Origin of the sequence: Hydrogenophaga sp. (assembly GCF_051860785.1) — a bacterium.
Lineage (GTDB): Bacteria > Pseudomonadota > Gammaproteobacteria > Burkholderiales > Burkholderiaceae_C > Hydrogenophaga.
Map to the genome: position 1 here is coordinate 55,321 of NZ_JBIMLB010000017.1, position 54,869 is coordinate 110,189.

The window sequence follows — 54,869 nt, forward strand, 5'->3', positions numbered from 1 at the left end:
GCGCGTGATCGTCAACTCCGGCACCTCTGTCTACGCGGAAGGCCCGGAAAGATCACGCCAGCGTTCAACAGCCGCCCACAGCACAGTGGTCATCGACGGACAGGACTCGAGTGAAGTGTGGGGCAGCTTCCGGGTGGCCAGACGTGCCTACCCGCAAGGCGTGCGCCTGAAGCTGGAGCGCGAAGAGCAGTACGCTTCGGCTCGCCACGATGGCTACAGCAGACTGTCGGGGCAATGCGTCCATGCGCGCAGCCTCACCTTGCAGCGCAATGGACTGTTGATCGAGGACGCCATCGAGGGCAACTTTGAGCGCGCCCAGTCGCGTTTTCATTTCCACCCGGGAGTCGCCGTCGAGATCGATGCAGACGGCCAGCGTGGCACCTGCCGTTTGCCAGACGGCAGCGTGGTCACCTGGCATGCCGAAGGAAACCGGAAGGCCCAAGTGGAAGCATCGACCTGGCATCCCGCGTTCGGGATCACCATCCCCAACAGCTGCCTCGCTCTGGACTGGGGAACGCGCCGATGCGCTTTCCAATTGCACTGGAACGATGCCACCGCTGAGTAACCACCATGCACGTGCTGCTGCTGAGCTTCTACTTTCCACCCGACCTGTCGGCAGGATCCTTCCGCATGGAGGCACTGGTGACCGCCTTGCAGGAGCGTCTTGGAGCAGATTCACGGATCACGGTGATCACCACCCGCCCGAATCGCTATGGCAGTTTCGAAGCACAGGCACCCGCCACTGAAGTCCGTGGCGGCTTGACGGTCCATCGCATCGACCTGCCGGCTCACCAGAGCGGCATGCGCGACCAGGTACGTGCCTTCGCCACCTTTGCCTGGAAGGCCAGGTCGCTGGTGGCGCGCGAACGTCCCGATGTCGTGGTGGCGACCACCTCCCGCTTGATGACCGGTGTGCTGGGTGCCTGGGCCGCGCGCAACCGCGGGGCACCGCTCTATCTCGACACCCGGGACATCTTTGTCGACACCATCGGCGACGTATTGCCTCGCCGCGCGACGTGGTTGATCAAGCCGCTGTTCTCAGCATTGGAGAAATGGGCGGTTCGCTCGGCAACCCGGGTCAACCTGGTATCGCCTGGCTTTCTGCCCTACTTCCAGCCGCGCTACCCGGATCGGACCTTTTCCGTGCTGAGCAACGGCGTCGACGACGCCTTTCTTCAGCATCGCCCCGAACAGCTGGCACAAAGCCAGAAAGCACCGGGCCCGATCCATGTGCTGTACGCCGGCAACCTCGGCGAAGGGCAGGGTCTTCATCACATCCTTCCAGCGCTGGCACAAACACTGGGGGACGAGGTGCGGTTCACCGTGGTGGGCGATGGCGGACGGCGTGCTCAGCTGGAATCGGCTCTGGCCACCCTGCCACGACATGGAGTGACTTTGCTCGCGCCAGTGAAACGCTCGGAACTGATCGCGCTTTACAACGAAGCCGACGTGCTGTTCGTTCACCTCAACGATCTGCCTGCTTTCGAGAAGGTACTTCCCTCGAAGCTGTTTGAGTACGCAGCCACGGGCAAACCGATCTGGGCCGGGCTGGCGGGATTTCCGGCGCAGTTCACCCAGAAAGAGATCGAGAATGCGGCCGTGTTCAACCCCTGTGACGCTGCAGGCGCGGTGGCCGCATTCCGCACGCTGCGGTTGCACACCAGCGACCGCGGCGCGTTCGTGGACAAATACCGACGCACCCACATCATGAATCGCATGGCCGATGACATCGCCCGAATCGGAGCTGGAAGTCTCGCATGAGCACCCGCAGAATCCTGTTGACCGGTGGCACCGGATGGGTGGGTGGCGCGCTCCTCAAGGCTTTGCGCGAACGCCGCCACGACACCCTGGCGGGAGTGCGCGCGGCATCGGCCCATGCAGATGCCCAAAGCGTGCTCATGGGCTCGATCGATGAAACGTTCCTCTGGCCCAAGGAACTGGACGACCGCGAGGTGGTGGTGCACCTAGCGGCACGCGTGCATGTGATGAAGGAAACCACCTCAGACCCCTTGCAGGCATTCCGCGCCGTCAACACCAGCGGCACCCTGCGCCTGGCACGCCTGGCAGCGCAGGCAGGCGTGCAACGCTTCGTTTTCGTCAGCTCGATCAAGGTCAATGGCGAATCCACGCCGCCCGGTGTGCCTTTTGGCCCCGTGGAAGCGGCAGCCCCCTCGGATCCTTACGGTCGCTCCAAGTGGGAAGCGGAGCAGGGATTGCGGGAGCTGGCGATGGAGACTGGCATGGAAATCGTCATCGTCCGCCCACCTTTGGTGTACGGCCCTGGCGTCAAAGCCAACTTCCACAGTCTGATGCGGGCCGTGTGCCGCGGCATCCCTCTGCCACTGGCGAGTGTCACCGGAAATCGCCGAAGTCTCGTGGCACTGGACAACCTGGTGGACCTGCTCATCACTTGCGTGGAGCACCCTGCTGCTGCCAACGAAACCTTTCTCGCCGGCGATGGTGAAGACCTGTCCACGGCTGGACTGCTGCGGCGTCTGGGCATCGCTGCGGGTCGCCCTGCCCGGCTATACCCTGTGCCGACCAAGCTGATCGAGACAGGCGCTGCCCTGCTCGGCAAACGCGATATCGCTCAACGCCTGCTCGGCAGCCTGCAGGTCGACATCACCCACACCCGGGAAACGCTGGGCTGGACACCCCCGATCTCGGTGGACGAAGGCCTGCGGCGCGCGGTCGCGGGGATGGTGTCATGAAGCGTGTCTTCGATCTTCTGCTCGCGATGGGCGCAGGCATCGTACTGCTCGTCCCCATCCTGCTGGTAGCTCTCGCCGTGCGATTCACCTCCAGGGGCCCGGCCCTGTACTGGAGCGACCGCGTCGGCCGCCACAACCGCATATTCCGCATGCCCAAGTTCCGCAGCATGCGGATGGACACGCCGGCCGTGGCCACGCACCTGCTCCAGGAGCCGGGCAAATACCTCACACCCATCGGGCCCTTCCTGCGCAAGAGCAGCCTGGACGAACTGCCGCAACTCTGGAGCATCCTTCGCGGCGACATGAGCTTCGTGGGTCCGCGCCCGGCGCTCTTCAATCAGGACGACCTGATCGCACTGCGCACCCAGCTGGGCGTGCACGAGCTGGTGCCAGGGCTCACCGGCTGGGCGCAGGTCAATGGGCGCGATGAACTGCCGATACCGCAGAAAGTGGCACTGGACGCCGAATACATTCAGAAACAAAGTCTGGCGTTTGATCTGCGCATACTCCTCATGACATTGGCAAAAGTGCTGCGCCGTGACGGCGTGGCCCATTAAAAAAATGGACCAAAGGGAATCCCGGGGGATTGCGGCCATCACGCTGCTCGACATGCCGCGCGAGGCCAAGCGCCTGATGGCCTTGGTGGTCGACATCGCGTTGTGCGTGTTGACGGTCTGGCTGGCACTCTGTCTTCGACTCGAACATTGGGTACAGCTGCGGCCGGAACATTGGTGGGCGGTGTTCGGCTCCATCGCCATTGCATTGCCGCTTTTCGTCCGCTTCGGCCTGTACCGCGCGATCTTCCGTTTCTCAGGCTGGAACGCCATGGTCAGCCTGGCACAGGCCATGGCGCTCTACAGCATCTTCTACGCGACGATCTTCACCGTGGTGAGCGTGCCCGGCGTCCCTCGCACGGTGGGCGTGATTCAGCCGCTGTTGCTGCTGGTGAGCGTGGGCCTGACGCGGGTGGTGGTGCGCTATTGGCTGGGCGGCCTCTACCGCACCATCCTGCAACGCTCGCGCATGCCCGGCGTGCTGATCTATGGCGGCGGCCAGGCGGGCCGGCAACTGGCTGCCGGCCTGGCGCGCAGCACCGAATACCGGCTGCTGGGCTTCCTGGACGATGACGTCAAACTTCAGGGCAACAGCCTGGATGGGCGCACCGTATACGCGCCAGGGGAACTGGAATACCTGTTCAAGGAACTGGGCGTGACCGACGTGTTGCTGGCGCTGCCCTCGATCACCCACGAGCGGCGCAAGGAAATCCTGGCAGGGCTGAGTCACGTCCCAGTGCACGTGCGCACGCTGCCCGACATGTCCGATCTGGCTGCTGGCCGCGTGACCATGAGCGACGTGCGCGAACTCGACATCGAAGATCTGCTGGGCCGCGATCCGGTCTCGCCCGACGAGGCGCTTCTGCACCGACTGGTTCGCGACAAGGTGGTGGTGGTGACGGGCGCGGGCGGCAGCATCGGCAGCGAGCTGTGCCGCCAGATCGCTGCATGCGGTCCGCGCACAATGTTGCTGGTGGAGAACTCCGAGTTCGCGCTGTATCAGATTCATCGGGAACTCGAGAACAGGCACCCGTCCATTGACTTGACCCCTTTGCTGGCTTCCGTGCAGGACGAAGCGCGCATGACGCAGATCATGCAGGCCTGGCGACCCGACACGGTCTACCATGCCGCCGCATACAAGCACGTGCCCCTGGTCGAACACAACCCGGTGCAGGGCCTGCGCAACAACGTCTGGGGCACCTGGGTGTGCGCCCGCGCAGCGCAGGCCGCGGGCACCAGCCACTTCGTCCTGATCAGCACCGACAAGGCCGTGCGCCCCACCAACGTGATGGGCGCCAGCAAGCGCCTCGCCGAGATGGTGCTTCAGGCCCTGGCTGCCGAGCCAGGCCAGACCACCACATTCGCCATGGTGCGGTTCGGCAACGTGCTAGGTTCCAGTGGCTCGGTGGTGCCGCTGTTCCGGGAGCAGATCAGCAACGGCGGGCCCATCACGCTCACGCACCCGGACATCAATCGCTACTTCATGACCATTCCCGAGGCGGCGCAGCTGGTGATCCAGGCTGGTGCCATGGCCCAGGGCGGTGACGTGTTCGTGCTCGACATGGGCGAACCGGTGCGCATCATCGACCTGGCAAGGCGCATGGTCGAACTCTCCGGCCTTCGTGTGAAGGACGAGCAGAACCCGGGTGGTGACATCGAGATCCAGATCACCGGACTGCGCCCGGGTGAGAAACTCTACGAAGAACTGCTCATTGACGACAACGCGCAATCCACCGAGCACAAGCGCATCATGCGGGCGCTGGAAGACAGCCTGCCCTGGGTTGAATTGCTGGACGTGCTGAACACCCTCGATCAGGCCATGATGACCAATGACATCACCACATTGCGGGCCTTGCTGCAGGTCTGCGTGCATGGCTACGAGCCTGCAGGCGAAGCCGCGGACTGGGCACCGTCCTCTTCGCCCATGCCCTTGCGCGAACACGCCACCAACTGAACCAAAAAAAAGCCACCTTGCGGTGGCTTTTGAAAGTCCTTGAAGGGACGTCGTTGGGAGACCTGATTCCAACGCTGGGCATCTGCCCAGTCGCTGATTGAAAGTTGTGACAGCAACAGCGCAATTGTGCGCTGCCACATGGTTTTCGACCATCCCCCATTTGTGGGAATGCACCGATTTTTCCTGGGCAATAAAACCCAAAAACCCCTTTGAATTCAGATGTCTTGACCCATCTGCAATCACGCACCCATCTGGCAGGCGGCATTTTTCCAGGGATCGACGGCGTGTCGTTCAGCGGGGAAGCTGCACCACGAAGCGGGCGCCACCCCCGGGCCGGTCTTCGCAGCGCACCTGGCCACCATGGCGCTCCACGATGGTCCTGACCAGCGACAGGCCCAGACCCACACCGCCTTCGCGCTCGCTCGCGCCGGGCAACCGGTAGAACGGTTCAAAGATGCGTTCGCGCTGAGCGACGGGCACACCCGGGCCGCGATCCTCCACCCAGAACACCACGCGCCCCGGCACGCTGGGGTCGGGCGCTGCAATGCAAAGGCGCACATCGGGCTCGCTGGTGCTGCCCGCCGTGGCGACGGGTTTTCCGTAGCGCCTGGCGTTCTCGAGCAGGTTGCGCAGCACCCGGCGCAGCAGCCGGGGATGCCCCTGCACCAGCGCAGGTGAAGCACCCGGCGAAATATCCAGGTCGGCGCCGGTGCGTGCGCACTCCTCGGCCGCCAGCCCCATCAAGTCCACTTCCTCTGTGGGGCCCAGGGCAGACGCGTCACTGGCGTCGCGCAAGTCGAGCCGGCTCGCCAGCAGGATCTCGTCGATCAACTGGTCCAGCTCATCGATGCTGCGTGCGATCTCCGCGCGCTGGGTGGGGTTGTCGCTGCCCCGGCCCAACAGTTCCAGGCCCATGCGGATGCGGGCCAGCGGCGAGCGCAACTCGTGCGAAGCATTGGCCAGCAGGGACTTGTGCGACTGCAGCAGCGTCTGCACGCGCTCGGCCGCGGCATTGAATCGGGTGGCCAGAAAGGCCACTTCGTCCTGGCCCTGCACCGGCAGACGGGTGGAGAGGTCGCCCGCGCCCCAGCGCTCCACGCCCTTCTGCAACACCTCCAGGCGCTTGGTCAGGCGGCGCACGATCGGATAGGCGCCCAACGCCACCGCCAGCGCCACCAACCCCAGCAGCCAGGCAAAGCCGGTGGGTGTCTGCAGCCATTCGGGTGCGCGGCGGCCCGGGTTGTTCTGGTCCTGGTTGGGGCGCGGAATCAGCACATACAGCGTGCGCCCGTCTTTCATGAGCACCTCGAACTCCCAGCCTTCGCCAGGAATGCGCACCGCACGCGCCGGCGCCTCGCCCACCACATCGCGCGCCCCGTCCCTTACCACCACAGTGCGCATCACGCGCGCATCGCGCTCGGCCCGGTCTTGCTCCAGCGCCTGCTGCCACAGCCAGCCCACCACCAGAGTGACCACCGTGACCGCGGACACCACCGCCAGCCAGATGCGGACGTACAGCCTGGAGCCGAAGAGGCTGCCCATGGTTCAGGTCCTGTTCACAGGCTTCAGTCCTGCTGCTTGGCGAACACGTAGCCCACGCCGCGCACCGTCAATATGCGTTTGGGGTCTTTGCTGTCGGCTTCGATGGCGTTGCGGATGCGGCCAATGTGCACGTCGATCGAGCGATCGAAGGCTTCGAGTTCACGGCCGCGCACCGCCTCCATGATCTGGTCTCGCGTGAGCACGCGCCCGGCGCGCTCGGCCATGGCCACCAGCAGATCGAACTGGTAGGACGTGAGCTCGCAAGGCTTGCCAGCCACCTGCACGGTGCGGGCATCGCGGTCAATGTCGAGCGAGCCAAAGCGCATCACGGGCGTGGTGCGCGAAGCACTGGCCTGGCCGGGATCGCTGCGACGGCGCAGAACGGCACGCACGCGTGCCAGCAGCTCACGCGGCTCGAAGGGCTTGGGCAGGTAGTCGTCGGCCCCGATCTCCAGACCGATCACCCGATCCATGGGATCGCCCTTGGCGGTCAGCATCAGCACCGGCACCCGCGACGCCTGGCCTGGCAGCGCACGGATGCGCCGGCAGACCTCCAGCCCATCCATGCCAGGCATCATGAGATCGAGGATGACCAGCTCGGGCTGAATCAGCTGCAGCTGTTCCAGGCCTTGCTCGCCGTCGTTGGCATGCGTGATTTCGAAACCGGACTGGCCCAGGTACTCGATCACCATCTGCGCGAGGCGCGCATCGTCTTCAATCATCAGCAAGGAAGAGGTCATGGTTTCAGTGTAGCGGGGTCCATGGGAACCGAACATGCTGGCAGCCCCTTGTGAACGCCGCTACGGACTCACGTAAAGTAATGTGAATGACGCCATCGCCTGCCGCCTCTTTCGATGCCTTGCTCGACCTGCTGGCAGCGCTTCCACCTGAGCGGCCGGTGTTGCGGTGGTTCGATCCCGGTGGCCCGGCGGCCGATCCGCAGTGGCGCAGCCTGAGCGGCCCCGACCTGGCTCGGCGTGTCGAGGCTGTTGCGGCCAACCTGGCCCAAGCCGGGTTGCAAGCCGGCGATCGCATCGCCTGGCTGGGCTTGAACCACCCGGCCCAGATTGCGCTGCTGATGGCGCTGGCGCGACTCGGTGGCGTGCTGGTGCCGATGAACCACCGCCTGTCTCCAGCCGAGTGGGGCGCATTGATCGACGACTGCCGCCCCGCCTTGCTGGTGCACGACGATCACTTCGCCGATGCAGCACAGGCGCTTGCGCTGCGCAGGCTGTCGGTGCACGCGCTGGGCGTGCGCGAGGGTGCTTCCCCCATCCCTCGTCCCGCAAGGTCCGCCGACAGCCCTGTGTTGCTGGTCTACACCTCCGGCACCACGGGCAAACCCAAGGGGGCCGTGCACACCCAGGGCAACCTGCTGGCCAACATGGCGATTGCCGCCCAGGTGCAGGGCATGACGCCAGCCGACACCGTGCTGACCGCGTTGCCGTTGTTCCATGTGGGCGGCCTGTGCATCCAGACCCTGCCGGCCCTGTCGGTCGGTGCTCAGGTGCTGCTGTTCACCCGCTTCGACGCCCAGGCCACGCTGGATTGCGTTCGCCAGGAGCGGCCCACGCTCACCCTGCAGGTGCCGGCCACACTGCAGGCGCTGGTGAACCACCCGGAATGGCCACAGGCAGACCTCTCCTGCCTGCGCGCAGTCTGGGCCGGCTCCAGCCTGCTGCCGGTGCCGCTGATCGAGGCCTGCCACGCGCGTGGCGTACCGGTGTGCAATGTGTACGGCAGCACCGAGACCGGCCCTTTTTCCATCGCCCTGCCCGACGCTCAGGCGTTCGACCACATCGGTTCCTGCGGCTGGCCTGTGCCCGGCGTGGACGTCCGCCTGCTGGATGGAGAAGGCCGCGATGTGGCGCAAGGCGATGTGGGCGAAATCCTGGTGCGCGGGCCCAATGTGGTGTCTCGCTACTGGCCCGATCTGCCCGCCTGCGATGCCGACGGCTTCTTCCATTCCGGCGACCTGGCCCTGCAAACGCAGGATGGCAGCTACACCGTGGTGGGCCGCGCCAAGGACATGGTGATCTCCGGCGGCGAGAACATCTACCCGGCCGAGATCGAGAACCTGCTGGTACAGCACCCGCTCGTGGCCGAGTGTGCGGTGGTGGGCCAGGACGATGCTCGCTGGGGCGAAGTGGTGGTGGCCGTGGTGGTGCTGCGAGAGCCCGTGCAGGAAGAGTGGACACCCGCGTTGCAGTCTTTCCTGGACGGACGACTGGCGCGCTACAAGTGGCCGCGCCGCTGGCAACGGGTCGATGCCCTGCCCAAGACCGCGTTGGGCAAGGTGCAGAAAACCGAGCTGAAGGCCCTGCTGAAAACCTCGACCGGTTGATCAGCGCTCAGGTCTCTTTTCGACCGGAGCCAGGCGCGTGGCCAGCCAGATCAGCAGCAGCACCGGCACGCCCAGGCAGGCCGTGGCGATGAAGAAGGTGGGGTAATCGTAGGCATCGACGAATGCACCCGAGTAACCGGCCAGCCACTTGGGCGCGAGCAGCATCATGGAACTGAACAGCGCGTACTGCGTCGCCGAATATTGCACATTGGTAAGGCCCGAGAGGTAGGCGATGAACGCCGCCGAGGCCACGCCGGCGCTCAGGTTGTCGGCCGAGATCACGAAGATCAGTGCCACCACGTCGTGGCCATGTCCCGCCAGCCAGGCGAACAGCAGGTTGCTCGCGGCCGAGAGAATGGCCCCCAGCATCAGCACACGCATCACGCCCAGGCGCATCGAGAGTGCGCCGCCGATGAAGGCGCCCACCAGCGTCATGATCACGCCGTAGATCTTGGTCACGGCGGCCACCTCGTCCTTGGTGTAGCCCATGTCCACATAGAACGGGTTGGCCATGATGCCCATCACCACGTCGCTGATGCGGTAGACACCGATCAACGCCAGGATCAGCACCGCCTGTTTGCCATAGCGCTTGAGGAAGTCGGCAAAGGGTTCAACCAGCGCGCCCCGCAGCCATTCAACAGCGTTGCGCGCGGGTGGCAGCGCCACCCGCGCGGGCTCGCGGGAGAACAGCACCGTGAGCACGCCCACCAGCATGCTCGCGGCCATCACCAGGTAGGCCGTGCTCCAGGCCGCCTGCTGGTAGAGCACGCCAGGCGCGGCGCCTGCAGCGACCACCGGCGCCACTTCGGCACGCGCAGCGATCCACAACACGCCGGCACCAGCCCAGATCATGGCCAGCCGGTAGCCGGTCTGGTAAGTGGCGGCCAGTGCACCCTGGTGGCGTGCATCCGCCGATTCGATGCGGTAGGCGTCCAGCGCGATGTCCTGCGTGGCCGAGGCAAACGCCACCGCCAGCGCGCACCACACCACCAGCGTGAGCTCGGTGCGTGGGTCGGCCATTGCCATGCCCATCAGCGCACCCATGATCGCCACCTGCGACACCAACAGCCAGCTGCGGCGCCGCCCCATCCAGCGCGTCAGCAGCGGCAGCGGCAGCCGATCCACCAGCGGTGCCCAACACCATTTGAAGCCGTAGGCGAGGCCCACCCAGCTCAGGTAACCGATGGTGGTGCGGTCCAGCCCCGCCTCGCGCAGGCGAAAACTCAGCGTGCCCAGCACCAGCAACAGCGGCAGCCCGGCGGAAAACCCCAATGCGAACATGCGCAGGCTGGCCGGCTCCAGGTACACGCGCAGGGTCTCGCCCCAGGTGGGCCGTGCCGGCGGCAGTTCGGTGTCGGCTGGGGCTGGGCCGGGGGAAGGTAAGGGCATGGACGGGCGGTCGGCAGGACAGGGTTTGCTCGGGCGGGCGCAAACGCCCGGCTTTGACTATTATTCACGCATGGTGCGACTCGAAGTCGCCACATAGTCGTCTTCATGACGACATTAACGATAGCCTGTTTCTCCTATGAGAGACGCGGGAAACGCCCTCTCAAAAGGGCGAATTTGTGCAGCCGAAAGGCGCTCTTTTGGCTGCACCGGACAGACCCCGCAACGGGGTATGAACGGTAGGTTGTGCCCCGCGAGGGGCACAACCAGTAGCTGAAAAGAGACAAATTTCTCTGCTCAGAGGTGTTATTGCGCGTGTTTTACAAACCGTTGCAGTTGGCCAATGTGCAGGCTATTCGTGAGCGGCACCGCTCAAGATGTCTTGTTCTCAACTGAACCACGCTTGGAACAGCGTGTCCTCTTCCGCACATGCGTCTGGAGTAATCCGGGGGTGTGAAGCTGCGGGTAAACGTCCCATGTCGCAAGACATACAGGCCGCACGTGAGTGCGTCCGACTTCCAGAACAAGCCTGGGAGGAGACGCGGAGGAAAAGGGTATGGGAAATGTAATGTGAACTCACGTCGGAACCGCCGTAAGAATAGACCAGCTTACGCTTGCATCCTTCATCTGAAGGGAGCTGGAGCCAAAAGGCAAGGTGCCAGGGAGTCGAGGGTCGTGCACCTCTGACTCGTTCCCCAGCGCGCACCCGGTGGAAAGTGAGTCCCTAACCCCGTCTGTCGGTCCGCCGACCGACAGGACATCTTGGGAAACGAGGTAAACCCGATGTATCGCCTCAGTCCTTCCGGACAGGGGCAGCCCGAACGCAAGTGAGGGCCATGGTGCAGCGGGCAGAGGACGTTACAAAAAGCGAATGGCCACCTGTAATGGGTGGCATAGGGGTTCAAGATTTGCCCTGGGGTGAAAGCCCGCTGACTTGTAATAGGCATCGACCGCGCGAGCCGCGCGTGTCTTTCAACAACCGACCCGGGGGGGCATCGTCCCTCCGGGGAAGGTGTCCTTACCCGGGTCCTAACCGAACCGGAGAAGGTATGGATTACATCGAGGAAGATTTCGATGCTGCGTCCCCGGGCGAATCTAATGGGTGGACTGCCATGGACTGGCGAGCCGTTCATTACTTCGTAGGGAAAGCACAAACGAGAATCGCGCAGGCAGAACTGGCGAAGGACTTCCGAAGAGTCAAACGACTTCAAAGAAGCCTGATCCGATCCTGGCAAGCCAAGGCATTGGCCGTCAGGAAAGTTACCGAGAACCAAGGGAAGCGGACCTGTGGCGTGGACCGCGAACTATGGAAAAAGCCAATTGAAAAACTGAACGCAGTCAGTCAATTGAACCTCGCTGGATACCGGGCCAAGCCGCTGCGGCGGACCTGGATTCCTAAAGCGGATGGAAGGAAACGGCCACTGGGCATACCGACCATGAAAGACCGCGCCATGCAGGCACTGTTCCTGCTGGCACTGGAGCCTGCTGCAGAGTGCCACGCCGACCCGAATTCGTATGGATTCAGAAAGGGAAGGTCGACGCACGACGCACGGCAACAGTTGTTTGTGTGCCTGGCCAAGAAGGCTTCGGCCCAATGGGTTCTGGACGCAGACATCACGGGGTTCTTCGACAACATCAACCATGACTGGTTGCTCGCCAACGTTCACATGAACAAGCGGGTACTGGGGCAATGGTTGCGCTGCGGAGTGGTGGATAAACAGCAGCTGCAGAAAACGGAGGCGGGTACTCCCCAGGGGGGGATCATCTCGCCGCTGCTTGCAAACCTGACGCTGGACGGGCTCGAAGCGGGACTCACACGGTTCTTACAAGACCAACTGGGAACCACAAGAGCCAAAAAGGCCAAGGTTCATCTGGTGCGATACGCCGATGATTTTGTGGTGACGGGTGACTCGAAAGAGGTGCTCGAAACCATGGTCCGGCCTTGGGTGGAAGCGTTCCTGCGCGAGCGGGGACTGCAACTGCACGAGGGTAAGACGCGCGTGGCACATATCGATGACGGGTTTGACTTCCTGGGCTGGAATTTCCGGAAATACACGGGAACACTGCTCATCAAGCCCAGCCAGAAAAACGTGAAAGCGTTCTATGGCAAGGTCAGTGATGTGATCGCAAAACACCTCTCAAAGTCAAAGGCAACTTTGATCAGGGAGCTAAACCCAATCCTCAAGGGCTGGGCGCGATACCACCACGGCGTTGTCGCCAAGGAGGTGTTCACCAAGCTCGACCATCAGATCTTCTGGCGGTTGCGGCGATGGGGAATGCGCCGACACCCACGATGGGTTCGAGGAAAGGTGTTCCTGTACTACTGGACACATGACGCGGGCCGCTGGGAATTTTTGGCGACCATACGCAACAGGCGGAAAGAGGCAATCCAACTGCAGCTGTACCACCTAGCCGACACGAAAATTGTTCGGCATAAGAAGGTCAAGGGGGAATACCACCCATTTGATCCCGCATGGGAAGTCTATCGAGAGAAACTGAGACGGGAACGGATGGAGCAATCCATCTGGAACGGTCAACGACTCGATCTGTGGATGAACCAAAACGGCAACTGCGTTCACTGTGGCACCGAGATGAACCACGAGGACGACAGGCTTCATGACCACCACATCGTTCCAATACGGTTGGGTGGTTCGCACAGTCTGTCCAATCGTGTGTTGCTGCACCCATGGTGTCACCGGCGTATTCACGCCCTAGGTTTGGAGGTAACCAAGCCGGTCCCAGTACGGGGACTTTAATTTGATGAAGCGGCACAGGGTTTGCAACCCGTTTACTCCGCGTAGTCAAAGGACGTGCAAGAGCCGTATGCGCTGAAAGGCGCACGTACGGTTCCCTGGGGGGGCTATAGTAGAAATACTATGGCCCTACCCTCCTGCTTCATCTGCGACTTCAAGAATTCCCATGCCACCCCTGAGCGTCCGGCCCACGTGTGGTCGGCGCGACGGGCCTTCCTGCTCGCAGGAGGTGCGGCCGCCGCCGGAGCCGCATTGCCCGCCGCCGCCCAGGTGGACGTCGGCCAGGCCTCGGCGCTTCGCAATCTGGTGCCCGCCGAGGAACTGGAAAACGCCGCCGGCAAGCAGTACGGCCAGATGATGGCCGAGGCCAACGCCAAAAAGGTGCTGGCGGCCGACAACAACCCGCAGGTCATCCGGCTTCGCAACATCGCACGCCGCCTGATCCCGCACACGCCACAGTGGAACAAGCGCGCGCCGCAGTGGCGCTGGGAAGTCAACCTGATCCAGAGTGCTCAGGTCAACGCCTTCTGCATGCCCGGCGGCAAGATCGCTTTCTACACCGGCATCCTGGAAAAGCTCAACCTCACGGACGACGAAACCGCCATGATCATGGGCCATGAAATGGCCCATGCGCTGCGCGAACACGCGCGCTCCCGTGTGGCCAAAAGCAACGCCACCGGCATCGGCCTGTCCATTGCCGCGCAGTTGTTCGGTCTGGGCCAGCTGGGCGATGTGGCGGCCAACCTGGGCACCCAATTGCTCACCCTGAAGTTCAGCCGAGAAGACGAAACCGAGGCCGACCTGGTGGGCCTGGAACTCGCCGCCCGCTCGGGCTACCAGCCTCGCGCCAGCGTGTCGCTGTGGCAGAAGATGGCCGCCAACAGCGGCGGCTCGGGCTCGTCGAGCTTTCTCTCCACCCACCCCAGCGGCCCGGACCGTATCCGCGAGCTCGAAGCCAACGTGCCGCGCGTGCAGGGCTTGTACGAGCAGGCGCGCAAAGGCTGAGGTTCAGTCCCTCACATAGGGATTCGTCCTGCGCTCCTGGCCGAAGGTGCTTTCCGGCCCATGGCCCGGAATGAACACCGTGTCGTTCCCCATGGGCCAGAGCCGCTGCGTGATGCTGTCGAGCAACTGCTGGTGGTTGCCCTGCGGAAAATCGGTGCGGCCGATGCTGCCGGCGAACAGCACGTCGCCCACGAAGGCGCGCTTCGCCTCCCGCGAATGGAACACCACATGGCCCGGCGTGTGGCCCGGGCAGTGGCGCACGTCGAGCGTGCAGCGCCCGATCTGCACCGTGTCGCCATCGGCCAGCCAGCGCGTGGGCGTGAAGGCTTCAGCGGGCGGAAAACCGAACATCGCGCCCTGTTGCGGCAGGCCGGTGATCCAGAACTGGTCGCCCGGGTGCGGGCCGATGATCGGCAGATCGAGCTGGCGCGAGAGTCCGGCCGTGCCACCGGCGTGGTCGATGTGCGCGTGCGTCTGCCAGATGGCTTTCAGGTTCAGGCCCAGACGCTTCACCTCGGCCAGCAGTCGGTCCAGGTCGCCACCTGGGTCGATCACCGCAGCGTCCATGGTTTCGTCGCACCACACCAGCGAGCAGTTCTGGGCGAAGGCGGTGACGGGAACGGTGAGGTAGCGAAGCATGTCAGCCCTGGTGAAACGGGCCATTCTAGAAGCCTGGTGTTCACTGGTCGCACCCGTCTGGTGTAAAACCCGCACATGAAAAAGGCCCTGCTGTTGTTCGTCTCCCACGCCGTGGTGGCCATCATTGGTTTTGGCGCAGGCGTGTACGTCCTGCCCATCCTCGTCGCGCCGCCGGCACCCGATGCGGGTGAAGTCCGTGCCCTCGCTTCCAAGGCCCGATTCACGGCTCAGTTTCGTCGCGACCTCGCCGGCAGCGATGCACTGCACTGGGGCGAGGGCACGGTGTCGGTGGGGCCAGATGCCATCTCGCTGATGGGGCGCCTGGCGCCGGGGCCGGACTACAAGCTCTACCTGTCGCCCGCCTTCGTACAGACGGAGGCCGAGTTTCTGCCACTCAAGAACCGGATGCTGCGCGTGGGCGACGTGAAAACCTTCGAGAACTTCGTCGTCCCGCTGCCCGCCGGGGCGGACCTCACGGCCTACAACACCGTGGTGGTGTGGTGCGAGACCTTCAAGGAATTCATCTCGGCAGCGCAGTACCGCTAACCCGAATACCCGGCCAGCCGCGGGATGAAGAGCACCATGTCGGGCCACAGCGTCACGAGCGCGAGCGTACCGATCATGACCACGAGGAAAGGCACCATCTCCACCACCAGCACGGTGAGCGAGACGTTGGCGATCTTGGTCATCATGAACAGCAGCAGGCCATAGGGCGGCGTGACGAGGCCGATCATGATGTTGAGCACCGCCACCAGGCCGAAGTGCACTGGATCGACGCCGAGCGCAGTGGCGGTGGGCAACAGCACCGGCAGGATCACGAGAATGATGGTGGAGCCTTCCAGGAAGCAACCCAGCCCCAGCAACAACAGGTTGACCAGCAGCAGGAAGCCCAGCGGCGACAGGTTGAACGTAGCGAGCAGGCTGCTCAGGCTGGCTGGAATGTTCTCGACCGTGATCACGTAGTTGAAGACCAGCGCACCTGCGATCAGGATGCCGATGGAGATGCTGATGCGCGCGCTGCTCATGAGCGCATCGTGGATGTCGCGCCAGCCGATGCTTCGATACAGCGCCACCGAGATGAGCAGGGCATAAGCCGCCGCCAGGCCAGCGGCCTCGGTGGGCGTGGTGACGCCGGTGTAGAGGCAGCCCAGCAGCACCACCGGCAGCATGAGCGCGGGAAAGGCTTCGCGCGTGATGCGCGGCATCTCCCGCAGAGGCACCGGAGGCTCGACCGGGAATTTCCGGCGCTTGGCGAGGTAGTGGATCAACACCATCATCACGCCGCCCAGCAGCAGACCCGGCAACACACCGGCCAGGAACAGGTAGCCGATGGAAGTGCCCGACACCAGGGCATAGAGCACCAGCGGAATCGACGGCGGCAGGATGGGGCCGATCACCGAGGACGCCGCCGTCAGCGCAGCCGCGAAGCCCGGCGTGTACTTGCCGTCCTTGGTCATCATGACCTGCATGAGCTTGCCCGAGCCCGCCGCATCGGCCAGGGCCGAGCCCGACATGCTGGCGAACACGATGCTCTGCAGCACATTGACCTGCGCCAGGCCACCGGGAAACCGGCCGACGATGGCGTTGCAGAAGCGCATGAGCCGGTCCATGACGCTGCCAGAGCTCATGATGGTCGCGGCCAGGATGAACAGTGGAATCGCCAGCAACAGGAAGCTCTGGTAGGTGCCGTTGAGCAGTTGCTCCGCCGCGGTGCCCATGTCCATGCCCTTGAGGTACAGGTACAGGATGGAGCCGCCGATCATGGCCTGGCCCACTGGCACACCCAGCAGGCTGAGCACGATGATGGCGCCCAGCGCCAGGGAGAAAGGACTGGTGAAGTTCACAGCGCGGAGCTCTTTTGTTCGGGTGATGCCTCGGCGGGCAGCCGGCCTCGCAGCAACTGGCCGATGTTCCAGAGATGTCGGACGATCATCGCTACCGAGAAGAGGATGAAGACCGAGAAGATGACGTCGAAGCCGGTGTTCAGGTAGGAGCTGCGCTCCACCTTCATGAAGGTGACGTAGTCGTAGGCAGCTGGCAACTGCATGCCGAACAGCACCACCATGCAGGCCGAGCCCAAGAGCCCCATGCCGATGCGCCAGCGCGTGCCCACGTTGGCCGAGATGAAGTCGATGCGGATCTCTTCCTGGTCTTTCAGCACGAAGGCGGCACCCCAGAGCACCAGCCAGAGCCAGGCCACCAGGGACACCTCGGTGGTCCAGCCCACGGGCCAGTTGAACAGGTAGCGCAGCGCGATCTGGAAGATGAACGCCACGAAGATGGCCGCCAGCAAGCCGGCGGCCACACCATCAGCAAAACGGGACAACAGGCGCATGACTGACATTTAGAGAATCCTGCAAGACTCGGAGTGAGAGAACACCATCCAGAGACACCGCGGAACTGGCTCCGCCAGGCCGCAGGTGTCGCCCCCTGGAGGGGGTCGCGCGAAGCGCGGCGGGGGTGTTTGTCTGCCTGTCACTTCATCGCATTGATCTTGTCGAGCATGCCAGCCGGCCAGCTCTTCGCCTCGTCCGACGCCAGGTAGATCTTCTGCGCGTTTTCACGGAACGCCTGCACGTTCGGCGTGTACACCTCCAGGCCCTGGCGCTTGAAGCCTTCGGCGAGTTCGGCCTCGCGCTTCAGGTGTTCGGCCGTGCTCCACGCAATGGCCTTGTCGGCAGCCGCCTGGAAAGCTTGCTGCTTCGCGGGCGTCATGCCTTGCCAGGTCTTCATGTTCACGGTGAGCAGGTCGTAGCCCACCAGGTGCGAGGTCATCACGATCTGCGACATCACCTCGAAGAACTTCATGTTCTGCACGTTGGGCAACGGGTTGTCCTGGCCATCGATCGCACCGGTCTGCAAACCGGTGTAGGTCTCGGCATAGGCCATGGGGGTCGGGTTGGCACCGATCGAACGGCCCAGCAGCTGCCAGCTGTCGCCGGGTGGCATGCGCAGCTTCACGCCGGCCAGGTCCGCCGGCACATTGATCTTCTTTTTGGGCTTGAGCCCCACCTGCCGAGTGCCGAAGAAGGTGGGGCCGAGGATCTTCACCTTGAGCTGGTCTTCCACCATCTTCTTCATCTGCACGCCCATGTCGCTGGCGAAGAACTGGTTGAGGTGGTTGGCGTCGCGGAACAGGTAGGCCGAGGTGAGCAGCGACCACGCGGGAATCTGCTTGGAGATATCCTGCGGGCCGATGTTGCCCATCTCCAGATTGTCGCGCTGCAGGGCAACCAGCTCGGTGCCCTGGCGAAACAGCGTCGAGTTCAGGAACACCTCGACCTTGAAGTCGGACTCGATGTCCTTGGCGAACATCTTCATCATGTCGGCGCGGATGTCCTTGTCCGAGAACACGGCGGCAAAGCGCAGGGTGGGTGGGGTCTGCGCCCACGCCGGCAGGGTCATGGTGGCGGCCAGCGTGGCGCCTGCGCAAAGCACCGAGCGGCGATTGAGTGAGCTGTTCATGGTGAGGTCTCCTGTGTGGTTGGGGTGAACGGGTTTCTTGCGACAAATCACGCGGCCGCTGCCAGGCTCTGGGCCACCGCGCGCAGCGCCATCTCATAGCCATACGGGCCAAAACCGCAGATGACGCCGGTTGCACCCTGCGAAATGAGGGAGTGCTGGTACAGCGGGTCGCGGCGGTGGATGTTGGTGATGTGGACCTCGGCAATCGGCTGGTCCAGGGTCTTGAGTGCGTCCAGCAGCGGGATCGAGCGGAACGACAGCCCGGCCGGGTTGATGACCACCGCCACGCTTTTCTCACGCGCTTCCTGCACCCAGTCCACCAGCACGCCTTCGTGGTTGGACTGGCGGAACTCGCAGCCCAGGCCCAGCTCGGCCGTGACCCGGCGGCACAGTTGCTCCACCTGCGCCAGCGAGGTATTGCCGTAGAGGTGCGGCTCGCGCACGCCGAGCAGGTTCAGGTTGGGCCCGTTGAGGACGTAGACAGTGCCGGTCATGGGAAAAATGGTCCTTGGAAAGGAGACGCCGGGCCTGGGGCTTGCAAGAACCGCTGTCTCCGTGTTTTCATCGCGGCTGATCAGGTTGGCCGTCGGCGTGAATTCTTGTTCCCTGTGCGGAAAGTCTTTCCTAATTGGAAACTTGTTTCTTTATATGAAATTTTGACCCATGAGCCTTGCACTGGACCGCGGACTGACCCTGCTCGAACACCTTGCTGCCCACCCGGACGGCTTGCCGCTGGCCTTGATGGCGTCCGAACTCGACATGCCCTTGAGCGCCTGCCACCGGCTGCTGGGCGATCTGCAGCGGCGCGGCTATGTGCGACAGGCCCGCAAACAGGGCGACTACATTCTCACCACCAAGGTGGTCTCGCTTGGGCTGGGTTACCTCAGCAACGCCGGCATCGTCGATATCGCCGAACCGATCGTGGAGCGGCTGGCCCACAAGTCCGGCGAGCTCGCACGCCTGTCCATCGTGGACGATGACCGTCTGACCTGGGTGGCCAAGTCGCAGGGCGCGCGCCAGGTGGGCCTGCGCTACGACCCCGACATGGGCGCCGAGGCGCGCCTTTCCTGCACCTCGTCGGGCCACGCCTGGCTGCTGACCCTGAGCGACGAGCGAGCTCTCGAACTGGTGAGTCGCCAGGGCTTCGGCCTGCCCAGGGACTACGGTCCCAAGGCGCCGACCACGGTGAAGGATCTGCTGGCCAGCCTGCATGCCGCGCGTGCGCGCGGCTACGCCATGATCGACGAGGTGTTCGCGCCCGGCATGGCCGCCATGGCCGCACCGGTGATGCGGCGCAAGGAGGCCATCGGCGTGTTGAGCATTGCCGGGCCGCGCACGCGCCTGACGCAGGCGCGCATGCTGGAACTGGCGCCTACGCTGCTGGACGCCGCCGCCGAACTGGGCCCGATCAGCAACGCCTCGAGCCTGTTCGGGCGGCCGCCACTGGGCAAAGGGTGAACGCCTACAACTTGAAGTCGTAATCGATCGTGATCGGCGCGTGGTCGGAGAATTTCTCGGTTTTGTAGATCGATTCGCCGCGCGCCTTCTCCGCCATGGCCGGCGTGGCCAGGTGGTAGTCCAGGCGCCAGCCCACGTTGTTCGCGTAGGCCTGGCCCCGGTTGCTCCACCACGTGTAGCAGGCGTCGGTGGTGTCGGGCTGCAGGCGGCGATAGACGTCGACGAGACCGCCCTGTTCGATCAGCGTGGTCATCCAGGCGCGCTCTTCGGGCAGGAAGCCGCTGTTCTTCTGGTTGCTGCGCCAGTTCTTCAGGTCGGCCTGCTGATGCGCGATGTTCACATCGCCGCAGAGAATGAAGTCACGCTGGCGCTTGAGTTCCTGCAGGTGCGGGAAGAACTGGGCGAGAAAACGGAACTTGGCTTCCTGCCGTTCAGGACCCGAGGAACCGCTGGGGAAATAGGCGCTGATGACCGAGAACTTGCGCTGCGGCGTATCGAAGCGCAGTTCGGTGTAGCGGCCCTCGGCGTCGAATTCGGTGCAACCGAAGCCGATCACCACGTCACTGGGCGCGTGGCGGGTATACACCGCGGTGCCCGAATAGCCTTTCTTCTCGGCAAAGTGGAAATGCCCCTGCAGACCGGCGATCTGCTCGAAGCGGCCGCTCACATCCAGTGCCTGGGCCTTGACCTCCTGCACGCAAATACAATCGGGCCGGTGCGCGGACAGCCATTTCTCCAGCCCCTTGGTGGTGGCGGAACGGATGCCGTTGAGGTTGAGGCTGGTCAGTTTGAACAAGGATGTTCCCATGGGTTTGCAAGCAGGCGCGGCACAGGCCGAGGCCCCCGATGCGCTGGCGCAGGATTTCGTGCAGTTCTGCGTGGACGCTGGCGTACTGAAGTTCGGTGAATTCAAGACCAAGGCCGGCCGCCTGAGCCCCTACTTTTTCAATGCGGGATTGTTCGACGACGGCGCCAAGCTCGGACGGCTCGCGCAATTCTATGCAAAAGCCCTGCTGGCCAGCGGCATCGAATTCGACATGATCTTCGGCCCCGCCTACAAGGGCATTCCCCTGGGTGCAGCGCTCTCCGTGGAACTCGCCCGGCTGGGCCGCAACGTGCCTTTTGCCTACAACCGCAAGGAAGCGAAGGACCATGGCGAGGGCGGCACACTGGTGGGTGCACCGCTCCAGGGCCGCGTGCTCATCGTTGACGACGTGATGTCGGCCGGCACGGCCGCGCGCGAGTCGATCGCACTCATCCGCGCCGCTGGCGCCGTTCCCCACGCGGTGGCGATCGCGCTCGACCGCCAGGAAAAAGCCACCGAGCAAACGCCCGACGGCGCGGTGCGCGATGTCAATCACAGTGCGGTGCAATACGTGCAGCGGCAGCTCGGGCTCCACGTTTGTGCGATTGCGAGGCTGGCCGATTTGCTGCAGTATCTGACGGCTCACACCGGAGGAGCCTTTGACGACCACCGGGAACGTGTGCTGGCATACCGCCAGCGATACGGCGTGTCCTGAGCCCGATCCGATTCCATGTCACACCACCCATCCCACCTCCTTCTTTCGGCGCGTTTCGCGCTGCTGGCCTTCTGCACCACGCTCTGGGGCGGGGCACAGGCGCAAGGCGGCGTCTACTCCTGCATCGACAGCAAAGGGCGGCGCCTCACCTCCGACCGTCCCATCGTGGAATGCCTGGACCGCGAACAGGAAAAACGTGGCAACAGCGGTGTGGTGCGTCAGATGGTGCCTCCGAGCTACACCGCGGACGAGCGCGCCAAGCTCGAGGCGCAGCGGCGTGTGGAAGAAGAACAGCGTGCCCGAGTGCAGGAAGAGCGCCGCCGCGAACGGGCGCTGATGATCCGTTACCCCAATCAGGGCGTTCACGACAAGGAGCGCGCCGACGCGCTCAGCCAGATCGATGAAGTCATTGGTGCGGTCAACAAGCGCGAGCAGGCGTTGATCGGACAGCGCAAGGAGATCGACACCGAGCTGGAGTTCTATCAGGGCGACGTGAGCAAGGCGCCCAACTGGCTCAAGCGCAAGGTCGAAGACAACGAGAAACAGATGGTGGTGCAGAAGCGCTTCCTGGACGAGCAGGCCCAGGAGAAACAACGCATCAACGCGCGCTTCGATGAGGAGCTGGCCAAGCTCAGGCAGCTCTGGGCTGCAGCCGGCGTGCGCCCAGGCAACCCACCGGCCCGTTGATCAGCCGAGCTTCTGGCGCAGCAGGTCGTTCACCTGCTGCGGGTTGGCCTTGCCCTTGCTGGCCTTCATCACCTGACCCACCAGTGCGTTGAAGGCCTTTTCCTTGCCGGCGCGGAACTGAGCGACGTTTTCAGCGTTGGCGGCCATCACCTCGTCAATGATTTTTTCCAGTGCACCGCTGTCGCTCATCTGCTTGAGGCCTTTGGCCTCGATGACGGCGTCGACCTCGGCACCTTCGCCCGTCCACAAGGCGTCCATCACCTGCTTGGCGGCGTTGTTGGAAACCGTGCCATCGGCAATGCGCTTGAGAAGTGCAGCCAGGGTCTCGGCGTTCACCGGTACCTGGGCGATGTCCTTTTCTTCGCTGTTCAAGCGGCGCGACACCTCGCCCATGATCCAGTTGCTCGCCTGTTTGGCCTGGCCGCTGGCCTTGGCAGCGGTCTCGAAGTAGGCTGCCATCACCGGGCTTTGCGTGAGGGTGGTGGCGTCGTACTCGGGCAGGCCGTAGTTGCGCACCAGGCGTTCGGCCATGGCGCGCGGCAGCTCGGGCATGTCGCCGCGCACCTGCTCCACCCACTCGCGAGCGATCACCAGCGGCGGCAGATCCGGGTCTGGGAAGTACCGGTAATCGGCCGCATCTTCCTTGGTGCGCATGGCACGCGTCTCGCCCGTGTCGGGGTCGAACAGCACCGTCGCCTGCTGGATCGCATGACCGTCCTCGATCTGCTCGATCTGCCAGCGCACTTCGAAGTCAATGGCCTGCTGCATGAACTTGAAGCTGTTCAGGTTCTTGATCTCGCGGCGCGTGCCGAGCGGTGCGCCAGGCTTGCGCACCGAGACGTTGGCGTCGCAGCGGAACGAGCCTTCCTGCATGTTGCCGTCGCAAATGCCGATCCAGGTGACGATCTTGTGCAGCTCCTTGGCGTAGGCCACGGCCTCGGTACTGGAGCGCATGTCGGGTTCGGTCACGATCTCCAGCAGCGGCGTGCCCGCGCGGTTGAGATCGATGCCGCTTTGCCCGATGAAGTCTTCGTGCAGCGATTTGCCCGCGTCTTCCTCCAGATGCGCGCGCACCAGGCGCACGGTCTTCTTTTCATCACCGAGAAAGAACGACACCTCGCCCCCCTGCACCACGGGAATCTCGAACTGACTGATCTGGTAGCCCTTGGGCAGGTCGGGATAGAAGTAGTTCTTGCGCGCGAACACGCTCTGCTCGGCAATGTGCGAGCCCAGCGCGAGGCCGAGGCGAATGGCCTTTTCCACGGCGGCCTTGTTCATCACCGGCAAGGTGCCCGGCAAGGCGAGGTCGACCGCGCAGGCTTGCGTGTTGGGTTCGGCGCCGAAGGCCACCGGCGCGCGGCTGAAGATCTTGGATTGCGTGGAGAGCTGGGCGTGCGTCTCGAAGCCGATGACGACTTCGTAGCCTTGCACCAGAAGGGGTTTGCTGGAACTCATTTCAGTAGCCTTGCGGTGCGCGGGTGTGCCAGTCGGTCGCCTGCTGGAAAGCGTGGGCGGTCTGCAGCAGCGCGCCTTCCTGAAAGTAGTTGCCCACCAGTTGCAGGCCCACCGGCATGCCGCCAGCGCCAAAGCCGGCCGGCACGCTCATGCCGGGCAGGCCAGCCAGGCTGGTGGAGAGGGTGTAGATATCAGCGAGGTAGTTGGCCAGCGGGTCGTCGCTCTTCTCGCCGATCTTCCAGGCGACGGTGGGCGCCACCGGGCCTGCGATCACGTCGCACCGCTCAAAGGCAGACTGGAAATCCTGTGCGATCAGGCGCCGGATCTGCTGCGCCTTGAGGTAGTAAGCGTCGTAGTAACCATGGCTGAGCACGTAGGTGCCGATCATGATGCGGCGCTGCACCTCGGGCCCGAAGGCCTCGCTTCGCGACTTCTTGTACATGTCGATCAGGTCGTCGTACTTCGCGGCGCGGTGGCCGAACTTCACGCCGTCGAATCGGCTGAGGTTGGAGCTGGCCTCGGCCGGCGCAATGATGTAGTAGACCGGGATGGAGAGTTCGGTGCGGGGCAGGGAGATGTCGACCAGCGTGGCGCCCAGCTTCTCGTATTCGGCCAGCGCGGCACGCACGGTGGCGATCACGTCGCCCGCACAGCCGCCGCCGAAGAACTCCTTCGGCAGGCCGATGCGCAGACCCTGGAGCGGCAGCGCCGCACTGGCGCCCTCACGCGGCTTTCCGAGCAGTGCGCTGTAGTCCTCGGCAGGGTGATCGAGGCTGGTGGAATCGCGGTCGATGTCGGGGCCGGCCATGGCGCTGAGCAGCACGGCGCAGTCGGCGGCGCTGCGCGCCATCGGGCCGGCCTGGTCCAGGCTGGAGGCGAAGGCCACCATGCCGTAGCGTGAGCAGCGACCGTAGGTGGGCTTGATGCCGGTGATGCCGCAGAAGCTCGCGGGCTGGCGGATCGAGCCGCCGGTGTCGGTGCCGGTGGCGGCGGGCACCAGGCGGGCGGCCACGGCGGCGGCCGAGCCGCCGGACGAACCACCGGGCACACGCGCCACGTCCCAGGGGTTGTGCACCGGGCTGTAGGCGGAATTGTCGTTGCCCGAACCCATGGCGAACTCGTCGCAGTTGAGCTTGCCCAGCGAGACCGCGCCCTGCGCGCCCAGGCGTTGCACCACGGTCGCATCGAACGGGCTGCGGTAGCCCTCCAGGATCTTCGAGCCGGCAGTGGTGGGGAAGTCTTTCGTGACGAAGATGTCCTTGTGCGCCAGCGGCACGCCCAGCAGCGGCGTGCGTTCGCCGGCAGCGATGCGCGCATCGGCGGCGCGGGCCCGGGCCAGCGTGGCATCTTCGTTGAAGGCCAGGTAGGCGCCCAGCGTGGCATGCGCCTTGGCGCGGGCCAGCAGGTGCTGCGCGGCCTCGACGCTGCTGGTCTTCTTCTCGGCGATGGCGGCGGCGAGGCCGGCCACGCCCAGGGTATGCAGATCGCTCATTCGATCACCTTGGGCACGAGGAACAGGCCGCGCTCCACGGCCGGGGCGCTCTTCTGGTTGGCTTCGCGGTCGTTCGGCTCGCTGGCCACGTCCGGGCGCAGGCGCAGGGACACATGGTCAATCACTGCGGTGGGGTGGGCCAGGGGCTCCACGCCAGTGGTGTCCACCGCGTTCATCTGCTCGACGATATCGAAGAAACCGTTGAGCTGAACGCGCAGCGTCTCGCTTCGCTCATCGGAGAGCTCCAGGCGCGCCAGGTTGGCGATGCGCCCGATGTCGGACAAGGTGAGGGACATGGATGAAACGGGTTCCGGGGTCGAAGGGGGTCTGCGTTCATCGGGCGACGATCGCCCCTGAAACGACGTGTAAGCGGTCAAATTACGCCCCAATTGCGTGCAGTTGTGCACAGGGGATACGGTATTATCCAAGGTTTAACGGCGATACCCTCCGCCACCCCGTTTCCGCCTTGGAATCAACCACTTAGCACCGATGCCCGGCCCCATTTCCGGCCCCACCCCCGGCGACGAGCGCGCGAAGCCGTGCCCGTGCCCCACAGGATCCACGCACCATGTTTGAAGCTTTCCGTCGGCAATTCTCGACCGACCTGGCCATCGACCTCGGCACCGCCAACACCCTCATCTACGTGCGCAACAAGGGCATCGTGCTGGACGAACCCTCGGTGGTGTCGATCCGCCACGAAGGCGGTCCGCAGGGCAAGAAGACCATCCAGGCGGTGGGCCACGAAGCCAAGGCCATGCTGGGCAAGGTGCCCGGCAACATCGAGGCCATCCGCCCCATGAAGGATGGCGTGATCGCCGACTTCACGGTGACCGAGCAAATGCTCAAGCAGTTCATCAAGATGGTGCACCCCCGCTCGATGTTCAGGCCGAGCCCGCGCATCATCATCTGCGTGCCCTGCGGTTCCACCCAGGTCGAGCGCCGCGCCATCCGTGAATCGGCCCTGGGCGCGGGCGCTTCCGAGGTCTACCTGATCGAGGAACCGATGGCGGCCGCCATCGGTGCCGGCCTGCCGGTGTCGGACGCTTCCGGCTCCATGGTGGTCGACATCGGCGGTGGCACCACCGAAGTGGGCGTCATCAGCCTGGGCGGCATGGTCTACAAGGGCAGCGTGCGCGTGGGTGGCGACCGTTTCGACGACGCCATCATTGCCTACATCCGCCGCAACTACGGCATGCTGATCGGTGAGCCCACGGCCGAGGCCATCAAGAAACAGATCGGCTCGGCCTTCCCGGGCAGCGAAGTCAAGGAAATGGAAGTCAAGGGCCGCAACCTCTCAGAGGGCGTGCCGCGCAGCTTCACCATCTCCAGCAACGAAATCCTCGAAGCCCTCACCGACCCGCTCAACAACATCGTCTCGGCGGTCAAGATGGCGCTGGAGCACACGCCACCCGAGCTGGGCGCCGACATTGCCGAGCGCGGCATGATGCTGACCGGCGGCGGCGCGCTGCTGCGCGACCTGGACCGCCTGCTGGCCGAAGAAACCGGCCTGCCCGTGCTGGTGGCCGAAGAGCCGCTGACCTGCGTGGTACGTGGCTGTGGCATGGCGCTGGAGCGCATGGAACGCCTGGGCACGATTTTCACCAGCGAATAAGCCCGGGCCGTCCTAAGACGCGGCCAAGATACCTTACCCCCTATGCCACTTGGCACCCTGGACCGGACCCCGCCGCCCTTTTTCAAGCAGGGCCCTTCGGCCCTGTCCAAGCTCGTGGTGTTCAGCGCGGTGGCGCTGTTCCTCATGGTGGCCGACCTGCGTTTTCGCCTCACCGACCCCGTTCGTACCGCCGTGGCGGCCGTCCTCTATCCGGCGCAATGGGCGGTGCTGCAACCGGTCGAGCTGGTCTCCATGGCCGGGAATTACTTCACCTCCCTGCACGCGGCCCAGCAGGGCGAAGCCGAGGCGCTTCAGCGGCTGGCCACCCAGGCGCAGCGCAGCCTGCAGCTGGAGCAGATCACCCTGGAAAACGAACGCTTGCGCCAGTTGCTGGCCATGCGTGAGCGCACCGGCACCCAGGCCACGGGCGCGCAGGTGCTCTACGACGCGGCCGACCCCTACTCGCGCAAGATCGTGATCGACCGCGGCCAGACGCATGGCATCCAGGCCGGCTCGCCGGTCATCGATGAAAGCGGTGTCCTCGGTCAGGTCACGCGGGTTTACCCACTGGTCTCCGAGGTCACCTTGCTGATCGACCGCGACCAGGCCATCCCCGTGCTCAACGCGCGCACCGGCGTGCGCAGCGTGGCCTATGGCGAGCCTTCTGCCAGCGGCGATGGCCTGGAGCTGCGCTACACGCTGGCCAGCGCCGACATCGCCCAGGGCGACCTGCTCACCACCAGCGGCGTGGACGGGGTCTACCCGGCCGGTCTGCCGGTCGCGCGCGTCACGCTGGTGGAACGCCAGGCCGAATCGTCGTTCACGCGGGTGCGTTGTGAACCGATGGCGCGGGTGCAGGGAACGCTGCATGTGCTGGTGCTCGCGCCCGCAGGCGACGCCCTGCCGCCTTCACCCCTGGTCGAGACCACACCTGCGCGCCCGGTGCGCGGCGCGGTCCGTCCTGGCAGCCGGAGCACGGCACCATGATCATGCGCCCCGGCCAGCAGTTGCTGCTGCCCGCCAATCCCGTCTTCATCTGGTTCAGCCTGCTCAGCGCGCTGGTCTTCAACATGCTGCTGAACATGGGCCTGTTCGGACGCGCGGCATGGGTGCCGGACCTGCTGGCCGTGGTGCTGGTGTTCTGGAGCGTTCACCAGCCCCTGCGCATCGGCGTGGGCGTGGCTTTCGCCTTCGGCCTGGCCATGGACGTGCACCAGGGCGCGCTGCTCGGCCAGCACGCCCTGGCCTACACCGCACTCGGGTTCCTGGGCATTTCCATGCACCGCCGCCTGCTGTGGTTCAGCGTGCCCAACCAGGCGGTGCAGGTGCTGCCGCTGTTCGTGGCAGCGCATCTGCTCGAACTGCTGGTGCGCATGGCGGCGGGTGGCACCTTTCCAGGCGTGCTGTACCTCCTGGCACCCGCGATCGAGGCTTTGCTCTGGCCGGTGGTCAGCGTGCTGCTGCTGGCGCCACAAAGGCGTGCTCCGAATCCGGACGACAACCGTCCGCTGTAGCCATGACAGAAATACGGAACGTCGAAGCCGATCTCGCGCAGTTCCGCACGCGTGTCCTGCTGATCGGGCTGGCGGTGGTGTTCGCCTTTGGCCTGATCGGCGCGCGCATGTTCTACCTGCAGGTGACGCGCCACGACGACCTGCTCGCGCAGGCCGAGAGCAACCGCACGGCTGTGCTGCCGGTGGTGCCCAACCGGGGCCAGATCCTCGATCGCAACGGTCGCGTGCTGGCCACCAACTACTCGGCCTTCACGCTGGAGATCATCCCTTCGCGCGTGGACGACCTCGACGCCACGATCAAGGGCCTGGGTGAGCTGCTGGAAATCACACCGCGCGATGAACGTCGCTTCCGCAAGCTGGTGGAGGAGTCGCACAGCTTCGACTCGTTGCCACTGCGCACCCGCCTGACCGACGAGGAGGTGGCGCGGTTCACGGTGCAGCGCTACCGCTTTCCCGGCGTGGAGGTGCGCGCACGGTTGCTGCGCCAGTACCCCAACGGCGACGTGGCCAGCCACGTGATCGGCTACATCGGCCGCATCAACCAGCGCGAGAAGGAAGCCATTGGTGACTGGCCGGAAGAAGACCAGGCCAACTACCGGGGCACCGAGTACATCGGCAAGCTCGGTGCCGAGCAGAGCTACGAACGCGAGCTGCACGGCATCACCGGCTTCGAGCGCGTGGAGACTTCGGCCGGTGGCCGCGCGGTGCGCTCGCTGGCGCACACGCCGGCCACGCCGGGCAACACAGTGGTGCTGTCGATCGACATCCAGCTGCAGAAGCTGATCGAGGACATGTACGGCGAGCGGCGCGGGGCACTGGTGGCGATCGATCCGCGCTCGGGCGAGGTGCTGGCCTTCGTGAGCAAGCCCACGTTCGATCCCAACCTCTTCGTCGAAGGCATCGACGTGGAAAACTGGCGCGCGCTCAACGAGTCGCTCGACAAGCCCCTGCTCAACCGCGCCATGCGCGGCACCTATCCGCCGGGCTCCACCTACAAACCCTTCATGGCCTTGGGCGCGCTGGAGACCGGCACGCGCAGCGCCAGCACCATCATCAACGACCCGGGCTTCTGGATGTTCGGCGGCCACCGCTTCCGCAGCCATGGCGACGGCGGTCTGGGCGCGGTGGACATGCAACGCAGCATCGTCAAGTCCAGCAACACCTACTACTACTCGCTGGCCAACGAGATGGGCGTGGACGCCATGCACGATTTCATGAAGCCCCTGGGCTTCGGCCAGATCACCGGCATCGACCTGCGCGGTGAGGTGCGCGGCGTGCTGCCCAGCATGGCCTGGAAGCGCAACACCTACAAGCGCCCCGAGCAGCAACGCTGGTACGCGGGCGAGACCATTTCGCTGGGCATCGGCCAGGGCTACAACAGCTTCACCATGCTGCAGCTGGCGCACGCCATGGCCACGCTGGCCAACGGCGGCGTGAAGTACAAGCCGCACCTGACCATGGCCACCGAGAACGTGATCACGCGAGAGCGCACACCACTGCCCGGGCCGCCACCGGAAAACCTGGGCTTCAAGCCCGAGCACGTGCGCACCGTGATCGACGCGATGGCCGCCGTGACGACCGAAGGCACGTCCACGCGCGTTTTCGCCGGTGCCGGTTATGCCAGCGGCGGCAAGACCGGCACCGCGCAGGCCGTGACCATCGGCCAGCGCGACCGCTACGACGCGCGCAAGCTCGAGGAACACCAGCGCGACCACTCGCTCTACATCGCCTTCGCACCCACCGACCAGCCACGCGTGGCGCTCGCGCTGGTGGTGGAGAATGCCGGCTTCGGTGCCGCACACGCCGCACCCATCGCGCGCCGCGTGTTCGACTACCTGCTGCTCGACCAGTACCCCAATCCGCAGGATCTGGCCGCGGTGCGCGTGGGTCAGGCGGGTGCACCCATCGGCAAACCGCTGCGGGCGAGTGAAATGCCCTGGCCTCCCGAGTCACCGATGACGCCTGCGTCGGCACCGTAGCCAGACCACTTCGCCCGGCCCCGCTCGTCCTTCAAGGCCCCGAGCCAGCGCCCGGCGCAGCCTGCCTCCTGCGCGCCGCCTCCCGCATGGCCTCGACACGCGCTGCATCGGGTCGCTGATGTTCTTGCACCACCGCCTTGCGGCAATCCTCGTGGTAGGCCTGCGCCTGCGGCCAGCAGACACCGCCATCGCCCGCGCCAGACTCGCTCAGGCAATGCTGCAACCGCAAGGCGGCCCCCCGGTGGCAGCGCTCGAATTCGTTGGCGGTGGGCGACGCGAGCGCCAGCGGTGCCCACAGCACCACGATGCCCAGCGCAGGCAGGACTCGCATCAGTCCAGGAACTTCGGGCGCTGGTCGGCCCGCATGCGGTCGGCCGTTTCCCTGGCCTGAACCGCCTCTGCAGCCGCCTCGGTGGGCGCGTGGACCATGCGTCGATCCAGACAGGACCTGGCGGTCAGACCCGTCGGGTTGCACTGGCGTTCGGAGGCCTGGAAACACTGGTTCTGCGCAGCGCGGGCCTGTCTGTTCTCCTCGCATTCGCTGGCGAGTCCGCTCCACTGCGCGTCCCACGCCGCCACCAGCCCACGGAAAGCCTCGTTCTCGCGTTCGCGCTCACGACGAGCCTCCTCACGCGCCTCTTCGCGCTCGCGCTGGCACCGCGCGTTGCAGGGCCCGCTGTCGCTGCGTGTGAGCAGTGGGCCCAGCATGCGCGCGGGCCTGTTCGGCATGGACTTGCAGGCTGCTTCTGACGGACCGGCGGCATCGGGACAGCTCTTGCGCAGACATGCCTGCACGGGGGCCATCTCCCTGGCGCAGGTGGCCTCGGCATCGCGGCGGAACGCGTCCACCAGTTGCGCGTGCTTGCGCTGCACCGCCGGTTTATCGGTCACCTTGTCCAGCGCATCGCCGTAGCGCATGTCCGGCTTCTCGGGTTTCTCGGGCTTCTTGTCGCACCAGGCCGCCTGCGGCGAGGCTTCGCAATGGGCCTGCAACGCGCCTTCCAGATGGCCTGGGTTGGCGGATGTGCGCGGGCAAACCACGAGGTGCGTCAGTTTCACGCTTCTGCGCATCTCGTCCCTGGCCTGGGCGGGCGTCAGGTAGCTGCGTCCCTTGTCCGCGCACCAGCCGTTTTGCCCATACGCCAGATTGCCCCTGTGGTCCAGCGCGGAGCCGCCATTGATGATGAAGCGGCCCCAGTCCGGACTCCCAGGCACGTTGAAGGACACCTTGCCATCGGGCCGGGCCGGGGCGCCGGTGTCCACGTCGATCGCCAGGATGGCGCCGTTCTCACCGATGAAGAGGCCCAGCCCGTAGAGCATGAGCTCGCTGGTCCGCGCGGCCTTGCCTACAGGCGCGGGCAGCGACTCCACTTTGTAGAACTGTGTGCGCTTGTCCACAAGCAGGCGCACCCCGGTGAGAGACCACACCAGTCCGAAGTTGGCAATCGGCTCGCCCATCAGCGCCGACAGCGTCCAGCGGACCTCGAAGTTGCCGCAGATCTCGGGCACGGTCGCCGCGCCGGTGGGGAAACATTGCATCTGTGTGCGCCCACCGGTCGGGAACAGCGTGCCCTTGCCACCCACCTCCCTGGGCTGGGCCAGGGCAGCACCGGCCAGGAGGAAGGCGCACACCAGCGCCAGGCCAGCACGGAACACGCGGCTCATTCCTCGCTGGACTTGAAGCTCTCGAAGTCCTGGCGACGGGTCGAGTAGTCCCGGTCGAGGTAGAACGACGACGCCTTGTCCAGCACGGTGTTGCCCTGCCAGCGTATCTTGCAGATGGTCAGCAGGCTGCCGCGGTAGGCGGGGTGGTCGTTCTCCTTGACGTCGCAATCGCAATCGATCTCGCGCGCGCTGGAAGACTGGTTCTTCACGCGGCGGGTGGCCTTGTAGCAATCGGTGCCCTCGTCGCCCGCGTGCACCCAGGTCGACTTCACCCAGCGCCATCCACGGTCGACGACCGCCTGCTTTTCGGCAGCCACACGGGCTTCGGCCAGCGCGTTCTGCACGCTGGTGTATTGCGCCAGCGCTTCGCTGTAGTACTTGCCCTTGGTGCCATAGGTGCGCAGGTAGCGCTCGAACCGTTCATGGGCTGCCGTGTGCTGGCCCACGGCGTGCAACGCGCGGCCGTAGTGGTAGTCGAAGTTGTCGGGCATGCGCACACCCGTGGCTTCCGCGCCCTTGAGGGCCGCAGCGGCTTTGGTCCAGGCGGCCGCATCGCCCTTCTCGCCCCTGGCCATCTCGGTCGAGCCGAGCTGCAGCAGCCGGTCGGCCTCGACAGCGGGCGGCAGACCCTGCGCGGCGGCTCCGCCAGCCAGGCAGAACGCGGCCGCCAAGCCAATGAACAGGGAACGCAGGAAAAGGGTGAATGTCATGGTTTGCTCGTTTCGTCGATCGTGAATGTTCCTACGGTGACCATGTCGCCGCGCCCCGAGAGGCGCAGCACCACGTCCTCGTCCTTCTGCGCTGGCGTGCCGAAGCCGGTGGTCAGGCGCAGCATGAGGGTGGTGGCGGGTGCGACGATCTGCTGGCGATGGCCGTAGAACCTGGCGCGCACCGTGTAGGTTCCTGGCTTGGCTTTGCGCAGCGAGAACTCTTCCGGCCCGTAGCCCCCCGTGAAATCGGCAGACATGCGCCCACCTTGATAGGTAATTCGATTTCCGTAGAAGGCGGCCTCGTCGTTGGGGTCGATCACCCACAGGTCGATGTCGGTGTTGTCGGCGTCCCAGGAGAGCACCGCACGCAGGTCCAGCGGCAAGTGGCGCAGCAGGCGCGGGTCGATTGCGCGGGTCTCGATCGGTGTGCCTGCGGCCTCGGCCTGGGCGACCACGGCGTTGAGTTCTGCAAGGGCGATCAGCTCCACGCCCGGGAAGCGGCCGTTCCACGGGCGCGAGACCACCTGCCAGAGCTGGTCGACTGCGCGCTGTGGTTGACCCGCTCGCGCCTGCGCGAGACCGAGGTCGCGCCAGGACTGGGGCTCGTCGGGGCTGATCGCGAGCACCTTCTCCAACAGCGGCAGCGCGGTCTGGACTTCGCCAGCCTGCAGCAGGCGGTAGGCCAGGATGCGCAGAACGTGGCGGTTTTCCAGCTCCATCTCGGCCAGATTGGAGAGCACGCGCAGGGCCGCAGCGCGTTCACCGCGCTCGAACAGGATGTCCGCAGCATCGAGGAAAAAGGCGCTGCTGCTGGCGTACGAGGGGCGTTCGTCGAAATAGACCGCCTCCAGCGCTTCGGGCGTGGCCTCGCGCAGGCGCCGGGCATAGGGGGCGTCGGGCTGCCAGGGGCGCAGCTGGATGCTCGCCGCCGCGGCCTCCCGCCGGCTCTCGGCCGCCGGCGCCGCCATCGACATGACGGCGGCGGGCGCGGGCGCCGGAGGCGAGGAACCCACGAGGGGCGCCGCCTTCGGCTTGGGCGGTGGTGTGTCCTTGGGAAAATCCTTCTCCCACCATTGGACCTTGGACGCGAACTGCGTGGCCACACGCTCCAGATGCTGCGCGCGCGCCGCCACCTCGCGGCTGTCGGACTCGCCGCGCAGCAAGGCCCACTGCGCACGCAGCGGGGCTGGCGGCTCGATGTCGTGGCGCGCGTAGTCCTCCACGCGGTCGAGCACGATCAACGAGGTCTCACCGCTGGGCACGCGAAAGCGCAGCCCGAGCCGGCGCATCGCCGCGCGCTGGGACTCGCCTTGCGCCGCCAGCCGCGCCATGCGAAGCGCCGCCCAGCGGTGTGCCGCCACGCCATCGTGCTTCCCGGCCCGCTTGGTGGAAGCCACGCGCAGCGTGCGCGTCTGCACCGCACCGCCGGGCGCTTGCAGTCGCAACTCGATGCGCGCCTCAGGTGCGCTCAGGCGGCCGGCCACGGCCACTCGGCCCTGCTCGGGGTAGATCGAGGCAAGCTCCAGATCTTCGGCACCTTCGGCCGTGACCGAGACCACGCGCAGGGACTCGAGGGTGAGCGCCGCAAGCGCCTGGTCGGTGCGAAGGGAGCGCAGGTCCATCAGCGCCGCCCCGCTGGCCTGTGCCATTCGGCGCAACGCATTCGCGTCACTCCCGGCCACCGACATCACCGCGAAAGTGGGAACCGGCTGAGCCGGCAGCGCCTGACTCTCGATTCCGCCCCAGTTGCCCAGGCCGTCGGAAAACAGCAGCGCGATGTCCACGCCCTCGGGTGCGCGCAAGGCACCAGCGCGGGTGGCGCCGTCGTAGCGCATGGCCAACAGCCGCTCGCGCAGCGCGTCCCAACGGCCGGCCTTCACCTCGAAGCGCTCCAGTGGGCCGGCCACGTCGCGCACCGGCTGCAGCAGCACCTCCACGTCGCCCAGCTCGCGCCACCAGGCTTGCAGGAGCGCGAGTTCGCGCGCATGGTCGCGGCGGACGCCGCTGCCGGAAGCGTCCCAGACCAGGCCCACCCGCCTGGGCCGGGGCCGCTCGGCGTGCAGCGCCGCCAGCGACAGTTCGGCGTAGAAGTGGTCTTCGCCCTCGAAGCGTTGCGTAGCGACGATCGGGGCCGATGGTGGCGGCAGCGCCACACGCAGTTCCTCCCCGGTTCGGCTCCCCACGGCGGCCAGCGCGATGCGCGTGCCACCGGACTCGCCGCGCACCGGCAGGCGCTGGGCACCCAGCCGCGCCGACACCGCGCGCGGCGCAACCCCCGCCACGCGGACCGAGATGTCCAACCGGCCCGTGCGTGGCTGCGGCGCCAGCGGAAGGCGCCAGGTGACCACCCCCTCGCCGGCCACGACCTCGCCCAACTCCAGCACCACGCGCCGGCTCGCCAGTCCGGGCAGCGGGTACACGCGCAGCTTGTGATACTGGCCAGCGGTGACCTCCAGCAGCGCCGGGTCGACCCTTGCCCGCGTCACGTCCTCGAACACCTGCCGGCCTTTGACCTTCTCCACCGGCACGGCCGGCCGCAGCTCACCGTCGATGTCCAGCGCGAAGCCGGTCACGGACTGACCTTCCAGCAGCGGGAACTGCAACTCGGCCTCGAGCACGCGCGCGTTGGGGTTGTACAGCTCCAGTTCGACGCGGGTGTTCACCGAGCGACCAACGATCTCGGCCCGCACGTCCACGCGGCGCAGTTCGACCGGCAAGCGCGCCTCGGGCGTCACCCATCGGATCGGCACCATGGGCGGATCGCTCGCATGCTGTGCCCACGCCGGTGGAAGCAGCGCCGCCAGGGACACCAGCAGCGTGGAAGCGGGCCACAGGATTCGACGGAGACGCGGCGCCGGGCGGCGCGGCAAGCCAAACGGAGACACCATGGACACGTACAGGCGAAGCTGGAATCTGGTCGATACTACGAATGCACGCCCCGCCACGACATAGTGCAGATGCATCATTGACCCGCAGGAGCGGAGCTCCTTCAGCATCGCCCACAAAAAAAGCCAAATGAAGCGACCTTCACTCGGACAGGCAGACCTGAGCACACTCCTGCTGCGGCTCTACCGTCTTTCACACGAGCTCCCCATCACCGAGTTCCAGGACGCAGCCCTCAACCTGGTGCGCGAGGCCCTGCCTTTCGATTCGTCCATGTGGGGCACTGCCACGAACACGCCGCAGGGCATCGACATCCACACCATCCACCTGCACAACCAGCCCGAGGACATGCTGGCGGCCTACGAGGAGGTCAAGCACCTGGACACCGCCGCGCAAACAGCTGGCCGGCAGCCGCGCAGCACGCTCGCATTCAATGCGCGGGACTGGTTCGACGATCCCGGGCAGGCGCGGTTGCGCGAGTATGGCAAGCGCTTCGACCAGGCCAACTTCTTCATCTCCAGCGACTTCAACCCCAGCACGCAGCTCGTGCATTGGGTGACGCTGTTCCGGGCCAACGAGAACGCGCGTTGCACGGATCGGGAGAGAGAACTGCTCTCCTTGCTCGCGCCCCACGTGATGCAGGCACTCACGCTCAACCGCGTGGCACACCTCGACCGACTGGAAATGCCGGGCATCGACAGCCGAGGCAGCGCTATCTGCGACCTGCGCGGTGCGATCTACCACGCGGACGCCGCCTTCGAAGCGCTGCTGAAGGCCGAATGGGCCACCTGGAACGGCAATCGCCTCCCCGACAGCCTGCTCGAGACATTCCTGGGCGGTCATCCGCAACACCGGGGCGCGGTCACGGTCGTCTCCCATCGGCAGGAGCACGGCCTGCTCTTCCTGCGCGCCCGGCAACGGAGCCGCGTCGACGACCTCACGCCACGGGAACGGGCCGTTGCCGAGCTGGTGGCGCGGGGCAGCACCTATAAAGAGGTTGCGCAGATCCTGCAGCGCTCACCGGCCACCGTGCGCAACCAGATCCGGTCCATCTACGACAAGCTGCAGATCACCCACATCGCAGGCCTCATCGACGCGTTGCGTTCTACCAGCTGACTACAGCGCCCCCGGGTTCGCGTGCCAGATCGCCCACGTGAGCGCGCTGGCAAACCCCACCCACACGAGGTAAGGCACCAGCAAAGCGGCGGCCAGCGGCCTGACACGGCGAAAGAGCCCGATCAGGACGGCAATGAGCACGAGCAGCAGCAACACGTCGGCAAACGCCCAGGCGCCCTGGTGCCAGGCAAAGAACAGCCACGACCACAGCGCATTGACCGCCAGCTGAACAACGAACACCGCCAGCGCCGGCGTGCGCTCGCGCGATGCCGGCTCGCGCCAGACCAGCCAGGCCCCCACGCCCATCAGGACATACAACGCGGTCCACACCGGGCCGAACACGCTGGCAGGCGGTGCCCAGGCAGGCTGGTTCAGGCTGGCGTAGAACGAGGCGGCGTCTACCGAAGCGATCGCACCGATGCCGCCGGCCAGGAGGGTTGCGGCCATCCAGACGACGAGTCCGGCCACCTGGGCCGGAAGGGAACGGTGATGCATGTCGGTCTCCTTGACGGGGTCCGCCCACCATACACCGGTGGCCAGCGCGGCCGCGTCCTCAGGTCCGGATCCAGGCGTCGTAAGTGGTCTTGAGGATCAGCGCCGTGACGACGACGATGAAAACGCCGCGCACGAACCCGCTGCCGTGTTTCAGCGCCAGCCGCGTGCCCAGCAGGCTGCCCACCACGTTGGCCACCGCCATGGCCAGCACGAAGTGCCACCACACATGGCCCTTCCAGGCGAACAGCAGCAGCGCAGCCAGGTTGGACGCCGTGTTGAGCAGCTTGGCACTGGCGCTGGCGTGCAGGAAGTCGTAGCCCAGCCAGCGCACGAACAGGAAGACGAAGAAACTGCCGGTGCCTGGGCCGAAGAAACCGTCGTAGAAGCCGATGGTGGCGCCCAGGAGGCAGGCCGCCAGGGTTTCGCGCTGGCCGGTGAAGGCCGGCGCATGGTGGCGGCCGAGCTCCTTGCGCGCCAGGGTGTAGGCCAGCACCGCGATCAGGATCAGGGGCAGGGCGCGGCGCAGGAAGTCGGGCGAAATGACGGTGACCGTCCAGGCGCCCAGCATGGAGCCGGCAAACGCCACCGCCGCCGCGGGCAGCAGGGCATGCCAGGGCATCTGCACCCGGCGGGCGTATTGCAGCGTGGCCGCCGCCGTTCCCCAGACGGAGGCCCCCTTGTTCACCCCGAACAGGGTGGCCGGGTGGGTGTTGGGGAACATCGCGAACAGCGCCGGCACCAGAATGAGCCCGCCGCCACCCACGATCGAGTCCACGAATCCGGCGAAAAAAGACGCCAGCGATACAAGCAGCAGTTCCATGGGGAGGGATTGTCGTCGTACAAAAAAAAACCGACCCACAGGGGTCGGTTGAGTAAACGGGCATCTCTGGGGACGCTGAAAGATTCTTTTTAAAGGACTGGGTTGTCTCCTCGGTCCCCCGCGGTCACCAGCGCGGTGCGCTGCTTGCGAGTGCCTGCACTGTAAAGGCCTGCACCAGCCCTGTGCATCCGGGCTTTCCCTTGCTTTTTCACGCACTTGGCACGGGAAATGCACGTTGTTGCTCGTCGTTGGAAAAGGTTATCTCATGCACCACTACCGTGTTTTCGTGTGGCAGGCACTGTTTCGCCGTTTTCTGGCTGCTTGCCGCCTGTCGGGCCCGTTTTCCGGCCTGCTGCTCTGGTCAGGGCAGGTGGCGGCCGAGACGGAAACGGCGGGCACCGTGCGGGAAGTCACACTCAGCGCACCGGGGTTGGTGAACGCGGCCAGCATCCAGGGCGCCGACACCGCCTGGCTGATGGTCAGCACCGCACTGGTTCTGCTCATGACACTGCCGGGCATTGCCCTGTTTTATGGCGGCATGGTGCGCCGCTTCAATGTGATCAACACCATGGCCAGCGTGGTCGGTATTGCCGCCGTGGTCAGCGTGCTGTGGTTCGGACTGGCTTATTCCATGGCGTTCACACCGGGCGGTTCGCTGGGCGCCGTGATCGGGGGCATCGAGCGCATGGGCTTTGCCGGCATGGAGTTCCTGGGCGCCAAGGGCCAGGTGGCGGTGAGCCACATCGCGCCGCATGTGCCGGAATCGGTGTTCGCCATGTTTCAGCTCACCTTTGCCATCATCACCTGCGCGCTGGTGGTGGGTGCGCTGGTGGAGCGCATGCACTTCGGCGCGCTGCTGCTGTTCGCCGGGCTGTGGCTGCTGATGGTGTATGCACCCATCGCACACTGGGTTTGGGAACCCGGCGGCTGGCTGGCGCAACTGGGCGTGCTCGACTTCGCCGGTGGTTCGGTGGTCCACATCAACGCCGGTGCGGCAGCGCTGGTCTGCGCCTATGCGCTCGGCCCGCGCGCCGGCTATGGGCGCGAACCGTTCATACCCTTCAACCTGGGGCTGACCATGGCGGGCACCGGCCTGCTCTGGGTGGGCTGGTTCGGTTTCAACGCTGGCTCGGCGCTCACCGCCGATGGTCGCGCCGGCCTGGCGTTGCTGGTCACGCACATCGCTGCCGCTGCGGGTGCGTTGTCGTGGATGGCGGCCGAGTGGTTCGCGCGCAGGCGCGCTTCGCTGCTCGGTCTGTGCTCGGGCGTGGTCGCCGGTCTGGTCGCCATCACACCGGCAGCGGGATTCGTCTCGCCGCGCAGCGCGCTGCTCATCGGCCTGGTGGCCGGCGTGGCGTGTTACTGGGGCGCCACAACGCTGAAGCGCAAGCTGCGCGCCGACGACTCCCTGGACGTGTTCGGCGTGCACGGCGTGGGCGGGCTGGTGGGTGCGTTGCTCACGGGCGTGCTGGCCGATCCGGCCATCTCGGGCGTGGAAGCCAGCTTGGTGGCCCAGTTGGTGGGCTGCCTGGCGGTGCTGGCCTACAGCCTGGTGATGACGGCCGTGGTGCTCTGGATCACCTCGCGCTTTGCCACGCTGCGCGTGCGCGAGAGCGAAGAGCGCATGGGGCTGGACGCTTCATTGCACAACGAACAGCTGGGTCACTGACATGGCTGCCAGTGGCGACGCCTTTGCCATTGCCGCGCACATGCACGTGCTGCTGCGGCGCAAGACCGGCCGCGTGACGGACACGGAATGGATGGCGACGAACGCCGACTACGCGCGCGAGATCGTGCGGCATGCGCGTGAAAAGGCAGCCAGCGACGGCCATTCGGAACTGCTGCTCTGGGCCGACAAGCTGGAAACCGCCATCGTCGGCATGGGCGCAGCCCCGCGCAAGACCATGCTGGAGGTTGCAGCCGAGGTGCTGCGGCAGGCTCCACCACTCGAAGATCACCGCTACATCGGCCGCCTGCGTTGATCAGGCGCCCCGCGCGATCCAGCGGGCGGCCTTCTCGGCAATCATCAGTGTCGGGCTGTTGGTGTTGCCGCTGGTGATGGTGGGCATCACACCCGCATCCACCACGCGCAGGCCGGCCACCCCACGCACCCGCAGGTGGCCGTCGAGCACGGCCAGGGGGTCGTCGTCGCGACCCATCTTCGTCGTGCCGACGGGATGGAAGATCGTGCTGGCGATGTCGCCCGCCAGCCGGGCAAGTTCTTCGTCGGTCTGGTACTGCGGGCCCGGCTTGAACTCTTCGGGCTGGTACTTCGCGAGCGCCGGCTGGGCGACGATGCGCCGCGTCACGCGCAGGCTGTCGGCGGCCACGCGGCGGTCCTCGGGTGTGCTGAGGTAACACGGCGCAATGGCTGGTGCGTCGTCGGCGCTGGGCGAAGTGATGCGCACGTGGCCACGGCTGCCAGGGTTGAGGTTGCACACGCTGGCGGTGAAGGCCGGAAAGGCGTGCAGCGGTTCACCGAATGCGTCGAGGCTGAGCGGCTGGACGTGGTATTCCAGGTTCGCATAAGGCTGTTGCGGATCGCTGCGCGTGAAGGCGCCCAGCTGGCTGGGGGCCATGCTCATGGGCCCGCTGCGCCGCAAGCCGTATTCCAGGCCGATCCGTGCCTTCCCCCATAGCGAGCTGGCCAGCACGTTGAGTGTGGTCGCACCCTGCACCTTGAACACCGCGCGGATCTGGAGGTGGTCCTGCAGGTTCTCACCCACGCCGGGCAGTTCATGCTGCACCTCGATGCCGTGCTGACGCAGCACCGCCCCCGGGCCGATGCCCGAGCGCTGAAGGATGGCGGGCGAGCCAATGCTGCCCGCACTGAGCACCACCTCCTGCGCCGCGCACACCGACACGCGCTGTCCACCGCGCCGCAATTCGGCACCCACACAACGCCATGCGCCGCTGGCATCGCGCGCCAACACCAGTTTCTCGGTCAGGGTCTCGGTCCACACCGTGAGGTTGGACCGGTGCTGCACGGGCCGCAGGAAGGCCTTGGACGCGTTCCAGCGCCAACCTGCTTTCTGGTTCACCTCGAAGTAACCCACGCCCTCGTTGTCGCCGCTGTTGAAGTCGGCTGTGGCAGGCACGCCGGCCTGCTGCGCGGCCTGCGCGAATGCATCGAGGATGTCCCAGCGCAGGCGCTGCTTCTCGATGCGCCATTCGCCGCCATGGCCATGCAGCTTCGCAAAGGCCGGGTCCTGTGCGGCATCGAGCCGGTGGTGGTTCTCGTGCGCCTTGAAGTCCGGCAGGCAGGCGTCCCAGCGCCAGTCGGCGTCACCCGTGAGCTCGGCCCACTGGTCGTAGTCGCGTGCCTGGCCGCGCATGTAGATCATGCCGTTGATGCTGGAGCAGCCGCCCAGCGTCTTGCCGCGCGGATAACGCAGGCGCCGGCCATTCAGCCCGGGGTCCGGCTCGGTCTGGTAGAGCCAGTCGGTGCGGGGGTTGCCGATGCAGTAGAGGTAACCCACCGGAATGTGGATCCAGTGGTAGTCGTCCTTGCGCCCGGCTTCCACGAGCAGCACGCGTTTGGTGGCGTCGGCCGAAAGTCGGTTGGCCAGCAGGCAACCGGCGGTGCCAGCGCCGATGACAATGAAATCAAAGGTGGTGTCGCTCATGGTGCTTCGGGATCTGAGTCGTCGAGTGCGAAATCGCCGCGCTGAAAAGCCTCCACCACCGTCTGGGCTTCGGCAAACCGGTGCTCGGGCACCATCACCCTCACCGGAATGGCGCCGGCCAGCAACGTGTGGGTCTGCACGAGATGCGCATCGGCCACGGCAGCGGGCACACCGCCCGCCTGCAACACCCCGCGCAACAGGAACGCTTCGGTGGGACTGAAGAACGTCACCAGCGTTTTCCAGTCGCCCCATGCGGGGTCGTAGTCGCTGTTCCCATCGGCCATCGCAGCGTCACTTCGCCGTGGGCATCACGAATTCCGCGCCCTTGCCGATCGATTCTGGCCAGCGCTGCATGATGCTCTTCTGCTTCGTATAGAAGCGCACGCCTTCTTCGCCGTAGGCATGCATGTCGCCAAACAGGCTCTTCTTCCAGCCGCCGAAGCCGTGCCAGGCCATGGGCACGGGGATGGGCACGTTGATGCCGACCATGCCGACCTGGATGCGGCGCGCAAACTCGCGCGCCACGTTGCCGTCGCGCGTGAAGCAGGAAACGCCGTTGCCAAATTCGTGGTCGTTGATGATCTGCACGGCCTGCGCAAAGTCGGGCACACGCACGCAACTGAGCACGGGGCCGAAGATCTCCTCCTTGTAGATCTTCATGTCGGTGGTGACGTGGTCGAACAGCGTGCCGCCCATCCAGAACCCTTGCTCGCAGCCCACGCCGGCCTTCGAGGCATCGAAGCCACGGCCATCCACCAGCAGCTCCGCGCCTTCCCTGGAGCCAGCTTCGATGTAGCCGGTGATGCGCTGGTGCGCTGCCGCTGTGACGATAGGCCCCATCTCGGCGGCCAGGTTGGTGCCGTTGAGCACCTGCAGCGTCTTCGTGCGTTCGATCAGCTTGGGCATGATGCGTTCGGCCACGTCGCCCACCAGCACCGCCACGCTGATGGCCATGCAGCGCTCGCCGGCCGAGCCGTAGGCCGAGCCGATCAGCGCGTCCACCGCCTGATCGAGGTCGGCGTCGGGCATCACCACCATGTGGTTCTTCGCGCCGCCCAGGGCCTGCACTCGCTTGCCGTGGTGGGCGCCGGTCTCGTAGATGTAATTCGCGATCGGCGTGGAGCCGACGAAGCTGATGGCCTTCACATCGGGGTGCACCAGCAGTGCGTCCACCGCTTCCTTGTCGCCCTGCACCACGTTGAACACGCCATCGGGCAGGCCGGCCTTCTTCAGCAGTTCGCCCATGAACAACGCGGGAGACGGGTCGATCGGGCTGGGCTTGAGGATGAAGGTGTTGCCCGCGGCAATGGCCACCGGGAACATCCACATGGGCACCATCACCGGGAAGTTGAACGGCGTGATGCCGGCCACCACGCCCAGGGGCTGGCGCAGCGTCCAGTTGTCCATGCCGGTGGAGACCTGGTCGGTGAAATCGCCCTTGAGCAGTTGCGGAATGCCGCAGGCGAATTCGATGATGTCGATGCCGCGCGAGACCTCCCCCTGCGCGTCGGTGAACACCTTGCCGTGCTCGGCGGTGATCATGCGCGCAAGGTCGTCCTTGTGCTGGTTCACGAGCTCGAGGAACTTGAACAGCACGCGCGCGCGGCGGATCGGTGGCGTGTCGGCCCAGGCCGGGAAGGCGGCTTGCGCAGCGGCCACGGCAGCGCCCACATCGGCGCCATTCGCCAGCGCGACCTTGCCGGTAACAGCGCCGGTGGCGGGGTTGAAGACATCCTGTCTGCGCGAAGACTGGCCGGCCGTGACGCCGCCCTGGATGAAGTGGTCGATGGAAGAGGGTGCAGTGGCCATGGCAGTCTCGCGGATGGAGCGTTCGACGAAAGGATGGCCAGTTTAGGCAGCGCAACCGCGCTCGCCTAGTGCCTGTGCTTGAACTGATTGTTCAATTTGATGAACAATACCGACATGATCGACAAAAAAATCGAAGGCCTCTGGGCACACCTGCACTGGCTCACCGTGCTGGCACAGCAAGGCAGCTACACCGCAGCTGCGCAGCGGCTGGGTGTGAGCAAGGCGGCCATGAGCCAGCGCGTCTCCGAGCTGGAGCGTGCCGCGGGCGTGCCCTTGGTGCAGCGCACCACGCGCAGCGTGCGCCTGACCGAAGCGGGCCAGCAACTGGTGGAGGGCCTGCGCGAACCGTTCGAGCGCATTGCACAAAGCTTCTCCAGCGTGCGCGACCTCGCCGATGAGCCGGCCGGTCTCGTGCGGGTCACTGCGCCCGTGGCCTTTGCACGCCAGCAGCTGGTACCCCGTGTGGCCGAGTTCCTGCGCGCGCATCCCCAGGTGCGGCTCGAACTCGACCTGTCGGATCGCCTGAACGCGCTGGCCACCGAGGGTTTCGACCTCGCCATCCGGCACACGGCGTCGCCGCCCGACACGCACGTCGCCTGGCCGCTGTGCCACACGCGCTCGGTACTGGTGGCCAGCCGCGACTACCTGCGTCGCAGGGGATCGCCCGGCTCCCCGCTGGATCTGGCACAGCACGATTGCCTGCACTACCCCCGCGCGCAAGACACGCCGGCCTGGCACTTCATGCCGCCTGAAGGCCGCCGCAAGGCACCCCGCCAGCGCGTCACCGTGCCGGTGTCCGGCCCGTTCTGCGCCAACAACAGCGAGGCGTTGCGCGACGCCGCCATGACCGGCCTGGGCATTGCACTGCTGCCCGACTTCAGCGCGCAGGCGGCACTGCAGTCGGGCAAGCTGGTCGAGGTCCTGCCGGACTGGGACTCGGTGGGCACCTTCAGCACGCAGATCTACGCCATTCGCCCCTACGCCAGCCACGTGCCGCGCGCGGTGTCGGCGTTCGTGGCGTGGCTGCGGGTGGTGTGGGCGGAAGGGTTCGGGGTGCGGGCCTGAGCCCTCAGCCCTGCAACATCTTCTCCGCCCGCGCGTAGCTGTACGCCTGGTACAGCGTGTACAGGCCTCCCACCAGGAAAGGCAGGCCAACAATCAGGAAGCTCAGCGGGATGCCGAGCACCACCAGGATGCCGCCGATCACATAACCCGGCCAGGCGGTGGTGGCGTAGACGGCGCGCGTCTGGTCGTTTCGCAAGGCCAGCGCACGGAAGGTGCCGTTCTTGAGGCGACCCGCCAGTGTGACGCGCTCGCCATCGCGCAGGTCGGGCATGTCCTTGAGCTTGATCTGCGCGGAACGCTCGTCGACCCGGAAGGCCATCACCTGGCCGGTCTGGACCGATCCCCCGTTCTTGCCGATCTGGCCCACGGTTTCGGTGGAATGGCGAATGCCGCTGACGGTGCCGGACAGGGTGGTCAAGGCCATGGGCTGCTCCTGAATGGAAATGGAAAGAAAGAGGGCGGAAACGCTGGCGGGCATCGCCAAGACGCTCCAGAATGCGGATCAGTACCAAGCGTAAAAAAGTACCGCGCCGTGCGCATCTCCCAAATGGGAGCGCTGCACGCCCTGCCACCTCACGCCATCCCATCGCCCATGCGTGCCGATCTGGAAGAGTCGCTGACGGACACCGTGTACCGCACGGTGTTCGAGCCCCAAGCCTGGGCCGATGCCATGCGGCTGGCGGCCGATGCGTTTCCCTCGAACGGGCAGACCTTCTACTTTCTGGACAAGCCCACCGGGCGCATCCGGCCCGTGGCGCTCGAAGGCATCGCGCCACGCTGGCTCTCTGAGTTCGAGGCGCTGTACTTCGCGCCCGACAACCCCTGGATCGAACTCAGCGAGCGCCTGCACCGCCCGGGCGTGGTGCGCACCAACGAACGCCTGCACACCTTCCTGCGCGGCGACGAGGCCCTCTACCGCTCGGCCTACTACAACGAGTGGATGCGCCCGCAGGACTTCCGCTACACGCTGGGCAACACGCTGCTGGCCGAGGAAGGCGTGGTGGCCAACGTCACACTGCTGCGAGCCCCCGACATGCCCACCTTCGACCGCAGCGAAGTGGCCGCCTTCGAACGCCTGAGCCGCCACATGACGCGCGCGCTGCGCATGGCGGTGCGGCTCGAACGCTCAGAGGTCTCCCGACTGGAGATGTCGGCGCTCGACGGCCTTCGCCACGGCGTGGCGCTGGTCGATGCGGATCTGCGCGTCGTCCATGCGAACCGTGCCATGGAAGCGCTGCTGCGGGACGGCAGCGGCCTTGGCTTGCGCGATGGCAGGCTCTTCACCGCCTCCTTTCAGGCGCAATCGCATCTGCGCGCCCTGGTGGCGGAGGCGTTATCGCCCCTGAATCCCGCCTCGAGCAGCAAGCCCTCCCTCCCGCTGAGCCAAGGGACCTCCACCCTGAATCTGCAGGCCACGCCGGCCAGAGGCGCAGCGGGCAGGTACCTTCCCGGCAAGCCACTGGCCCTGCTTACCGTCACACACACAGACACCAACGACCCCTTCGCGCCAAGTCTTTTGCGGCAGGACTATGGCTGCACGCCCGCAGAAGCGCGATTGGTGATCGGCCTGCTCAAGGGCTTGAACCTGCGGGCTGCCGCCCAAGCTGCCGGGACCACTTACGAGTCGGCCCGTACCACCCTCAAACGGGTCTTCATGAAGGTGGGCGTGCAAAGCCAGTCGCAACTGATTTCGCGTGTGCTGCGCGACCTGTCCGCGCAGCGCTGAGGGCTCATCCGCCGACCACTTCGTGTCTTGTCCATGAACCCTCTCGAATTGATTGGCGCCCTGTCTGCGCTGCCGGCCGACACCCGGCAGGACTGGCTGGTCGCGGCGGCCGTGGTGGTGGTACTGATGGTGCTGGTGTTGTGGCTCGAACACCGCCTCTTGCGCGCACAGGGCAAGGCGGGAAGCTGGCTGGTGGTGCGTATCGCTTCGCTGGTGGCGGGCCCCCTCGCCGCCCTGGCGGTTGTGGTGCCGGCGCGATCGGTGTCGGGCATGGAGGGCCTGGCGGTGTTCTATGCGTTGCTCTTCACCGTGGCGCCGCTGATCTGGCTGGGCATCCACCTCGGCCTGGGCCGCCTTCTCAGGCCCGCCCTTACAGCGGGCGAGGGGCTGGCGCTGTCGTTCAGCGGGCTGTTGCTGCTCGGCCTGCCGGCGCTGGCGATCTACCAGGCGCTGGACCCGCTGGAGAAAGCCGCTCGCCACCTGCAGGACAACCCACGCGACCCCGGACCGCCCCAGGCGCTGGCCCACGCGGTGCAACCGGTGCACCGGTTCCAGCTTTCGCTGGCGGGCGAGGTCTTTGCCCAATCCTTGCACGCGCCTCCAGGCCTGCGGCTGGTGCGCGTGGACGAACGGGTGGGCGAGCGCTGGGAAGACATGACAGGCCGCGACCATCCGCGCTACTGCCTGAACGGCGCGGACCTGCACCTGCTGTGGTCGGCGCGCGAAGGCCTGCCGCACCTGCGCCTGCACTGGATCGACGTCGATGGCCGGCGTGGTTTGGCCGAGCATCGGCCGAACCTGACCAGCGCGCAAGGCGCGGACTTCAAGACCACGTTCCGCCCCGATGGCTTCGAGCTGACCGTGCCGGTGCCACGCACCCGGGTTCACTTTGCGCTTCATCGCAACGCCGCAGGCGCGCCGAACTACCTGGCCATGGGCAACATGGTGCAGGAAGGCGAGCGCCACGATGGCTGCGTGATGCCGGACTACCGGCGCGCGAAGGCCGCCCAGGAGGGTCCGGTGATGGCGGTGATGATCGTGTTCCGACGCCCCGGCGACATGCCTTCGCTGGAGAGCTTCGTGCGCGAAGGGCCTTGACCCGGCTGTCGGCGCCTGTCGCATACTTGGTGCGACTTCCACTTCCGGTCGAGCCATGAACTCTCCCATCCAGGATCCGCCAGCCCCCCCGCCCGCCGTCGTCCCCGTCGCACCGCCGCCCGTGACTGCGGTATCGGGCTCGCTGATGCTGCGCGTGCTGCTGGGCGCCGTCACCGCGGCCTTCATCTGGATCCTGCTGCCGTTCTACGGCACGGTGCTCTGGGGCGTGATCATCGCGCTGCTGTTCGCACCCTTGAACCGTTGGTTGCTCCCGCGCATGAAGGACCGGCGCAACCTGGCTGCGCTGACCACCATGCTTGCCGCCGTGGTGGTGGTGATCCTGCCCACGGTGCTGGTGGCCGCCTCGCTGGCGCGCGAGGTGGCCGAGCTCTACGCCCGCATCGACTCGGGTGAGCTCAAGCCGGCTCAGACGATGCGCAGTGTGTTCAACGCCTTGCCCGACTGGCTCACCGACCTGCTCGCGCGCTTCGGCCTGGGCAACTTCGATCTCATCGTTCGAAAACTCACACAGGCACTCAACCAGGGCGGCCAGCTCATCGCCGCGCAGACCTTCAACTTTGGACAGGACGTGCTGAGCCTGGTGGTCAGCCTGTTCATCGCGGTCTACCTCGCTTTCTTCCTGGTGCGCGACGGGAAATCCATCGTGGCGGCCATCCGCACGGCCATCCCGCTGCCTCCGGACGACAAGCAGGCGTTGCTGAAGCAGTTCGGCACGGTGTTGCGCGCCACCGTGAAGGGCAACCTGGTGGTGGCGCTGGTGCAGGGCGCGCTGGGCGGGCTGGCGTTCTGGGTGCTGGGCGTGAACGCTGCCCTGCTGTGGGCGGTGCTGATGGCCTTGCTCTCCCTGCTGCCGGCCGTGGGTGCGGGCCTGGTGTGGGGGCCGGTGGCGATCTGGATGTTCGCCATGGGCGAGACCTGGCAGGCCATGGCGCTCGTGGTGTATGGCGTGCTGGTGATCGGCATGGTCGACAACGTGTTGAGGCCGGTGCTGGTGGGCAAGGACACCGGCATGCCCGACTACCTGGTGCTGATCAGCACCATCGGTGGTATCGCCGTGATGGGCATCAATGGCTTCGTGGTCGGCCCCGTCATCGCGGCGATGTTCGTGGCGGTCTGGGGCATCCACACCACGACCCGTGCACGCGTCGCGGCGGCGGCAGCGGCCACAGCGGCCGCCGCTGCCGAAGCGGAGGCCTCCACGTCGCCTTCGGTCGCGACCAGCGACCCCACCCCCCGTCCCTGACCCGGTGGCGATATGAGCACTTCGGCCGTGCCCTGGCGCCTTCCGCCGCTGACCCGCCTGGTGGCTGCGGTGGCGTGGTTCGGGCTGCTGCTGCAAGCGGTGCTGACCCTCCGCCTGGTGCTCTCGCAGGGCGGCAGTGTCACCGGTGCGCTGGTGGTCTATTTCGGGTACTTCACCGTGCTGACGAACCTGCTGGTCGCCGTGAGCCTGTCGCTGCCCACGCGCTGGTTCCGCACGCCCGGCGTGGCCACCGGTGTCGCGGCAAGCATCGCGCTGGTGGGGCTGGCCTACCACCTGCTTTTGCGCCACGCGTGGAATCCGCAAGGCCTGCAATGGGTGGCCGACGTGACGCTGCACTACGTCACCCCGCTGCTGTGCCTGCTGCACTGGTGGCTGGCAGTGCCGCCTGCGCGCCATGCCTGGCATGCGCCGTGGGTCTGGGCTGCCTGGCCCACGGCTTACCTGGTCTACGCGCTGCTGCGCGGTCACTGGCTCCAGAGCTACCCGTATCCGTTCATCGATGTGAGCGTGCTGGGTTATCGGCAAACCCTGTTGAACGCCATCGGCCTGTTGGTGGTGTTCATCGTCCTGGGCCTGGCCTTCGTGGTGGTGGCACGGTGGCGGCTCCGGCGGACGGCGCGTTGAACCGCCGCTGAACCTTTTCTCGAACCCCATGCTCAGATCCATTCTTCGCCATTAGGAACTTCCACCTCCATGCACATTCATCCTGCCCCGAGCCCTATTGAAATGATGTCGACGGAGACCCTGTCATGAAACCACTCATCTGGGGTGTTTTTGGCCTGCTCGCCCTGTGCTGGACCGGCCTGGCCGCTGCTTCGGTACAGATCACCGAATGGCTGCTGACCATGGCGGGCTCGGGCCAGATGACCGACGCGGCCACCGCCGCCGGGCAATGGCCGGTGCCGGCCTGGCTGGCGGCCTGGATCGACCCGGCCTGGGTGAAGAACATGCAAGTCGCCTGGCTGGGCCTGGTGCAGTGGCTCGGCCAGGTGTTGCCCTCCAGCAGTGGCCTGATGGATTGGGTCACCCCACTGGTGTGGATCACCTGGGCACTGGGCATGGTGTGCCTGCTGGTGCCCACGGTGGCCCTGCACTGGCTCGCCGGCAAGCTGCGCACACCCACGACCCTCAGGCAGGCTGGGTGAAGCGGGGGTCGGCCCCTAAAATCGGCCCACCCCTTCACGGACCCCACTTCGCTTGACGCCTGCCGCCGATCCACCCGTTTCGCTCGAGACCTGTCCACTCTATGTGGATCTGGACGGCACGCTGACGCCCAGCGACACGCTGTACGAGTCGGTGATGCTGTTCATCCGGCGCAACCCGTTCAACCTGCTGCGCATGCTGGCGTGGCTGCTGCTGGGCAAGGCCGCGTTCAAGCAGCGTCTGGCCGGCGCGGTTCGCCCCGATCCGGCGCGCCTGCCCTACAACGAGCGCTTCGTGCAATTCCTTCGCGAGGAGCGCGCGCGGGGTCGCCAACTGGTGCTGGCCAGCGCGGCCGACGTGCGCATCGTGCGCGAGGTGGCGGCGCACCTCAAGCTGTTCAACGACACCCTGGGCACCAATGCCCGCAGCGATGGGCTCAACCTGAGCCGCCGCCACAAGCGGGCGGCGATCGAGGCACATGCCGGGGCGAGCCACCACACGCGTTGGGCCTACGCCGGCAACAGCCGCGACGACCTGGCCGTGTGGGAAGGCAGTGCACAAGCCGTGGCGGTGAACGCACCGCCCGCCGTGCTGGCCCGGCTCCAGCAGCTCCATCCCCAGGCGCGTGTGTTCGAGCGCCAGCGCCTGAGCCTGCTCACGGTGTTGCGCGCCATCCGCCTCAAGCAGTGGTCCAAGAACGCGCTCCTGTTCGTGCCACTGCTCGCCGCCCACTCGCTCGACCCCCATCGCTGGGCCATGGTGGCACTGGCCTTTCTCGCGTTCGGCCTGTGCGCCTCGGCCACCTACCTGTTCAACGACCTGCTGGACCTGCCCAACGACCGCGTGCACCGGTTGAAGCGCCTGCGCCCGCTGGCTTCGGCTGCCATCGCCATCCCCACGGCCGTGCTGCTGGGTGTCGTGATGATGGTGCTGGCCTTCGTGCTGGCGTTTGCCGTTTCGACCGCCTTCGCCGCGCTGCTGCTGGCCTACACCGCCACCACGCTGGCCTACTCGATGGTGCTCAAGCGGCTGGCGCTGATCGATGTGCTGGTGCTCTCGGGCCTGTACACGCTGCGCATCGGCGCAGGCGCTGTGGCCGCCGGGGTGGACCTGTCGAACTGGCTGCTCGCCATCTCGATCTTCCTGTTCCTGAGCCTGGCACTGGTCAAGCGCTGTGCCGAACTGGAAGAGCTCGACGACGGCATCGCCAAGCTCGCACCCGGCCGGGGTTACCAGCCACGCGACCTGTCTTCACTGCGCGCCATGGGCATGGCCAGCGGCTTCCTCGCGGTGATGGTGCTCACGCTCTACATCGACAGCCAGAACAGCCTGGCGCTCTACCGCCATCCCGACTGGCTGTGGGGCGCGGCGCCCGTGCTGCTGCTGTGGATCATGCGCATCTGGCTCAAGACCGGTCGTCGCGAATTGCGCGGCGAAGACCCGCTGCAGTTCGCCCTGCGCGACCCGTTCAGCTGGGCGACGCTCATCGCCATGGGCTGCATCGGCCTGGCCGCCACCGTCGGCATCTGAGCCGTCCACCAGGCCCACCACCATGAAGTCCATCGCCCTGGCCCTCGCCCTGTTCTGCGTGCTGCTGTCGTCCGCGGCCCAGATCGCCATGAAGCGCGGCATGGGAGCGCCGGCGGGCGCCGACGTGAGCGCCACCTACGTGCACGCACTGACCAGCCCGATGGTCTGGCTCGGCCTGGTGCTGTACGGCGCCAGCGCCGTGCTGTGGTTGTGGGTGCTCTCGCGGCTGGACGTGAGCGTGGCCTATCCGCTGGTGAGCCTGGGTTTCGTGATCACGCTGGCGCTGGGCGTTCTCTGGCTGGGAGAACCTTTCTCGTGGCTGCGCGTGGCGGGTTGCACGCTCATCGTCGTCGGGGTCTCGCTGCTGGCGCTCGACGCCTGAAATCATGCACGCCAGCGAGTTCTCCGCCCACGCATCGCGCCAGGTCTTCTGGGGCACCTTCGCGATCACGCTGCTGCTCAAGGTCGTGCTGGCGGCGGGCTTCCCCATGACCGGGGACGAAACCTTCTTCTACCAGTGGGGCGTGTTCCCGGCCTGGGGTTATTCGGACCACCCGCCCATGGTGGGCTGGCTGCTGGCGCTGCTGCGCCAGATCAGCGAACACCCGCTGGCGCTGCGCAGCTTCACGCTGCTGGTCACCAGCCTGATCGCGCTCGGCATCGTGGACCTGCTGCGCCGCTTCCTGCCTGAAGAGCGGGAGGCCAGCGCCTGGCTGGCGGGCGCGGTGTACCTGGTGATGCCGTGGTCGTGGATGTTCGTGCTGGTCACCACCGACACGCCGCTGGTGTTCTTCATGGCGCTCTCGGCCTGGGCCTACCTGCGCGCCGACACCAGCGCGCGAAGCACGGGCTGGTACGCACTGGCGGGGCTTTTCCTCGGCCTCGCCTTTCTCTCCAAGTACTTTGCGGCGCTGCTGGGCTTTGCCTACGCCGCGCACTGCTTCGGCTGGCGCCGCGAACGCTGGTGGGCGCCTTTCCTCATCTTCGCCTTCGCCCTGCCCGCCATCGCGTTGAACGTGGCCTTCAACGCCACGCACGGCTGGAGCAACGTGATGTTCAACGTGTTCAACCGCAACGAGGGTTCGCACTGGTCGATTGAAACCCTGGGCGTCTACATCGGCATGGCCCTCTATCTCCTCACGCCCTGGTTGTTGTGGCGTGGTGTGTCGACGCGGGTGGCCAGCGGCGTGTCGCCCACCACGACGCGCACCCTGGCCGTGCTGTGGATCTTCCCGCTGTTGCTGTTCCTGCTGCTGAGCACGCGGCGCACCATCGGCCTGCACTGGGTGCTGGGCTTTGTGCCGCTGTTCGTGCTGTGGGTGGGCCTGCGCCTGGAGGCCCGCCCCCTGCGCCGCGCCATGGGCTGGACGGTGGCGCTATCGGTGCCGCACCTGCTGGTGGTGGCGGCCATAGCCTGGGCGCCGCTGGCCTGGTGGCAACCGTTCAAGATCCACGACCGCGCGGTGTTCCTGCGCGAGACGGCCCAGGTGGTGGCCGAACTGCGGCGCGACCTGCCGCCAGACGCCACATTGATGGCGCGCACCTACAACCCGGCCGGCATGCTGGCCTACCACCATGGCGCCTACGTACCGGTGTTCGGCGTGGGCCGCCACCATGCGCGCCAGGACGATCAGATCGTCGACTTCCGATCCTTTGAGGGAAAGCCGCTGCGCATCTTCGCTTACGACGACCCCGACCTCGCTGCGTTTGCGCCCTACTTCGAGCGCGTGAGCAAGCGCCGTTTCGAGATCGAGGGCGTGGCCTTCTTCGCGGTGGACGGCGAAGGCTTCCGTTTCCAGCCGTACCGCGATACGGTGCTGGCCGAAGTGGCGCGCGAATTCCACGACATCCCGAAGTGGCTGCCCGTGCTGGGCAACCCTTTCTGCGAGCGCTATGGCTTCGCGGCGTGCTCGCCGGGGCGGCCCTGACCGGGCGCCACGCTCAATCCGAGAACGGCACGCGCGCGGCCACCGCACACATCAGTTCGTAGCCGATGGTGCCTGCGCAGGCGGCCACTTCTTCGACCGGCAACACCGCGCCCGAGGCCGCCCGGCCCCACAGCACCACCTCGGTGCCCACGCCACAGGGAATGCCGGCGGCATCCAGGGGCGAGAGATCGACCGTGATCATGTCCATGCTGACGCGGCCGATCACCCGGGTCTTCATGCCTCCCACGAGCACGGGCGTACCCGCCGGTGCGTGGCGCGGATAACCATCGGCATAGCCGCAGGCCACCACGCCAATGCGCAGGGGACCGTCGGCGGTGAAGGCCGAGCCATAGCCCACGGTGTCGCCGGCTTGCAGCGACTGCGTGCCGATGATCCGGCTGGACAGCGTCATGGCCGGCTGCAGGTCCCAGTCGGCCGCGCTGTGCTGGGGAAAGTCGGGCGCGCTGCCGTACAGCGCGATGCCTTCGCGCACCCAGTCGGCGGCGAGTGCCAGTGCGCCGAGTCGCGCGCCCGCGTGACGCAGGATGGCGGCGCTGTTGCTCAGGGTGCGCTCACCCGGCAGGTCGGCGGTGACGCTCTCGAAGATCGCCACCTGGTGGGCAATCCCGCGCGGGCCATCGGCATCGCTGAAGTGGGTCATGAAGGAAATCTCTTCGACCTGCGGCAGCGCATTGAGCCGCGCCCATGCGCTGCGGTAGGCGTCGGGCTTGAAGCCCAGGCGGTTCATGCCGCTGTTGAGCTTGAGGAACACACGGTGCGGCACCTGGGTCTTGTGGGCCGCAAGCCAGTCGATCTGCTCGGTGCAGTGCACGGTGTGCCACAGGCTCAGGCGCGAGCAGAGTTCGAGGTCGCGCGGTTCGAACACGCCTTCGAGCAGCAGGATGGGGCCGCGCCAGCCCAGCGCACGCACGCGTTCGGCTTCCAGCAAATCCAGCAGCGCAAAGCCGTCGGCGCTTCGCAGCGCATCGAAACAGCGTTCGATGCCATGGCCATACGCATTGGCCTTGACCACCGCCCACACGCGGGCATCGGGCGCCAGCTGGCGGGCGCGTTGCAGGTTGTGGCGCAGGGCCTCGGGATGGACGGTGGCAAGAATGGGACGGGGCATGGCGTGCGGAATGTCGCGGGGCATGGCAGAGAGGGCGGCCGTGTCGCGCTGGAGGGCCGGCGTTCCAAGGGCAGCGTGCTATAACCCCGCATCCGTTGGAGACACCCGTCAACTGTCGCACAAAACCGCCGGCGCAGCCCGCTCAGCCAGCCTGTGCGCAAGCGCACTGGCACACAAAATCATCGCCATGAAGCGCGGCTTCTACACCATCATGACGGCGCAGTTCTTCAGTTCGCTGGCGGACAACGCATTGTTCGTGGCGGCCATCGAACTGCTGCGCACACGCGGTGCGCCCGAATGGCAGAGCGCGGCCCTGGTCCCTTTGTTTGCGCTCTTCTATGTGGTGCTCGCGCCTTTCGTGGGCGCGTTCGCCGATGCCAGGCCCAAAGGCCAGGTCATGTTCATCAGCAATGCCATCAAGCTGCTGGGCTGCCTCGCGATGCTGGTGGGCGTGCACCCGCTGCTGGCCTACACCCTGGTCGGGCTGGGTGCTGCAGCCTATTCACCGGCCAAATACGGCATCCTCACCGAGCTGCTGCCGCCCTCGCAACTGGTCAAGGCCAACGGCTGGATCGAAGGCCTCACCATCGCCTCGATCATCCTGGGCGTGCTGCTCGGCGGCCAACTGGTGGGGCCGCTGCTCTCGGGCTGGCTGCTGTCGATCAATGTGCCCGGTGTGCACACCGGCATTGACCGGCCAGCGGAAGCCGCCGTGGCCTTCCTGATGCTGGTGTACGCGCTGGCCGCGTGGTTCAACACCCGCATTCCGCT

At 66.1% G+C, this 54,869-nt stretch carries 52 protein-coding genes (2 of these 52 only partly in view); 29 read left to right on the forward strand and 23 right to left on the reverse strand.

From position 1 onward, the window contains the following. The 5 genes in view from ACTIF6_RS19595 to ACTIF6_RS19615 are tightly spaced (at most 5 nt apart) and all read left to right on the forward strand, a layout consistent with a single transcriptional unit that may run on beyond the window. Positions 1 to 565: the 3' end of a heparinase II/III family protein gene (locus tag ACTIF6_RS19595; RefSeq protein WP_439589611.1), read on the forward strand. It extends 920 nt beyond the left edge of the window; the window shows 565 of its 1,485 coding nt (coding positions 921–1,485); its start codon lies off the left edge, out of view; it ends in the stop codon at positions 563 to 565. A gap of 5 nt (positions 566 to 570) precedes the next feature. After that, positions 571 to 1,761, forward strand: a complete 1,191-nt coding sequence (locus ACTIF6_RS19600; RefSeq protein ID WP_439589612.1) for a glycosyltransferase family 4 protein — start codon at positions 571 to 573, stop codon at positions 1,759 to 1,761. Continuing rightward, positions 1,758 to 2,711 carry a UDP-glucose 4-epimerase family protein gene (locus tag ACTIF6_RS19605; protein WP_439589613.1) on the forward strand — a complete coding sequence of 318 codons (954 nt, stop codon included), beginning with the start codon at positions 1,758 to 1,760 and terminating at the stop codon, positions 2,709 to 2,711. The genes ACTIF6_RS19600 and ACTIF6_RS19605 overlap by 4 nt, the downstream gene beginning before the upstream one ends. Continuing rightward, positions 2,708 to 3,268, forward strand: coding sequence for a sugar transferase (locus ACTIF6_RS19610; protein ID WP_439589614.1), 561 nt, complete (start codon positions 2,708 to 2,710; stop codon positions 3,266 to 3,268). The genes ACTIF6_RS19605 and ACTIF6_RS19610 overlap by 4 nt, the downstream gene beginning before the upstream one ends. Positions 3,269 to 3,272: 4 nt before the next feature. Further along, entirely contained in the window at positions 3,273 to 5,219 is a 1,947-nt protein-coding gene (locus ACTIF6_RS19615; protein ID WP_439589615.1) for a polysaccharide biosynthesis protein, read from the forward strand. A 291-nt stretch (positions 5,220 to 5,510) separates the two neighbouring features. Here ACTIF6_RS19615 and ACTIF6_RS19620 read toward each other — a convergent pair whose 3' ends face one another. Further along, positions 5,511 to 6,761 carry a sensor histidine kinase gene (locus ACTIF6_RS19620; RefSeq protein ID WP_439589616.1) on the reverse strand — a complete coding sequence of 417 codons (1,251 nt, stop codon included), beginning with the start codon at positions 6,759 to 6,761 and terminating at the stop codon, positions 5,511 to 5,513. Positions 6,762 to 6,784: 23 nt separating this feature from the next. Beyond that, a complete protein-coding gene (locus tag ACTIF6_RS19625; RefSeq protein ID WP_439589617.1) occupies positions 6,785 to 7,501 on the reverse strand; it encodes a response regulator transcription factor in 717 nt (238 codons plus the stop codon). Positions 7,502 to 7,587: 86 nt separating this feature from the next. On the opposite strand from ACTIF6_RS19625, the gene ACTIF6_RS19630 reads away from it, so the two are divergent. Beyond that, positions 7,588 to 9,105 (forward strand): class I adenylate-forming enzyme family protein, encoded by a 1,518-nt coding sequence (locus ACTIF6_RS19630; protein WP_439589618.1) that lies wholly within the window; start codon positions 7,588 to 7,590, stop codon positions 9,103 to 9,105. Here ACTIF6_RS19630 and ACTIF6_RS19635 read toward each other — a convergent pair whose 3' ends face one another. After that, positions 9,106 to 10,494 carry an AmpG family muropeptide MFS transporter gene (locus tag ACTIF6_RS19635; protein WP_439589619.1) on the reverse strand — a complete coding sequence of 463 codons (1,389 nt, stop codon included), beginning with the start codon at positions 10,492 to 10,494 and terminating at the stop codon, positions 9,106 to 9,108. It lies immediately after the preceding gene. 1,046 nt (positions 10,495 to 11,540) lie between these two features. Between ACTIF6_RS19635 and ltrA the strand changes: the two genes are divergently transcribed. Together ltrA and ACTIF6_RS19645 are read left to right on the forward strand one after the other, a co-directional pair. Then, positions 11,541 to 13,247: a group II intron reverse transcriptase/maturase gene (gene ltrA, locus ACTIF6_RS19640; protein WP_419475541.1), complete on the forward strand. Its 1,707-nt coding sequence runs from the start codon at positions 11,541 to 11,543 to the stop codon at positions 13,245 to 13,247. A gap of 120 nt (positions 13,248 to 13,367) precedes the next feature. Continuing rightward, a complete protein-coding gene (locus ACTIF6_RS19645) occupies positions 13,368 to 14,249 on the forward strand; it encodes a M48 family metallopeptidase (RefSeq protein ID WP_439589620.1) in 882 nt (293 codons plus the stop codon). Positions 14,250 to 14,252: 3 nt separating this feature from the next. Here the strand turns inward: ACTIF6_RS19645 and ACTIF6_RS19650 are convergent, their stop codons facing one another. Then, entirely contained in the window at positions 14,253 to 14,888 is a 636-nt protein-coding gene (locus ACTIF6_RS19650) for an MBL fold metallo-hydrolase (RefSeq protein WP_439589621.1), read from the reverse strand. 75 nt (positions 14,889 to 14,963) lie between these two features. On the opposite strand from ACTIF6_RS19650, the gene ACTIF6_RS19655 reads away from it, so the two are divergent. Then, positions 14,964 to 15,434 (forward strand): DM13 domain-containing protein, encoded by a 471-nt coding sequence (locus ACTIF6_RS19655; RefSeq protein ID WP_439589622.1) that lies wholly within the window; start codon positions 14,964 to 14,966, stop codon positions 15,432 to 15,434. Here ACTIF6_RS19655 and ACTIF6_RS19660 read toward each other — a convergent pair. The 4 genes from ACTIF6_RS19660 to ACTIF6_RS19675 all read right to left on the reverse strand — a co-directional run bounded on the left by ACTIF6_RS19660 (position 15,431) and on the right by ACTIF6_RS19675 (position 18,847). Further along, positions 15,431 to 16,732, reverse strand: coding sequence for a TRAP transporter large permease (locus ACTIF6_RS19660; RefSeq protein WP_439589623.1), 1,302 nt, complete (start codon positions 16,730 to 16,732; stop codon positions 15,431 to 15,433). The genes ACTIF6_RS19655 and ACTIF6_RS19660 overlap by 4 nt on opposite strands. Continuing rightward, positions 16,729 to 17,232: a TRAP transporter small permease gene (locus tag ACTIF6_RS19665; protein ID WP_439589624.1), complete on the reverse strand. Its 504-nt coding sequence runs from the start codon at positions 17,230 to 17,232 to the stop codon at positions 16,729 to 16,731. Before ACTIF6_RS19665 ends, ACTIF6_RS19660 begins: the two co-directional genes overlap by 4 nt. A 131-nt stretch (positions 17,233 to 17,363) precedes the next feature. Then, complete coding sequence (dctP, locus tag ACTIF6_RS19670; RefSeq protein WP_439589625.1) at positions 17,364 to 18,353, reverse strand: TRAP transporter substrate-binding protein DctP; 990 nt, start codon at positions 18,351 to 18,353, stop codon at positions 17,364 to 17,366. A 47-nt stretch (positions 18,354 to 18,400) separates the two neighbouring features. After that, on the reverse strand, positions 18,401 to 18,847 hold the full coding sequence (locus ACTIF6_RS19675; protein ID WP_439589626.1) for a type II 3-dehydroquinate dehydratase: 447 nt from the start codon (positions 18,845 to 18,847) through the stop codon (positions 18,401 to 18,403). Between the two features lie 169 nt (positions 18,848 to 19,016). Between ACTIF6_RS19675 and ACTIF6_RS19680 the strand changes: the two genes are divergently transcribed. Continuing rightward, positions 19,017 to 19,811 carry an IclR family transcriptional regulator gene (locus ACTIF6_RS19680; RefSeq protein ID WP_439589627.1) on the forward strand — a complete coding sequence of 265 codons (795 nt, stop codon included), beginning with the start codon at positions 19,017 to 19,019 and terminating at the stop codon, positions 19,809 to 19,811. Between the two features lie 4 nt (positions 19,812 to 19,815). Here ACTIF6_RS19680 and ACTIF6_RS19685 read toward each other — a convergent pair whose 3' ends face one another. Continuing rightward, the gene (locus ACTIF6_RS19685; RefSeq protein WP_439589628.1) at positions 19,816 to 20,619 is read right to left on the reverse strand and encodes an exodeoxyribonuclease III; all 804 of its coding nucleotides are present in this window, start codon (positions 20,617 to 20,619) and stop codon (positions 19,816 to 19,818) included. Between ACTIF6_RS19685 and pyrE the strand changes: the two genes are divergently transcribed. Both pyrE and ACTIF6_RS19695 read left to right on the forward strand, forming a co-directional pair. Next, positions 20,618 to 21,331, forward strand: a complete 714-nt coding sequence (gene pyrE, locus ACTIF6_RS19690) for an orotate phosphoribosyltransferase (protein WP_439589629.1) — start codon at positions 20,618 to 20,620, stop codon at positions 21,329 to 21,331. The two genes, ACTIF6_RS19685 and pyrE, sit on opposite strands and share 2 nt — an antisense overlap. A gap of 15 nt (positions 21,332 to 21,346) precedes the next feature. Then, on the forward strand, positions 21,347 to 22,018 hold the full coding sequence (locus ACTIF6_RS19695; protein ID WP_439589630.1) for a DUF4124 domain-containing protein: 672 nt from the start codon (positions 21,347 to 21,349) through the stop codon (positions 22,016 to 22,018). Here the strand turns inward: ACTIF6_RS19695 and gatB are convergent, their stop codons facing one another. Genes gatB through gatC form a run of 3 tightly spaced genes read right to left on the reverse strand, consistent with a single transcriptional unit; the run spans position 22,019 to position 25,261 of the window. Continuing rightward, positions 22,019 to 23,473 (reverse strand): Asp-tRNA(Asn)/Glu-tRNA(Gln) amidotransferase subunit GatB, encoded by a 1,455-nt coding sequence (gene gatB / locus ACTIF6_RS19700; protein ID WP_439589631.1) that lies wholly within the window; start codon positions 23,471 to 23,473, stop codon positions 22,019 to 22,021. A 1-nt stretch (position 23,474) separates the two neighbouring features. Next, entirely contained in the window at positions 23,475 to 24,965 is a 1,491-nt protein-coding gene (gatA, locus tag ACTIF6_RS19705) for an Asp-tRNA(Asn)/Glu-tRNA(Gln) amidotransferase subunit GatA (protein ID WP_439589632.1), read from the reverse strand. Further along, positions 24,962 to 25,261 carry an Asp-tRNA(Asn)/Glu-tRNA(Gln) amidotransferase subunit GatC gene (gatC, locus tag ACTIF6_RS19710; protein WP_439589633.1) on the reverse strand — a complete coding sequence of 100 codons (300 nt, stop codon included), beginning with the start codon at positions 25,259 to 25,261 and terminating at the stop codon, positions 24,962 to 24,964. The genes gatA and gatC overlap by 4 nt, the downstream gene beginning before the upstream one ends. Before the next feature lie 272 nt (positions 25,262 to 25,533). Between gatC and ACTIF6_RS19715 the strand changes: the two genes are divergently transcribed. Genes ACTIF6_RS19715 through mrdA form a run of 4 tightly spaced genes read left to right on the forward strand, consistent with a single transcriptional unit; the run spans position 25,534 to position 30,070 of the window. Next, positions 25,534 to 26,577: a rod shape-determining protein gene (locus ACTIF6_RS19715; protein ID WP_439518195.1), complete on the forward strand. Its 1,044-nt coding sequence runs from the start codon at positions 25,534 to 25,536 to the stop codon at positions 26,575 to 26,577. A gap of 42 nt (positions 26,578 to 26,619) precedes the next feature. After that, positions 26,620 to 27,564 carry a rod shape-determining protein MreC gene (gene mreC, locus ACTIF6_RS19720; RefSeq protein ID WP_439589634.1) on the forward strand — a complete coding sequence of 315 codons (945 nt, stop codon included), beginning with the start codon at positions 26,620 to 26,622 and terminating at the stop codon, positions 27,562 to 27,564. Then, positions 27,561 to 28,091: a rod shape-determining protein MreD gene (mreD, locus tag ACTIF6_RS19725; RefSeq protein WP_439589635.1), complete on the forward strand. Its 531-nt coding sequence runs from the start codon at positions 27,561 to 27,563 to the stop codon at positions 28,089 to 28,091. Before mreC ends, mreD begins: the two co-directional genes overlap by 4 nt. Positions 28,092 to 28,093: 2 nt before the next feature. After that, positions 28,094 to 30,070, forward strand: a complete 1,977-nt coding sequence (gene mrdA, locus ACTIF6_RS19730; RefSeq protein ID WP_439589636.1) for a penicillin-binding protein 2 — start codon at positions 28,094 to 28,096, stop codon at positions 30,068 to 30,070. Between the two features lie 31 nt (positions 30,071 to 30,101). On the opposite strand, the gene ACTIF6_RS19735 is transcribed toward mrdA, so the two are convergent. From ACTIF6_RS19735 to ACTIF6_RS19750, 4 genes are read right to left on the reverse strand one after another with little or no spacing between them, the layout of a single operon-like run. After that, on the reverse strand, positions 30,102 to 30,401 hold the full coding sequence (locus ACTIF6_RS19735) for a hypothetical protein (RefSeq protein ID WP_439589637.1): 300 nt from the start codon (positions 30,399 to 30,401) through the stop codon (positions 30,102 to 30,104). Then, positions 30,401 to 31,735, reverse strand: a complete 1,335-nt coding sequence (locus ACTIF6_RS19740; RefSeq protein WP_439589638.1) for a hypothetical protein — start codon at positions 31,733 to 31,735, stop codon at positions 30,401 to 30,403. The genes ACTIF6_RS19735 and ACTIF6_RS19740 overlap by 1 nt, the downstream gene beginning before the upstream one ends. Then, entirely contained in the window at positions 31,732 to 32,445 is a 714-nt protein-coding gene (locus tag ACTIF6_RS19745; protein ID WP_439589639.1) for a hypothetical protein, read from the reverse strand. Before ACTIF6_RS19745 ends, ACTIF6_RS19740 begins: the two co-directional genes overlap by 4 nt. Beyond that, a complete protein-coding gene (locus tag ACTIF6_RS19750; RefSeq protein ID WP_439589640.1) occupies positions 32,442 to 35,333 on the reverse strand; it encodes a VIT domain-containing protein in 2,892 nt (963 codons plus the stop codon). Before ACTIF6_RS19750 ends, ACTIF6_RS19745 begins: the two co-directional genes overlap by 4 nt. A gap of 127 nt (positions 35,334 to 35,460) precedes the next feature. On the opposite strand from ACTIF6_RS19750, the gene ACTIF6_RS19755 reads away from it, so the two are divergent. Continuing rightward, positions 35,461 to 36,444, forward strand: a complete 984-nt coding sequence (locus tag ACTIF6_RS19755; RefSeq protein WP_439589641.1) for a helix-turn-helix transcriptional regulator — start codon at positions 35,461 to 35,463, stop codon at positions 36,442 to 36,444. Here ACTIF6_RS19755 and ACTIF6_RS19760 read toward each other — a convergent pair whose 3' ends face one another. After that, positions 36,445 to 36,939, reverse strand: a complete 495-nt coding sequence (locus ACTIF6_RS19760; RefSeq protein WP_439589642.1) for a TspO/MBR family protein — start codon at positions 36,937 to 36,939, stop codon at positions 36,445 to 36,447. A 58-nt stretch (positions 36,940 to 36,997) separates the two neighbouring features. Next, positions 36,998 to 37,759: a TSUP family transporter gene (locus tag ACTIF6_RS19765; protein WP_439589643.1), complete on the reverse strand. Its 762-nt coding sequence runs from the start codon at positions 37,757 to 37,759 to the stop codon at positions 36,998 to 37,000. Positions 37,760 to 38,024: 265 nt separating this feature from the next. Here ACTIF6_RS19765 and ACTIF6_RS19770 point away from each other — a divergent pair, with 265 nt between their 5' ends. Beyond that, on the forward strand, positions 38,025 to 39,428 hold the full coding sequence (locus tag ACTIF6_RS19770) for an ammonium transporter (protein ID WP_439589644.1): 1,404 nt from the start codon (positions 38,025 to 38,027) through the stop codon (positions 39,426 to 39,428). Position 39,429: 1 nt separating this feature from the next. Further along, positions 39,430 to 39,741, forward strand: coding sequence for a hypothetical protein (locus tag ACTIF6_RS19775; RefSeq protein ID WP_439589645.1), 312 nt, complete (start codon positions 39,430 to 39,432; stop codon positions 39,739 to 39,741). On the opposite strand, the gene ACTIF6_RS19780 is transcribed toward ACTIF6_RS19775, so the two are convergent. From ACTIF6_RS19780 to ACTIF6_RS19790, 3 genes are read right to left on the reverse strand one after another with little or no spacing between them, the layout of a single operon-like run. Then, entirely contained in the window at positions 39,742 to 41,385 is a 1,644-nt protein-coding gene (locus ACTIF6_RS19780) for a GMC family oxidoreductase (protein ID WP_439589646.1), read from the reverse strand. Then, on the reverse strand, positions 41,382 to 41,669 hold the full coding sequence (locus ACTIF6_RS19785) for a putative signal transducing protein (RefSeq protein WP_439589647.1): 288 nt from the start codon (positions 41,667 to 41,669) through the stop codon (positions 41,382 to 41,384). The genes ACTIF6_RS19780 and ACTIF6_RS19785 overlap by 4 nt, the downstream gene beginning before the upstream one ends. Before the next feature lie 7 nt (positions 41,670 to 41,676). Continuing rightward, positions 41,677 to 43,194, reverse strand: coding sequence for a CoA-acylating methylmalonate-semialdehyde dehydrogenase (locus ACTIF6_RS19790; protein ID WP_439589648.1), 1,518 nt, complete (start codon positions 43,192 to 43,194; stop codon positions 41,677 to 41,679). Between the two features lie 114 nt (positions 43,195 to 43,308). Between ACTIF6_RS19790 and ACTIF6_RS19795 the strand changes: the two genes are divergently transcribed. After that, the gene (locus ACTIF6_RS19795; protein WP_439589649.1) at positions 43,309 to 44,259 is read left to right on the forward strand and encodes a LysR family transcriptional regulator; all 951 of its coding nucleotides are present in this window, start codon (positions 43,309 to 43,311) and stop codon (positions 44,257 to 44,259) included. 4 nt (positions 44,260 to 44,263) lie between these two features. On the opposite strand, the gene ACTIF6_RS19800 is transcribed toward ACTIF6_RS19795, so the two are convergent. Further along, on the reverse strand, positions 44,264 to 44,683 hold the full coding sequence (locus ACTIF6_RS19800) for a hypothetical protein (RefSeq protein ID WP_439589650.1): 420 nt from the start codon (positions 44,681 to 44,683) through the stop codon (positions 44,264 to 44,266). 108 nt (positions 44,684 to 44,791) lie between these two features. On the opposite strand from ACTIF6_RS19800, the gene ACTIF6_RS19805 reads away from it, so the two are divergent. The 8 genes from ACTIF6_RS19805 (at position 44,792) to ACTIF6_RS19840 (ending at position 52,969) form a co-directional block, all read left to right on the forward strand. Next, on the forward strand, positions 44,792 to 45,985 hold the full coding sequence (locus tag ACTIF6_RS19805) for a helix-turn-helix transcriptional regulator (protein WP_439589651.1): 1,194 nt from the start codon (positions 44,792 to 44,794) through the stop codon (positions 45,983 to 45,985). Between the two features lie 33 nt (positions 45,986 to 46,018). Beyond that, complete coding sequence (locus ACTIF6_RS19810; RefSeq protein WP_439589652.1) at positions 46,019 to 47,083, forward strand: hypothetical protein; 1,065 nt, start codon at positions 46,019 to 46,021, stop codon at positions 47,081 to 47,083. A gap of 55 nt (positions 47,084 to 47,138) precedes the next feature. Further along, entirely contained in the window at positions 47,139 to 48,347 is a 1,209-nt protein-coding gene (locus ACTIF6_RS19815) for an AI-2E family transporter (protein WP_439589653.1), read from the forward strand. Positions 48,348 to 48,359: 12 nt separating this feature from the next. Beyond that, positions 48,360 to 48,992, forward strand: a complete 633-nt coding sequence (locus ACTIF6_RS19820) for a Pr6Pr family membrane protein (RefSeq protein ID WP_439589654.1) — start codon at positions 48,360 to 48,362, stop codon at positions 48,990 to 48,992. A 125-nt stretch (positions 48,993 to 49,117) separates the two neighbouring features. Further along, positions 49,118 to 49,513, forward strand: coding sequence for a hypothetical protein (locus tag ACTIF6_RS19825; protein WP_439589655.1), 396 nt, complete (start codon positions 49,118 to 49,120; stop codon positions 49,511 to 49,513). Positions 49,514 to 49,565: 52 nt separating this feature from the next. Further along, positions 49,566 to 51,041 carry a UbiA family prenyltransferase gene (locus ACTIF6_RS19830; protein ID WP_439589656.1) on the forward strand — a complete coding sequence of 492 codons (1,476 nt, stop codon included), beginning with the start codon at positions 49,566 to 49,568 and terminating at the stop codon, positions 51,039 to 51,041. Between the two features lie 22 nt (positions 51,042 to 51,063). Then, positions 51,064 to 51,423, forward strand: a complete 360-nt coding sequence (locus ACTIF6_RS19835; RefSeq protein ID WP_439589657.1) for an SMR family transporter — start codon at positions 51,064 to 51,066, stop codon at positions 51,421 to 51,423. Positions 51,424 to 51,427: 4 nt separating this feature from the next. Next, positions 51,428 to 52,969, forward strand: coding sequence for an ArnT family glycosyltransferase (locus ACTIF6_RS19840; protein ID WP_439589658.1), 1,542 nt, complete (start codon positions 51,428 to 51,430; stop codon positions 52,967 to 52,969). A gap of 13 nt (positions 52,970 to 52,982) precedes the next feature. Here the strand turns inward: ACTIF6_RS19840 and alr are convergent, their stop codons facing one another. Then, on the reverse strand, positions 52,983 to 54,098 hold the full coding sequence (alr, locus tag ACTIF6_RS19845; RefSeq protein WP_439589659.1) for an alanine racemase: 1,116 nt from the start codon (positions 54,096 to 54,098) through the stop codon (positions 52,983 to 52,985). 187 nt (positions 54,099 to 54,285) lie between these two features. Here alr and lplT point away from each other — a divergent pair, with 187 nt between their 5' ends. After that, positions 54,286 to 54,869: the 5' end (the start) of a lysophospholipid transporter LplT gene (lplT, locus tag ACTIF6_RS19850; RefSeq protein WP_439589660.1), read on the forward strand. 700 nt of this gene lie beyond the right edge of the window; the window shows 584 of its 1,284 coding nt (coding positions 1–584); the start codon lies at positions 54,286 to 54,288; the stop codon falls past the right edge of the window.

Bases quoted from the DNA above. Each gene is read 5' to 3' on its own strand.
- ACTIF6_RS19600 (WP_439589612.1), top strand. From the start codon at position 571: ATGCACGTGCTGCTGCTGAGCTTCTACTTTCCACCCGACCTGTCGGCA.
- ACTIF6_RS19605 (WP_439589613.1), top strand. From the start codon at position 1,758: ATGAGCACCCGCAGAATCCTGTTGACCGGTGGCACCGGATGGGTGGGT.
- ACTIF6_RS19610 (WP_439589614.1), top strand. From the start codon at position 2,708: ATGAAGCGTGTCTTCGATCTTCTGCTCGCGATGGGCGCAGGCATCGTA.
- ACTIF6_RS19615 (WP_439589615.1), top strand. From the start codon at position 3,273: ATGGACCAAAGGGAATCCCGGGGGATTGCGGCCATCACGCTGCTCGAC.
- ACTIF6_RS19620 (WP_439589616.1), bottom strand. From the start codon at position 6,761: ATGGGCAGCCTCTTCGGCTCCAGGCTGTACGTCCGCATCTGGCTGGCG.
- ACTIF6_RS19625 (WP_439589617.1), bottom strand. From the start codon at position 7,501: ATGACCTCTTCCTTGCTGATGATTGAAGACGATGCGCGCCTCGCGCAG.
- ACTIF6_RS19630 (WP_439589618.1), top strand. From the start codon at position 7,588: ATGACGCCATCGCCTGCCGCCTCTTTCGATGCCTTGCTCGACCTGCTG.
- ACTIF6_RS19635 (WP_439589619.1), bottom strand. From the start codon at position 10,494: ATGCCCTTACCTTCCCCCGGCCCAGCCCCAGCCGACACCGAACTGCCG.
- ltrA (WP_419475541.1), top strand. From the start codon at position 11,541: ATGGATTACATCGAGGAAGATTTCGATGCTGCGTCCCCGGGCGAATCT.
- ACTIF6_RS19645 (WP_439589620.1), top strand. From the start codon at position 13,368: ATGGCCCTACCCTCCTGCTTCATCTGCGACTTCAAGAATTCCCATGCC.
- ACTIF6_RS19650 (WP_439589621.1), bottom strand. From the start codon at position 14,888: ATGCTTCGCTACCTCACCGTTCCCGTCACCGCCTTCGCCCAGAACTGC.
- ACTIF6_RS19655 (WP_439589622.1), top strand. From the start codon at position 14,964: ATGAAAAAGGCCCTGCTGTTGTTCGTCTCCCACGCCGTGGTGGCCATC.
- ACTIF6_RS19665 (WP_439589624.1), bottom strand. From the start codon at position 17,232: ATGTCAGTCATGCGCCTGTTGTCCCGTTTTGCTGATGGTGTGGCCGCC.
- dctP (WP_439589625.1), bottom strand. From the start codon at position 18,353: ATGAACAGCTCACTCAATCGCCGCTCGGTGCTTTGCGCAGGCGCCACG.
- ACTIF6_RS19675 (WP_439589626.1), bottom strand. From the start codon at position 18,847: ATGACCGGCACTGTCTACGTCCTCAACGGGCCCAACCTGAACCTGCTC.
- ACTIF6_RS19680 (WP_439589627.1), top strand. From the start codon at position 19,017: ATGAGCCTTGCACTGGACCGCGGACTGACCCTGCTCGAACACCTTGCT.
- pyrE (WP_439589629.1), top strand. From the start codon at position 20,618: ATGGGTTTGCAAGCAGGCGCGGCACAGGCCGAGGCCCCCGATGCGCTG.
- ACTIF6_RS19685 (WP_439589628.1), bottom strand. From the start codon at position 20,619: ATGGGAACATCCTTGTTCAAACTGACCAGCCTCAACCTCAACGGCATC.
- ACTIF6_RS19695 (WP_439589630.1), top strand. From the start codon at position 21,347: ATGTCACACCACCCATCCCACCTCCTTCTTTCGGCGCGTTTCGCGCTG.
- gatB (WP_439589631.1), bottom strand. From the start codon at position 23,473: ATGAGTTCCAGCAAACCCCTTCTGGTGCAAGGCTACGAAGTCGTCATC.
- gatA (WP_439589632.1), bottom strand. From the start codon at position 24,965: ATGAGCGATCTGCATACCCTGGGCGTGGCCGGCCTCGCCGCCGCCATC.
- gatC (WP_439589633.1), bottom strand. From the start codon at position 25,261: ATGTCCCTCACCTTGTCCGACATCGGGCGCATCGCCAACCTGGCGCGC.
- ACTIF6_RS19715 (WP_439518195.1), top strand. From the start codon at position 25,534: ATGTTTGAAGCTTTCCGTCGGCAATTCTCGACCGACCTGGCCATCGAC.
- mreC (WP_439589634.1), top strand. From the start codon at position 26,620: ATGCCACTTGGCACCCTGGACCGGACCCCGCCGCCCTTTTTCAAGCAG.
- mreD (WP_439589635.1), top strand. From the start codon at position 27,561: ATGATCATGCGCCCCGGCCAGCAGTTGCTGCTGCCCGCCAATCCCGTC.
- mrdA (WP_439589636.1), top strand. From the start codon at position 28,094: ATGACAGAAATACGGAACGTCGAAGCCGATCTCGCGCAGTTCCGCACG.
- ACTIF6_RS19735 (WP_439589637.1), bottom strand. From the start codon at position 30,401: ATGCGAGTCCTGCCTGCGCTGGGCATCGTGGTGCTGTGGGCACCGCTG.
- ACTIF6_RS19740 (WP_439589638.1), bottom strand. From the start codon at position 31,735: ATGAGCCGCGTGTTCCGTGCTGGCCTGGCGCTGGTGTGCGCCTTCCTC.
- ACTIF6_RS19745 (WP_439589639.1), bottom strand. From the start codon at position 32,445: ATGACATTCACCCTTTTCCTGCGTTCCCTGTTCATTGGCTTGGCGGCC.
- ACTIF6_RS19750 (WP_439589640.1), bottom strand. From the start codon at position 35,333: ATGGTGTCTCCGTTTGGCTTGCCGCGCCGCCCGGCGCCGCGTCTCCGT.
- ACTIF6_RS19755 (WP_439589641.1), top strand. From the start codon at position 35,461: ATGAAGCGACCTTCACTCGGACAGGCAGACCTGAGCACACTCCTGCTG.
- ACTIF6_RS19760 (WP_439589642.1), bottom strand. From the start codon at position 36,939: ATGCATCACCGTTCCCTTCCGGCCCAGGTGGCCGGACTCGTCGTCTGG.
- ACTIF6_RS19765 (WP_439589643.1), bottom strand. From the start codon at position 37,759: ATGGAACTGCTGCTTGTATCGCTGGCGTCTTTTTTCGCCGGATTCGTG.
- ACTIF6_RS19770 (WP_439589644.1), top strand. From the start codon at position 38,025: ATGCACCACTACCGTGTTTTCGTGTGGCAGGCACTGTTTCGCCGTTTT.
- ACTIF6_RS19775 (WP_439589645.1), top strand. From the start codon at position 39,430: ATGGCTGCCAGTGGCGACGCCTTTGCCATTGCCGCGCACATGCACGTG.
- ACTIF6_RS19780 (WP_439589646.1), bottom strand. From the start codon at position 41,385: ATGAGCGACACCACCTTTGATTTCATTGTCATCGGCGCTGGCACCGCC.
- ACTIF6_RS19785 (WP_439589647.1), bottom strand. From the start codon at position 41,669: ATGGCCGATGGGAACAGCGACTACGACCCCGCATGGGGCGACTGGAAA.
- ACTIF6_RS19790 (WP_439589648.1), bottom strand. From the start codon at position 43,194: ATGGCCACTGCACCCTCTTCCATCGACCACTTCATCCAGGGCGGCGTC.
- ACTIF6_RS19795 (WP_439589649.1), top strand. From the start codon at position 43,309: ATGATCGACAAAAAAATCGAAGGCCTCTGGGCACACCTGCACTGGCTC.
- ACTIF6_RS19800 (WP_439589650.1), bottom strand. From the start codon at position 44,683: ATGGCCTTGACCACCCTGTCCGGCACCGTCAGCGGCATTCGCCATTCC.
- ACTIF6_RS19810 (WP_439589652.1), top strand. From the start codon at position 46,019: ATGAACCCTCTCGAATTGATTGGCGCCCTGTCTGCGCTGCCGGCCGAC.
- ACTIF6_RS19815 (WP_439589653.1), top strand. From the start codon at position 47,139: ATGAACTCTCCCATCCAGGATCCGCCAGCCCCCCCGCCCGCCGTCGTC.
- ACTIF6_RS19820 (WP_439589654.1), top strand. From the start codon at position 48,360: ATGAGCACTTCGGCCGTGCCCTGGCGCCTTCCGCCGCTGACCCGCCTG.
- ACTIF6_RS19825 (WP_439589655.1), top strand. From the start codon at position 49,118: ATGAAACCACTCATCTGGGGTGTTTTTGGCCTGCTCGCCCTGTGCTGG.
- ACTIF6_RS19835 (WP_439589657.1), top strand. From the start codon at position 51,064: ATGAAGTCCATCGCCCTGGCCCTCGCCCTGTTCTGCGTGCTGCTGTCG.
- ACTIF6_RS19840 (WP_439589658.1), top strand. From the start codon at position 51,428: ATGCACGCCAGCGAGTTCTCCGCCCACGCATCGCGCCAGGTCTTCTGG.
- alr (WP_439589659.1), bottom strand. From the start codon at position 54,098: ATGCCCCGTCCCATTCTTGCCACCGTCCATCCCGAGGCCCTGCGCCAC.